General features: G+C 52.6%; 56 protein-coding genes and 1 CRISPR repeat array (1 of these 57 only partly in view). Of the genes, 43 read left to right on the top strand and 13 right to left on the bottom strand.

What is annotated here, in order from left to right; genetic code table 11:
• Positions 1–369: 369 nt before the first annotated feature.
• From HMPREF1141_RS07695 to HMPREF1141_RS17520, 3 genes are all read left to right on the top strand, one after another.
• The gene (locus HMPREF1141_RS07695) at positions 370–1,101 is read left to right on the top strand and encodes a sugar phosphate isomerase/epimerase (protein ID WP_009063140.1); all 732 of its coding nucleotides are present in this window, start codon (positions 370–372) and stop codon (positions 1,099–1,101) included.
• Positions 1,102–1,185: 84 nt separating this feature from the next.
• A complete protein-coding gene (nrdR, locus tag HMPREF1141_RS07700; RefSeq protein WP_009062936.1) occupies positions 1,186–1,644 on the top strand; it encodes a transcriptional regulator NrdR in 459 nt (152 codons plus the stop codon).
• A 151-nt stretch (positions 1,645–1,795) separates the two neighbouring features.
• Positions 1,796–1,957 carry a hypothetical protein gene (locus tag HMPREF1141_RS17520; protein WP_009062929.1) on the top strand — a complete coding sequence of 54 codons (162 nt, stop codon included), beginning with the start codon at positions 1,796–1,798 and terminating at the stop codon, positions 1,955–1,957.
• A 169-nt stretch (positions 1,958–2,126) separates the two neighbouring features.
• Here HMPREF1141_RS17520 and HMPREF1141_RS07705 read toward each other — a convergent pair whose 3' ends face one another.
• Positions 2,127–2,792, bottom strand: coding sequence for a hypothetical protein (locus HMPREF1141_RS07705; protein ID WP_009063056.1), 666 nt, complete (start codon positions 2,790–2,792; stop codon positions 2,127–2,129).
• A 69-nt stretch (positions 2,793–2,861) separates the two neighbouring features.
• A complete protein-coding gene (locus HMPREF1141_RS07710; protein ID WP_347475790.1) occupies positions 2,862–4,352 on the bottom strand; it encodes a recombinase family protein in 1,491 nt (496 codons plus the stop codon).
• Between the two features lie 151 nt (positions 4,353–4,503).
• Between HMPREF1141_RS07710 and HMPREF1141_RS07715 the strand changes: the two genes are divergently transcribed.
• Together HMPREF1141_RS07715 and HMPREF1141_RS07725 are read left to right on the top strand one after the other, a co-directional pair.
• A complete protein-coding gene (locus HMPREF1141_RS07715) occupies positions 4,504–4,740 on the top strand; it encodes a hypothetical protein (protein WP_242824570.1) in 237 nt (78 codons plus the stop codon).
• A 370-nt stretch (positions 4,741–5,110) separates the two neighbouring features.
• Positions 5,111–5,428: an AbrB/MazE/SpoVT family DNA-binding domain-containing protein gene (locus HMPREF1141_RS07725; protein WP_009062914.1), complete on the top strand. Its 318-nt coding sequence runs from the start codon at positions 5,111–5,113 to the stop codon at positions 5,426–5,428.
• 58 nt (positions 5,429–5,486) lie between these two features.
• Here the strand turns inward: HMPREF1141_RS07725 and HMPREF1141_RS07730 are convergent, their stop codons facing one another.
• Positions 5,487–5,681, bottom strand: coding sequence for a hypothetical protein (locus HMPREF1141_RS07730; protein WP_009062939.1), 195 nt, complete (start codon positions 5,679–5,681; stop codon positions 5,487–5,489).
• A 263-nt stretch (positions 5,682–5,944) separates the two neighbouring features.
• Positions 5,945–6,160, bottom strand: a complete 216-nt coding sequence (locus tag HMPREF1141_RS07735; RefSeq protein ID WP_009063172.1) for a hypothetical protein — start codon at positions 6,158–6,160, stop codon at positions 5,945–5,947.
• A 342-nt stretch (positions 6,161–6,502) separates the two neighbouring features.
• On the opposite strand from HMPREF1141_RS07735, the gene HMPREF1141_RS07740 reads away from it, so the two are divergent.
• Positions 6,503–6,934, top strand: a complete 432-nt coding sequence (locus tag HMPREF1141_RS07740) for a cupin domain-containing protein (protein WP_242824571.1) — start codon at positions 6,503–6,505, stop codon at positions 6,932–6,934.
• 236 nt (positions 6,935–7,170) lie between these two features.
• Positions 7,171–7,827: an undecaprenyl diphosphate synthase family protein gene (locus HMPREF1141_RS07745; RefSeq protein ID WP_035316764.1), complete on the top strand. Its 657-nt coding sequence runs from the start codon at positions 7,171–7,173 to the stop codon at positions 7,825–7,827.
• 511 nt (positions 7,828–8,338) lie between these two features.
• On the opposite strand, the gene HMPREF1141_RS07750 is transcribed toward HMPREF1141_RS07745, so the two are convergent.
• Together HMPREF1141_RS07750 and HMPREF1141_RS07755 are read right to left on the bottom strand one after the other, a co-directional pair.
• Positions 8,339–10,573, bottom strand: a complete 2,235-nt coding sequence (locus tag HMPREF1141_RS07750) for a UvrD-helicase domain-containing protein (protein WP_242824572.1) — start codon at positions 10,571–10,573, stop codon at positions 8,339–8,341.
• A 698-nt stretch (positions 10,574–11,271) separates the two neighbouring features.
• Positions 11,272–11,718, bottom strand: coding sequence for a hypothetical protein (locus HMPREF1141_RS07755; protein WP_242824573.1), 447 nt, complete (start codon positions 11,716–11,718; stop codon positions 11,272–11,274).
• Positions 11,719–11,991: 273 nt separating this feature from the next.
• Between HMPREF1141_RS07755 and HMPREF1141_RS07760 the strand changes: the two genes are divergently transcribed.
• From HMPREF1141_RS07760 to HMPREF1141_RS07785, 6 genes are all read left to right on the top strand, one after another.
• On the top strand, positions 11,992–12,840 hold the full coding sequence (locus HMPREF1141_RS07760) for an AraC family ligand binding domain-containing protein (protein WP_009062943.1): 849 nt from the start codon (positions 11,992–11,994) through the stop codon (positions 12,838–12,840).
• Between the two features lie 4 nt (positions 12,841–12,844).
• Entirely contained in the window at positions 12,845–13,399 is a 555-nt protein-coding gene (locus HMPREF1141_RS07765; RefSeq protein ID WP_009062879.1) for a DUF1836 domain-containing protein, read from the top strand.
• The gene (locus HMPREF1141_RS07770) at positions 13,396–13,695 is read left to right on the top strand and encodes a hypothetical protein (RefSeq protein ID WP_009063080.1); all 300 of its coding nucleotides are present in this window, start codon (positions 13,396–13,398) and stop codon (positions 13,693–13,695) included. The genes HMPREF1141_RS07765 and HMPREF1141_RS07770 overlap by 4 nt, the downstream gene beginning before the upstream one ends.
• A 138-nt stretch (positions 13,696–13,833) precedes the next feature.
• Positions 13,834–15,075 carry an MFS transporter gene (locus tag HMPREF1141_RS07775; protein WP_009062890.1) on the top strand — a complete coding sequence of 414 codons (1,242 nt, stop codon included), beginning with the start codon at positions 13,834–13,836 and terminating at the stop codon, positions 15,073–15,075.
• Between the two features lie 158 nt (positions 15,076–15,233).
• Positions 15,234–15,560 carry a hypothetical protein gene (locus HMPREF1141_RS07780; RefSeq protein ID WP_009063165.1) on the top strand — a complete coding sequence of 109 codons (327 nt, stop codon included), beginning with the start codon at positions 15,234–15,236 and terminating at the stop codon, positions 15,558–15,560.
• Between the two features lie 129 nt (positions 15,561–15,689).
• The gene (locus HMPREF1141_RS07785) at positions 15,690–16,502 is read left to right on the top strand and encodes an MBL fold metallo-hydrolase (protein WP_009062954.1); all 813 of its coding nucleotides are present in this window, start codon (positions 15,690–15,692) and stop codon (positions 16,500–16,502) included.
• A 402-nt stretch (positions 16,503–16,904) separates the two neighbouring features.
• On the opposite strand, the gene HMPREF1141_RS07790 is transcribed toward HMPREF1141_RS07785, so the two are convergent.
• Entirely contained in the window at positions 16,905–17,081 is a 177-nt protein-coding gene (locus HMPREF1141_RS07790; protein ID WP_009062944.1) for a hypothetical protein, read from the bottom strand.
• A 124-nt stretch (positions 17,082–17,205) separates the two neighbouring features.
• Between HMPREF1141_RS07790 and HMPREF1141_RS17525 the strand changes: the two genes are divergently transcribed.
• Both HMPREF1141_RS17525 and asnB read left to right on the top strand, forming a co-directional pair.
• Entirely contained in the window at positions 17,206–17,379 is a 174-nt protein-coding gene (locus HMPREF1141_RS17525) for a hypothetical protein (protein ID WP_009063145.1), read from the top strand.
• A 227-nt stretch (positions 17,380–17,606) separates the two neighbouring features.
• Positions 17,607–19,460: an asparagine synthase (glutamine-hydrolyzing) gene (gene asnB, locus HMPREF1141_RS07795; protein WP_009063073.1), complete on the top strand. Its 1,854-nt coding sequence runs from the start codon at positions 17,607–17,609 to the stop codon at positions 19,458–19,460.
• A gap of 102 nt (positions 19,461–19,562) precedes the next feature.
• Here asnB and HMPREF1141_RS07800 read toward each other — a convergent pair whose 3' ends face one another.
• Positions 19,563–20,009, bottom strand: coding sequence for a hypothetical protein (locus HMPREF1141_RS07800; protein ID WP_009063002.1), 447 nt, complete (start codon positions 20,007–20,009; stop codon positions 19,563–19,565).
• A 292-nt stretch (positions 20,010–20,301) separates the two neighbouring features.
• On the opposite strand from HMPREF1141_RS07800, the gene HMPREF1141_RS07805 reads away from it, so the two are divergent.
• The 3 genes from HMPREF1141_RS07805 (at position 20,302) to HMPREF1141_RS07815 (ending at position 22,580) form a co-directional block, all read left to right on the top strand.
• Entirely contained in the window at positions 20,302–20,919 is a 618-nt protein-coding gene (locus HMPREF1141_RS07805) for a DUF421 domain-containing protein (RefSeq protein ID WP_242824574.1), read from the top strand.
• A complete protein-coding gene (locus tag HMPREF1141_RS07810) occupies positions 20,916–21,296 on the top strand; it encodes a DUF4363 family protein (RefSeq protein ID WP_009062995.1) in 381 nt (126 codons plus the stop codon). Before HMPREF1141_RS07805 ends, HMPREF1141_RS07810 begins: the two co-directional genes overlap by 4 nt.
• 492 nt (positions 21,297–21,788) lie before the next feature.
• Entirely contained in the window at positions 21,789–22,580 is a 792-nt protein-coding gene (locus tag HMPREF1141_RS07815) for an SDR family oxidoreductase (RefSeq protein WP_009063143.1), read from the top strand.
• Here the strand turns inward: HMPREF1141_RS07815 and HMPREF1141_RS07820 are convergent.
• Positions 22,577–23,575, bottom strand: a complete 999-nt coding sequence (locus tag HMPREF1141_RS07820; protein ID WP_009063111.1) for a LysR family transcriptional regulator — start codon at positions 23,573–23,575, stop codon at positions 22,577–22,579. The genes HMPREF1141_RS07815 and HMPREF1141_RS07820 overlap by 4 nt on opposite strands.
• A gap of 235 nt (positions 23,576–23,810) precedes the next feature.
• Here HMPREF1141_RS07820 and HMPREF1141_RS07825 point away from each other — a divergent pair, with 235 nt between their 5' ends.
• The 4 genes from HMPREF1141_RS07825 (at position 23,811) to cysK (ending at position 29,683) form a co-directional block, all read left to right on the top strand.
• On the top strand, positions 23,811–24,989 hold the full coding sequence (locus HMPREF1141_RS07825; RefSeq protein WP_009062862.1) for a pyridoxal phosphate-dependent aminotransferase: 1,179 nt from the start codon (positions 23,811–23,813) through the stop codon (positions 24,987–24,989).
• Between the two features lie 158 nt (positions 24,990–25,147).
• Positions 25,148–26,053, top strand: coding sequence for a fumarylacetoacetate hydrolase family protein (locus HMPREF1141_RS07830; RefSeq protein WP_009062912.1), 906 nt, complete (start codon positions 25,148–25,150; stop codon positions 26,051–26,053).
• A gap of 524 nt (positions 26,054–26,577) precedes the next feature.
• Positions 26,578–28,001: direct repeats of the CRISPR family, unit length 32 nt; unit sequence GTCGCTCCCCATGTGGGGGCGTGGATTGAAAT.
• Between the two features lie 330 nt (positions 28,002–28,331).
• Positions 28,332–28,496: a hypothetical protein gene (locus HMPREF1141_RS17530; protein ID WP_009063017.1), complete on the top strand. Its 165-nt coding sequence runs from the start codon at positions 28,332–28,334 to the stop codon at positions 28,494–28,496.
• A 254-nt stretch (positions 28,497–28,750) separates the two neighbouring features.
• Positions 28,751–29,683: a cysteine synthase A gene (gene cysK, locus HMPREF1141_RS07835; RefSeq protein WP_009063035.1), complete on the top strand. Its 933-nt coding sequence runs from the start codon at positions 28,751–28,753 to the stop codon at positions 29,681–29,683.
• Between the two features lie 398 nt (positions 29,684–30,081).
• Here cysK and HMPREF1141_RS07840 read toward each other — a convergent pair whose 3' ends face one another.
• Complete coding sequence (locus HMPREF1141_RS07840) at positions 30,082–30,348, bottom strand: hypothetical protein (RefSeq protein ID WP_009062905.1); 267 nt, start codon at positions 30,346–30,348, stop codon at positions 30,082–30,084.
• On the opposite strand from HMPREF1141_RS07840, the gene HMPREF1141_RS07845 reads away from it, so the two are divergent.
• Positions 30,329–31,024 carry a polysaccharide deacetylase family protein gene (locus HMPREF1141_RS07845; RefSeq protein ID WP_242824575.1) on the top strand — a complete coding sequence of 232 codons (696 nt, stop codon included), beginning with the start codon at positions 30,329–30,331 and terminating at the stop codon, positions 31,022–31,024. The genes HMPREF1141_RS07840 and HMPREF1141_RS07845 overlap by 20 nt on opposite strands.
• A gap of 227 nt (positions 31,025–31,251) precedes the next feature.
• On the opposite strand, the gene HMPREF1141_RS07850 is transcribed toward HMPREF1141_RS07845, so the two are convergent.
• A complete protein-coding gene (locus HMPREF1141_RS07850; RefSeq protein ID WP_009062882.1) occupies positions 31,252–32,352 on the bottom strand; it encodes a DUF3810 domain-containing protein in 1,101 nt (366 codons plus the stop codon).
• Positions 32,353–32,373: 21 nt separating this feature from the next.
• A complete protein-coding gene (locus HMPREF1141_RS07855; protein WP_009063030.1) occupies positions 32,374–32,799 on the bottom strand; it encodes an HTH domain-containing protein in 426 nt (141 codons plus the stop codon).
• Between the two features lie 499 nt (positions 32,800–33,298).
• On the opposite strand from HMPREF1141_RS07855, the gene HMPREF1141_RS07860 reads away from it, so the two are divergent.
• The 20 genes from HMPREF1141_RS07860 (at position 33,299) to HMPREF1141_RS07960 (ending at position 56,044) form a co-directional block, all read left to right on the top strand.
• On the top strand, positions 33,299–35,083 hold the full coding sequence (locus HMPREF1141_RS07860; RefSeq protein WP_155863557.1) for a hypothetical protein: 1,785 nt from the start codon (positions 33,299–33,301) through the stop codon (positions 35,081–35,083).
• Between the two features lie 39 nt (positions 35,084–35,122).
• Positions 35,123–35,617 (top strand): tubby C 2, encoded by a 495-nt coding sequence (locus HMPREF1141_RS17535; RefSeq protein ID WP_009063058.1) that lies wholly within the window; start codon positions 35,123–35,125, stop codon positions 35,615–35,617.
• A 231-nt stretch (positions 35,618–35,848) separates the two neighbouring features.
• On the top strand, positions 35,849–38,482 hold the full coding sequence (locus tag HMPREF1141_RS07870) for a valine--tRNA ligase (RefSeq protein ID WP_009063180.1): 2,634 nt from the start codon (positions 35,849–35,851) through the stop codon (positions 38,480–38,482).
• A gap of 251 nt (positions 38,483–38,733) precedes the next feature.
• Positions 38,734–40,035 (top strand): folylpolyglutamate synthase/dihydrofolate synthase family protein, encoded by a 1,302-nt coding sequence (locus HMPREF1141_RS07875; RefSeq protein ID WP_035316766.1) that lies wholly within the window; start codon positions 38,734–38,736, stop codon positions 40,033–40,035.
• A 218-nt stretch (positions 40,036–40,253) separates the two neighbouring features.
• Positions 40,254–40,592, top strand: coding sequence for an anti-sigma factor antagonist (locus HMPREF1141_RS07880; RefSeq protein ID WP_009063040.1), 339 nt, complete (start codon positions 40,254–40,256; stop codon positions 40,590–40,592).
• A complete protein-coding gene (gene spoIIAB / locus HMPREF1141_RS07885) occupies positions 40,576–41,019 on the top strand; it encodes an anti-sigma F factor (protein WP_009062902.1) in 444 nt (147 codons plus the stop codon). The genes HMPREF1141_RS07880 and spoIIAB overlap by 17 nt, the downstream gene beginning before the upstream one ends.
• Positions 41,012–41,668 (top strand): sigma-70 family RNA polymerase sigma factor, encoded by a 657-nt coding sequence (locus HMPREF1141_RS07890; RefSeq protein ID WP_009063119.1) that lies wholly within the window; start codon positions 41,012–41,014, stop codon positions 41,666–41,668. The genes spoIIAB and HMPREF1141_RS07890 overlap by 8 nt, the downstream gene beginning before the upstream one ends.
• 287 nt (positions 41,669–41,955) lie before the next feature.
• Complete coding sequence (gene mraZ, locus HMPREF1141_RS07895; RefSeq protein ID WP_035316795.1) at positions 41,956–42,375, top strand: division/cell wall cluster transcriptional repressor MraZ; 420 nt, start codon at positions 41,956–41,958, stop codon at positions 42,373–42,375.
• Positions 42,376–42,452: 77 nt separating this feature from the next.
• A complete protein-coding gene (gene rsmH / locus HMPREF1141_RS07900) occupies positions 42,453–43,385 on the top strand; it encodes a 16S rRNA (cytosine(1402)-N(4))-methyltransferase RsmH (protein WP_009063151.1) in 933 nt (310 codons plus the stop codon).
• Between the two features lie 49 nt (positions 43,386–43,434).
• On the top strand, positions 43,435–43,923 hold the full coding sequence (locus tag HMPREF1141_RS07905; protein ID WP_035316767.1) for a hypothetical protein: 489 nt from the start codon (positions 43,435–43,437) through the stop codon (positions 43,921–43,923).
• 146 nt (positions 43,924–44,069) lie between these two features.
• On the top strand, positions 44,070–46,328 hold the full coding sequence (locus HMPREF1141_RS07910; RefSeq protein ID WP_009063124.1) for a penicillin-binding transpeptidase domain-containing protein: 2,259 nt from the start codon (positions 44,070–44,072) through the stop codon (positions 46,326–46,328).
• Between the two features lie 124 nt (positions 46,329–46,452).
• Positions 46,453–47,004, top strand: coding sequence for a hypothetical protein (locus HMPREF1141_RS07915; RefSeq protein ID WP_009062941.1), 552 nt, complete (start codon positions 46,453–46,455; stop codon positions 47,002–47,004).
• A 44-nt stretch (positions 47,005–47,048) separates the two neighbouring features.
• A complete protein-coding gene (gene mraY / locus HMPREF1141_RS07920) occupies positions 47,049–48,065 on the top strand; it encodes a phospho-N-acetylmuramoyl-pentapeptide-transferase (RefSeq protein WP_035316768.1) in 1,017 nt (338 codons plus the stop codon).
• Positions 48,066–48,168: 103 nt separating this feature from the next.
• Positions 48,169–49,431, top strand: coding sequence for a putative lipid II flippase FtsW (ftsW, locus tag HMPREF1141_RS07925; protein ID WP_009062921.1), 1,263 nt, complete (start codon positions 48,169–48,171; stop codon positions 49,429–49,431).
• Positions 49,432–49,445: 14 nt separating this feature from the next.
• Positions 49,446–50,567 carry an undecaprenyldiphospho-muramoylpentapeptide beta-N-acetylglucosaminyltransferase gene (murG, locus tag HMPREF1141_RS07930; protein ID WP_009063054.1) on the top strand — a complete coding sequence of 374 codons (1,122 nt, stop codon included), beginning with the start codon at positions 49,446–49,448 and terminating at the stop codon, positions 50,565–50,567.
• A 74-nt stretch (positions 50,568–50,641) separates the two neighbouring features.
• Positions 50,642–51,898 carry a UDP-N-acetylglucosamine 1-carboxyvinyltransferase gene (gene murA, locus HMPREF1141_RS07935; RefSeq protein WP_035316797.1) on the top strand — a complete coding sequence of 419 codons (1,257 nt, stop codon included), beginning with the start codon at positions 50,642–50,644 and terminating at the stop codon, positions 51,896–51,898.
• 42 nt (positions 51,899–51,940) lie between these two features.
• Positions 51,941–52,861 (top strand): FtsQ-type POTRA domain-containing protein, encoded by a 921-nt coding sequence (locus tag HMPREF1141_RS07940; RefSeq protein ID WP_009062998.1) that lies wholly within the window; start codon positions 51,941–51,943, stop codon positions 52,859–52,861.
• Positions 52,862–53,082: 221 nt separating this feature from the next.
• The gene (gene ftsZ, locus HMPREF1141_RS07945; protein ID WP_009062996.1) at positions 53,083–54,195 is read left to right on the top strand and encodes a cell division protein FtsZ; all 1,113 of its coding nucleotides are present in this window, start codon (positions 53,083–53,085) and stop codon (positions 54,193–54,195) included.
• A gap of 194 nt (positions 54,196–54,389) precedes the next feature.
• Positions 54,390–54,830 (top strand): GNAT family N-acetyltransferase, encoded by a 441-nt coding sequence (locus HMPREF1141_RS07955; RefSeq protein WP_009063078.1) that lies wholly within the window; start codon positions 54,390–54,392, stop codon positions 54,828–54,830.
• 290 nt (positions 54,831–55,120) lie between these two features.
• Entirely contained in the window at positions 55,121–56,044 is a 924-nt protein-coding gene (locus tag HMPREF1141_RS07960; RefSeq protein ID WP_009063105.1) for a magnesium transporter CorA family protein, read from the top strand.
• 105 nt (positions 56,045–56,149) lie between these two features.
• On the opposite strand, the gene HMPREF1141_RS07965 is transcribed toward HMPREF1141_RS07960, so the two are convergent.
• Positions 56,150–56,748, bottom strand: the 3' portion of a protein-coding gene (locus HMPREF1141_RS07965) for an HAD family hydrolase (protein WP_009063000.1). Its footprint extends 46 nt past the window's final position; 599 of the gene's 645 nt are visible here — the last part of the coding sequence; its start codon lies off the right edge, out of view; the stop codon is at positions 56,150–56,152.

Here is a 56,748-nt window from a genome sequence, read left to right on the forward strand (position 1 = left end):
GGATTCCAAAGGTGTCCTTTGGAAGGCCTTTGCTTACTTTCGTCCTTTCACGAAAGTAAGTGCCCGCCCCGGCATGAGGGGCAAGCTGAAGAAAAAAGAAATTTTCCCTGCGGCGAAGCCGCACGAAAGAATCTCTAAATAAGCAAAGGAAACAAATACTCCATTTTAGCTTGAACGGCATAAGAAAGCACGGAATCATCAGCCATTAGAAAAATAAGGGATTCTGCCTATTTGTTGCACCAAAGAGAGCAGCAGATGATATAATAAACTTATGTACCTGTGTACAAGTATCACCGTCAAAGGAGGGGACTGCTTATCCGATACGGTATTTCAACGGCGTGCCTGTATCCGCAGGAGACCGCCCAGTCCTTGGCCCGGCTGACCAATGTGGGGTTTCGGTTATTCGAAATCTTTTTTAATACGTATGGTGAGCTCAGGAAGGATTATCTGAACAATTTAAAATCAATCCTGGATTCTTCGGGATCAGCTGTCAAATCGATCCACCCTTTTACATCCGGCTTTGAAAGCATGATGTTCTTTTCGGATTACGACAGCCGCTTTACGGATTCTCTGGATTTTTACCGTAAATATTTTGAAGCCGCCGGCCGGCTTGGGGCCGAAATACTGGTGCTGCACGGCCAGCGCGATTACCTGTACAGCACGCTGAGCGAAGAAGAATACTTCGAGCGGTATGCGCTGCTCTTTGAGGCTGGCCGCCGATGCGGGATTCAGGTGGCTCAGGAGAACGTCAACCGCTTCCGCAGTGAAGACCCCGGCTTTATCCGCCGGATGCGGGAGTATCTGGGGGAAAGCTGCTGCTTTGTATTCGATATCAAGCAGGCTGTTCGCGCAGGCAAAGATCCCTTTGAGATGTGCAGTGCCATGGGGGACCGGCTGGTGCATATCCATCTGAATGACAACAACGGTAAATCCGACTGTCTTTTACCCGGTGACGGCACCATGGACTATGCGCGGCTGATGAAGCTGCTGGATGAATTCGGGTACAGCGGCGATTTTATCATCGAGGTTTACCGGAAAAGCTTCCCGAATCTGGACCATTTGCTCGACAGCAGGCATTTTGTAGAACAATTGGTGAAATAAATCGCCGAAAATATTGCAAATTACGCAAAGATAATGCTATAATTTTAAAAGTTGCTGTAAAAGAACAGAGGAGGGTCATGATCTGTGAAATGCCCGTATTGCGGTTTTGAGGAAAGCAAGGTAATCGATTCCCGCCCGACGGACGAGGGCGAGAGAATCCGGCGCCGCAGGGAATGCCTGAAATGCGCCAAACGCTTTACCACCTATGAGGTGATCGAAACGGTTCCCATTGTGGTGATCAAAAAGGATAAATCCCGTCAGACGTTTGACCGCAACAAGCTGCTCAACGGCCTTTTGCGTGCATGCGAGAAGCGCCCGGTCTCTATCGATACGCTTGAGCGCGTTGTGGACGAGATCGAAACGATGCTGCAGAATTCTCTGGATCGCGAGGTGCCCTCCAGTCTGATTGGAACGTACGCGATGGAAAAGCTTAAGAATATCGATGAGGTCGCGTATGTCCGTTTTGCGTCGGTATACCGGCAGTTTAAGGATCTCAATACCTTTATGGACGAACTGAACAAGCTGGTGAAGAACCGCAGCTAAATCTGCGAGATTGTTTTTCAAGGCCGGATGCTTTCTGCATCCGGCCCTTTTGGCGTTTGGCGGATAAGCTCGGTTTTTTTAGAATGAAAATAAAAGGATGGTGCCGCGCGGTGCGGGAATGCTAAGAAAAACAAACGAAAGGAGCAAGTCTATGGCAAAAGCAGGAATGCGCAGGCCCGACCCGAAAGAGCCGCACGGAACAGAGAGCAACCACAAAACGCATCTGCCCAAAAACGATGTTCCGCCTGTTCCGGAGCTGCAGGGGAAAGCGAAGCATACAAAAGAGAAGGCTCGTCCGATCATCGAGCCCTGATCTGACCCGAACGCAAATATGCCGCAGCGGCGGGCGCTCTTCCGGATAGGACCGGGAGAGCGCTTTTGTATGCAAAAAATTTCAGGGCGATCCCGCGTGAGAGGAATCCACCCTGAAATTCATAAAGTGCTTTTGACGATTTGGAGGGTGCATGGGTTGGTTTGGCCGTTTACCTTTGACGGCAGCCTCTGTCCTCACAGCCACAGTCCCCGGACTTAGGCGGGAAAAATTCGTCCGTGGGGAAATCGATCCGGCGGAACAGCTCGCACGGATCATCCGAGGTGGCCTCACACTCTTTTTCCGGAATACAGAAATCGTAAGCGGGGATCAGCATTTGCACATTACGCACGATCTGCACGATGGTGAAAATACCAATGGTGACATATACTGTGCGGCGAACAGGATCCATTACGAAATCACTGCCATATCTTCTGCAGATGCAGTCGGGAATGCGGCAGCAGATCTCACAGGGATTTGCGGGGCAGTCGCACACTCTGGCAGACAGGGCGACGGGTTCTGCCACCTGCACTGTTGCCTTGGGCAGTGCGCGGCAGGCCCAGGACTGAACTTCCAGATCATCCAGCCCGCAGTCGGAGCTGAACATCTTTACGTTGCCTTCGCTGCCGTACAGAATCACCTTTTTGTTGAATACGGCGATGCCGTTCACCTGAACGGAACCAGAGGTAGGCGAGCAGTAAACATCCAATGCAACGTCAAAGAAGAAAGTCATGTCTACGGAATAGAAGCCCTTGTTGAAAGGCACGGATTCCAGATCCAGATAAACTGTGATGACCTCGACATTTCTAATCTTGACAGTTGCCGCTTCGTTGATCAACTGCTGTCTATCCGGCGTAAAGTATACACGCAAATCTTCTAAGCAGTCTTTGTCGCAGGAGTGTGCGGCTTAGAGGTAAAGAGGCTTGAAAAAGAGCTCGAGCTGAAACTGTGCGGGCTTCCAGTCTTTTTCTTTGTAATAGGTGGCACGCTCGAGAATGGATTTCAAAAGCCGGTTCCTGCTCTGTGCGTCCAGGGAGGGGTAGAGCCGCAGCGCCTCCTCGATTCTCTCGCTCATCGCAGCGGCGGGCTTTACCGAGAGCTTTGCGGCGAATTCCCTGCGGGAGCTGTCGAGCTGCGCCAGCCGCTCTTTGATGGAGGCTTCGCGGCGCAGGAACAGTTCGGGCGTATATGTGCCGCGCTCCAGCAGCTCGCAGATGGCATCCAGCTGCTTTTTTGCGGCCCTGATCTCACTGTCGATTGAATCGAGCGTTTGGGCATAGGGATGATCGGTTTGTTGCTCCGGCCGCTGCTTTGCCTGCAGTTCCCGAAGCTGCCGCGCCAGCTCGCGTAGGATCGCCTGCTCTACCATCGGCAGCTGGCTTGAGACGACGCAGCCTTTCTTCTGGCACAGCAGGTACGGTTCCGGGCTTCGGTTCATGACCTGCCGCTGCATCAGGCCGCCGCAGTTTTTGCAGTAGATCAGCCCGGCCAGCGGGTTTTCCACCCGGCCGGTGTAAGACGGGGGATGGTGCCTCCTTTCAAAGATCTCCTGTGCTTTCTCAAAAAGTTCCTCGTCGACGATCGACGGATGAATGCCGTCCGTGATGATCCATTTTTCTTTCGGGTTGGAAACGGCGATGCTTTTTCCGCTGCCCTTGCGCAGATGTGTTTTCTGGTTCCAGACAATTTTCCCGATATACACATTGTTTTTGAGAATCTTCATCACGCTGGAACGGCCGAAACGGTCGGACCGGCGCGGCCGGGCGCCCATGGCATTGACCGTTTCGGCGATCATCTGACAGCCGGCGCCTTCCTCAACGTACATCCGGAACATCAGGCGAACAATTTTCGCTTCGTCCTCCTTGATTTTCAGGGTGGGCTTTTTGTTTCTGTAGGTCTTTTCATATCCATACGGGGCGTTGGCAATATAACCGCCGTCCTTGATGGTCCGCTGGGTACCGGCTTTCAGGCGGCGCTTGATCATCTTCAGCTCCTGCCGGGAGAGAAAGGTCTTGAACTCGGTGTAATCCTCGTCGGCGTCGTTATCCAGATCGACCGTTTTTACCGGCGTCATGATCTTGGTGCCGCTGGTTTTGAACGTTTCCAGAATGATGCCCTGCTCCGCCATGGAGCCGCGGCCCAGGCGGTCGATATCCATGCACAATACGGCGTTGAACTTTTCCGCCTCCACGTCCTTCAGCAGCCGGAGCATTTCCGGCCTGGCGTACAGCGCATCGCCGGAAACGACCTCCTTGTAGATGTTTTGCTCCGAGATCGCCAGTGCGTTCTTTTCCGCAAATTCTTGGAGGGTTTTCCGGTGGCGTTCCAATGTTTCCTCCACCGGCTCGTCGGCGTCGTCCGCGCGCGATTTGCGCAGATAGATGGCTATGTTTGCGATGCGGCTCCCTCCTTTCTGATTCTTGCCGAAACTCCCTGCACGGCCCGGTAGTTATGTATGAGGGATTGTTCCTCTTTATTCCTCCTGCCTTGCCGGAGCAGCGGTTCAGTCATAGGACAATCGCGGAAGATCATATTTTGAGGAACGGGAGGTGAGCCGCTTGAAAAAGAAAGAGGTGGGGGCCCCCACAGTGATCGTGCGTTTTTTGCCCGGTACGGCCGAGGACGTCGCAAAGAACCGGGCCGCGTTTCAGGCGGCGCTTGAAATGGGGTTGTCCCGTCTGAACGGCTGCAAAACCGCAGTCGAACCGGACTGGGAAGGCAACAAAGAGAATTACTGCAGCTACCGCGAAAGAAAGCTTAAAGAGCAGGAGCAATCAGGTGAGTGATGGGGAAATGTGCCCGATGCGGCCGCATTGGGCTGCCGAAAACCGGACAAGCCTGCCCGTGCCTGACCGGCGGGCCTGCACGGCGCCCATGCAAATCCAACAGAAAATCCGGGAAATCATTCGTGTGCGTTTCAGCCATAAAAAGAAACAATCGGTGCACCTACAGGAGGCGAACTTATGGTAAAATGGACTGGTTCAGTCGGCCGTCGAGTTTCCAGCTTCCCGGCGGCATCCGATATCGTTCGTAATGATCCTTTGAACGGAAGGAATCATAAAGGATAGAAACCTGGAATTCGGGCTGAAACAGGAGGCTTGGGAGGATTCGCATTCCGGCCTGCCGCTAAAATTTGTGAAATGAGGGATTTGGAGTATGAAAGAGTTTACAGGCGTCGTTAGAAACATTGATTTAGCAGGCCGCATTGTCATCCCAAAGGAACTGCGCCGTACACTGGGATGGGAAGTTGGGGATCCTCTCGAAATAATCGGTCAGGACAATGGCCTTGTAATCAAAGCATATAAGCCGGATCCCCTTGCTGTAACCAATGAGGAGCTGCGCCGGCGTTTAAAAGAGATCAATCAATTAACCCTTTCTTATGAGGCGAGACAGCTGTTTAATGTTCACGAGGCCTTTTCTCGGATACGGCAGATCACCAACCTCAGTGATCTGAAAGACAACTGTGGCCCGTGATGCTTTTTGGGATCGTTGCCCGCAAGAAATCAAAGCGGGCGCCAGCATGCGGTGTTCGTCATTCGTCAAAGCGCCTGTGTCGATGATGATCGATCAGAGCTTGCTGATTAATGATCACATTCAAGGTGGCAATGACATTTGTAAAAAAGCTGCACAATACCCTTAAAGAATGAATATCCTGTCCTTTTGCAATTGCTACCGCAAAGCTTGTGGATAAATAGGATAACTCTTCCGGGCTACAATCTTTCAGCATGTCATTCACCTCACTCCATATTATTCTGCGATCGCTATTTTGAATACCAGTCGGCGATTTCCAGCGCAAAGGTCTGTTGGCGGCGGCCATGCGGACAATCTGTGGAGCAAAGGCAAGAGAGCGAAGAGGATTCCAAACAGCCTTTCCGGCGAATGGGCAGACGGTCTGGGAAGATTGGCAGTCAAAAGAAAAAATCAGTACCCATCCTGTCGGATCAGTACTGATTTTTCTACGAACAATGAGGTTAGTTTGCTATATTGCTTTTAGCACCTGCGTTCGCACAATAATCTTTCGATGATATCGTCGAGCAGACGTAAATCGGAATTGTTCAGATCATCCAGCTGGGACAGAATGTTCCTTAACGCCTTTGAACTTTCACGGTCACAGCTTGACCCATTATTGCTGCTGCGGCTGAGACTCTCACTATCGTTGTTTCCGGAAACTCTTTCATTCCAAAAATCGGCAGATGTTCTTGCCATGTCCTTGCCTCCTTTTTTAAGATTGTAGTACATAATATGCGGGTGTTCTTAACTCGTCCATGCATTTCTCATGAAAGATATTTTGTTGACGGTCAAGTCCTTTCGATACTTATTTTCAGGAAACAAACCAGGGGCAATTTAGCGCACAGTTCCCCTGTAGGGAAGCTGCGCAGCGATGATACAGGCCAAAGAAACAGAAAACCCCCATGGGTACTGGGCGTTTTTTCAGCCCAGATAAACATTTTCCTTTTTTCTCATATTATGTGAAAGAGAGGGGGAAGCGGTATTATGAATAACAGGTCTTCCAATTCCTATTGTCATTCTGATTGTAAAATAACAGATATGGGTCCGCAGCCGTTCGTAGTTGATATCGAAGCGGCCACCAAACAAAATAACAACTATCGTACCGCATTGTGGACAGGGAAATACCTGCAGGCAACGCTGATGAGCATTCCGGTCGGCGCAGATATCGGGCTGGAGATTCACCCTGACACCGATCAGTTTTTACGGATTGAGCAGGGAAATGGCGTCGTCAAAATGGGAACCGGTAAAGAGAATCTGAGTTTACAGAAGTGTGTTTCTTGCGGCTGCGCCATCTTTGTACCGGCGGGTACATGGCATAACCTGGTCAATACAGGAAATGTTCCTTTAAAGCTGTATACGATTTATGCGCCGCCCCATCATCCGCACGGTACGGTTCACAAGACAAAGGCCGACGCATTGGCTGCCGAACACCAAGAGGAGAAAATAAAATCAAATCCATCTATGAAATGAAGAGCCGAGCCGTATGATCATTCCCATTGTGTGTGAAGGGCTGGCTTTTTGAACGCAAAGGGACAGGATCGGGGAAGTATCCTGCCCCGATTTTTTATATCCTTTCTAAGGAATGATTTTTCCGCAGACGGGGATGGAATCCCGGCTGCGGAATTTTTTACCTTTCGCGGAGAATAGTTTGCTTTTATTTGTTCAATTATAATGCTATATTTTAGTAGGGGAAAGGGATTTGCAGTATGCGGACGTTTCAAAGATTACCTCAACATATCGGCATTATTCCGGACGGAAACAGGCGATGGGCGCAAAGCAACGGATTGCAGAAGCAGGACGGGTATTCCCACGGAATCAAACCGGGCTTCGAGCTTTACCGGCAATGTGTCGACTTAGGGATCAAAGAAATCACCTTTTACGGATTTACACAGGATAACACGAAGCGCCCCTCGGTGCAGACACAGGCTTTTCAGAAGGCCTGTGTTGACGCGGTTTTAGAGCTTTCTCAGTGCGATGCAAACTTGCTGGTGATCGGGAATACCGACTCCCCGTTGTTCCCGAGTGAGTTGATTCCTTATACCAAGCGCGTCACTTTGGGGCAGGGACTGATCAATGTCAATTTTCTGGTCAATTACGGATGGGAATGGGATTTGAATCATTCTTTGGAGGACCGCTCTTTGGGGAACAAGAAGCTGAGCCAAAGAATCGCCTCTTCCGATATTTCAAGAATTGACCTGATCATCCGCTGGGGAGATCGAAGGCGATTGAGCGGTTTTCTGCCGGTGCAGTCCATTTACGCCGACTTTTATGTCCTGGATAAAATGTGGCCGGATTTTAGTCCGGATGATTTATACCAGGCGCTGGACTGGTACCAGAATCAGGATGTGACATTGGGAGGATAAACTCTGTCCTTTGGTAAGTGTACAAAATGGTTTGAATAGAGGGTTCTCAAGCGATCTGCCAAAATCCGAATACACTCCGAAGAACCGGCCTCTCATAGATCAAGGGTCGGGGAGGGCGGAAGGAACACCGTTCAAACCCAAAATAAAAATCAAACAGGCCCACCCTCGCCGGTTATCCCGGCAGGGGTGGGCCGTTCTATACGATGCACACTCTTATTCGCTGCACGAATCATAGATACGCATGGCGTCAATGCAAACAGCTTCTTTAAAGCATCCTGTTCCGCGCTCTTCGGACGCAATATTAAAATCTTGAGCCATAAAATGTTCCTCCTAACAGGTTAATTTCCCATGTTCTCTATAACATTTTATGGCTCAGATTCAATTTTGTTACAGGGTAATTATCACAAAGAACAGCGGCATGGACAATATTGCTCCAGCGGCATTTTCCCGTTGTCCCGCCACGGGCTTTTCCACCCGCTCGGGAAGATCGGTTCCGTCTTTTGCGCGGCGCTTACAGCTTTGTCAGGCGGGCAAAATTAGACATCAGCTTTTTGGTGCCGACCTGCTGAAACTCAATCTCCAGCAGATTATCGTTGCCCATGGGCGTGACGGAGAGAATCTGTCCGACGCCAAAGGTCTTGTGTTCCACGCGGTCGCCCGTCTGGTAGCACTGGGTGGATTTCTGCGTGGGGATATCCACGGGGCCGAACTGGCGCGCGGCGTGAATGGAGATCGTACGGGCTTCATAAGCCGAGGTCGGCAGATCCGTGCCGGGCTCCGGCTTTTTCCACGATCTGGAACGGGTGCGTTCCACAAGCTCCTCCGGAATCTCATTCAAAAAGCGCGACGGCTTGTTGCGCGAGGTGGAGCCGAAGATCATGCGGCTTTCCGCGTTCGTCAGGTGCAGCTCCTCGCGGGCACGGGTGATGGCCACATAGGCCAGCCGGCGTTCCTCCTCAATTTCGGAGGGATTGTAGATCGCCTGCATCCCGGGGAAGAGGCCGTCCTCCAGACCGGGCAGGAATACCACGGGGAATTCCAGACCTTTTGCGGAGTGCATCGTCATCAGCACCACCTGGTCGGTGTTCGAATCAAGCTGATCGATGTCGGTAAACAGCGAAACTTCCTCCAAAAATCCGGAGAGAGAAGCATCGGGATTCTCTTCCTGATATTTGATCAGGCTGGAAGAAAGCTCGTTGATATTGTCCACGCGGTCCTGCGCGTCATCTTCTTCCGCGCGCAGGGAAGCAATGTAATCGGTCTTTTCCAGAATCAGCTGGTACAGATCATTTAAAGAAACCTCGGAATGGTTCGATGCTTCGATCAGCTCCTGAATCAGGTGAGCGAAGGTCTGCAGCTTTGCCGCGGAACGGCGCAGCGGCTCAAAATCCTCGGCGCTGTTGATCACGTCGAAGAGAAGCATGCCGGTTTCACGCGCAATTTCCACCGCCTGCGCGATCGTCTTTTCACCGATGGAGCGCTTTGGCTGGTTGATGATGCGGCGCAGACGAACCTCATCCGAGGGGTTGTTGATCACGCTCAGGTATGCCAGCATGTCGCGGATTTCCTTGCGGTCGTAAAAGCGCACGCCGCCGACGATCCGGTAGGGAATACCCGATTTCACCATCATTTTTTCCAGGGAGTTCGACTGTGAGTTCATCCGGTACAAAACGGCAAAGTCAGAGTATTTGCGTCCCTTTGCCACTCCCTCCAGAATATGCGTCGCGACATAATCCGCTTCATCCTGTTCGCTGAACGAGGTGTGCAGGTACAGCGGGCAGCCCTGTGCGTTTTCCGTCCACAGCGATTTTCCCTTGCGCTGGGTATTGTTTTCAATCACAGCGTTGGCCGCGTCCAGAATGTTTTTGGTCGAGCGGTAGTTCTGCTCCAGCCGGATCACCTTCGTGCCCGGGAACGTTTTTTCAAAGCTGAGAATGTTTTCAATGGTTGCGCCGCGGAATTTATAAATGCTCTGGTCGTCATCGCCGACAACGCACAGATTCTTATTTTTCTGCGCCAGCAGCGACACAAACAGATATTGGGCATGGTTGGTGTCCTGGTACTCGTCCACCATGTAGTAGTGGAAGCGGTTCTGGTAGTATTCCAGCACGTCCGGGCAGGCGCGGAACAGCTCGACCGTGTTGAAGATCAGGTCGTCAAAGTCCATCGCGTCAGAGGTTTTCAGGCGGTTCTGGTACATCCGGTATGCTTCCGCGATCCGCTTGAGACGGAAATCGTCCCCGGCCCGGCCCGCGAATTCCTCCGCGTCTACCAGAGAATCCTTTGCGCGCCCGATTTCACCCAGAACAGATTTGACCGGCAGTTCCTTTTCGTCGATCTGCAGAGCCTTCAGGCAGTCCTTCATCACCCTGCGGGAATCGTCGGTATCGTAAATGGTGAAGTGAGGAGTATATCCCAGTCTGTCCGCATCGCGGCGCAGCATGCGCGCGCAGGTGGAATGGAACGTAGAGGCCCACACCTGACTGCCGTGTTCGCCGAGCATGGCAACCAGGCGGTCTTTCAGTTCGCCCGCCGCTTTGTTCGTGAAGGTGATGGTCATGATCCGGTAAGGGTCGCACCCTTCCTGAATCAGATACGCAACACGGTTGACCAGAACGGTCGTTTTTCCGCTGCCGGCTCCCGCCAAAATCAAAAGAGGTCCATCTTTGTGCCGGATGGCCTCCTGCTGTCTGGGATTCATCTTAGAAAAATTCTGCGCAAGCAGCGATTCATTCTGTATAGACATATTCAATACAATCCTCCTATTTCGTTCCTGTACCGGCGGGAAATCCCGCGCCTTAGCATTCCTTTGGCAATCCCCAAATCGCCGTGGCTGTGCATACTCCTGAAACGGAAGGCACAGAAAAAGGGAGCCTGCCCTTTCATCGGGCCGGTTCCGCCATGGTTTTCGGCAGCCTGCAGGGCGGGAGCTCCGTTTTGCATGCCGGCTGTTTTGGCGCTCTGGCCGATTTCAAAAATTATTATATCATAAAACATCAAGCAAGCTGACAAACATGCAAACCGCAGACGCTGAAATCAGCAAGCTGATGATTCAATGTTCTCTCAGGCATCGAAAGCTTTGCTTTCGCTCATGCCATGAGATTATTATATCATAGATCATCAAAAAACTTCCGAAAATTTTATCTAAATTCTCAGAATCACTCAACTGATGATTCAATGCGCTCTTAGCCGCCAGAGGCATTACTTTTGTTTGCGGCATAAATTTATTATATCATAAAATTTGAAAGAATGCCCACAAAAAAAGCTGCTCAAGCGGCCGGAACCACAAGGCAGATGATTCAATGCTTTCTCGGGTGTTGAAAGCGCTGCGTTCGTTTACGCTATAACATTCAGTATACTCTATTTTGCAGTGAATAGCAAATCACCGATTCCAAAAAAGCACCCGAGCCTTTCGGCCCGGGTGCCTCCGAAACAGGACCCAAATCAGAATGGGCGGGTGTTCTCCAGCAAACCGGCAGTAGCCCATGTGGAACGGGTACGGGGAGCCGGAGCAGGGGCAGCGGCAACTGCAAGCGGAGCAGGCTCTGCCAGAGTAACCGACTGAATTGCGGAGACCGGTACATCGTACAGCGTGTAAGCCGCCGCTGCGATGACAGCCAGAATTTCACCGGTAATTCCCTGCGCAGCCGCAGCTGCCGGAACCGGAGCAGCCATCGGCGCGGGTGCCGGAACGGCAGTCTGCTGGCTCAAAACGGGAGCGGCTGCGGGCGCCGTGGGCGCGGCCTGTGCCTGACGCAATGCCATTTCGCGTTTTTCATTCAATTCGTTCAGCTTTTGCAGGGTACCGCGCAAAACGATCAGCACGGCCAGTGCCGCAATTGCTGCGACTGCCGATATTACGGTGAAAATCTGAAGCTGTGTAGCCTCCATCAAAAACATCCCCATTTCTTAATAAGTATTCTGTTCGGGAGGGTGCCGTCATTCGGGCGCATGGCCCGGTTTCAGGCCGATGTCAGGAGGTTGTCCTGTGTCCTGACGTAGAATAAAATCCCAATTAAAGTTATTATACCCGATCTTCTGCGTGATTTCAATTCTTTTTCACAGAAAGCAATCACAGCTTTTCGCAAAGTTTATCGTTGCATCCTTAGGTGGCAGGCTTTATAATAAATGTGAAAATCATTCTGGCAGAGGAGGGGCCGTACGGTGGAAAACGAAAAGTTCAAGCGTTCTTTCCGCACTCCTTTTCAGAACAGTCTGGGTCTGGCCGTATACCGCTCCGGACTGCAGCGCTGTGCGCCCGATCATTCCTGGGGGCCGGGAGTCCGCGATCATTATCTGATCCATTACATTCTTTCTGGAAAAGGAACGTTTGACAGCGGAAAACGAAAATACACGCTTTCCGCCGGGGACGGCTTTCTTGTGGTTCCCGGGGTGATCTCTTCGTACCAGGCCGATCACAATGAGCCGTGGGAATACTGCTGGGTGGGCTTCAACGGCGCGGATGCCAGCCGCCTTGTCAAAGAGACCGGGCTTTCGGAGGAATCGCCGCTGTTCCATTACGATCAAGACAGCGCCATGGAGAATATGCTCAACGACATTTACACCGCAACGGGGCCGAATCCCAGCAACGAGGCCCAGATGACGGCGGCGCTGCTTCGCTTTCTCGCAGCGCTGATGGTGCTGCACGGCGACCACAACTGCCGCAAGGATACCGGCTATGCCTACGTGCAGCGCTCGATCCAGTTTATTGATTTCAACTATTCGCGCGAGGATCTGGATATTACACAGATCGCGGCCAACGCGGGAATCAGCCGCAGCCACCTGTACCGGCTGTTTTTGCAGCATACGGATATGACCCCGAACGAGTACCTGACCAAATACCGCATCAATAAGGCGGCCGATCTGCTGAAAAACGAGAATCTTTCGGTGGGGGAGGCAGCGTATTCCTCCGGTTTTTCCGATCAGCTGTATTTTTCGCGGGTGTTCCGGAAGCTCAAAGGAGTTCCTCCCAGCAAATTTGCCGAGTCCGCACGAAAGGCGGAGAAGGAGTAATCATATGAACAATGCTTGTGATAAAATACAGGACTGGGTGCAGCAGGTGCAGGAGCACCGCACCGCCGGCTGGGATTCCCTGCCGGAGATTTATCTTTATATGGATCAGGTCATCAATTATATGGAACGCCAGCTGCACCTGTTCGGGCGGGACGACGAAAGCGTGCTGCTGACACCCAGCATGATCAACAACTATGTGAAAGATCGGGTCTTGCCCCGCCCCGATAAGAAAAAGTACAGCCGCGAGCATCTGGCCATGCTGACGGTGGTCTGCCTGTTAAAGCAGGTGCTGTCGATTCAGGATATTTCTTCCGTGCTGAATTACGATTCCGGGGAGGACTACCAGAAAGAGATTTACGAGAGCTTCCGGATCGCGCAGGAGCGGGAACTGGCCGGAGTCTGCGAACGGGTAGGGCAGGCGGCCGGGCAGGGGGAAGAGGAGCTGCGCACCCTGGCCTGCGCTTTGGCCGTTGAGGCTTCTGCCCGGCGAATCGCCGCGGAACGGATTTTAAGTGAGCTTTCCCGCTCAAAAGAGGAAACGGAGGAGAAACCGTCTTGAAACAGCTAAGTCTTTTAAACCGTATTTCTACAGTGCTGAATTTTATTGTCATTGCCCTTGCCATTTTTTCGTGGCTGGCCAGCGGCTGGAACAATCCGACCGTCATGGCTACTTCTTTTGTCCTGATGTGCGTCTGCTTCTGGGCGTCCACGGTCGTGCTCATCACAGACAGTGTTCGAAGCGGCAGCTACCGGAACAAACATGCGCGGGCTTCCTTTATCGTGCGCGATCTGTTCGCTCTGGTGGCTGCATTTTTGCTGACGGTATATACCGTTGTCACCTATTTTGTCGCGTGACAGCCGGATGGTACGGCGGTGTGATTTCACTTGTGAGATTTTCCTGTGTAACCACCAAAAAGCAAGCTGAATGAGCATCCTTTGCTGTTTTGATTATTGATGTTGAAAGAATGATTTAATTGATAATTTGGGGTATCTATGGAGAAAAATCAACAGAATCAATGGAAGCGGGATTTCTTTACCATAGCCGGCGGGCAGACAGTGTCTCTGATAGGCAGCGCTGCGGTACAGTTTTCCCTGATCTGGTGGCTGGCAAGTGAAACGGCATCGCCGATCATGATGTCGATCGCGGGTGTTTTTGCTTTTCTGCCGCAGCTGCTTTTGGGCCCTTTTGCAGGCGTATGGGTCGACCGTCTCAATCGAAAAATCGTTATTATAGCGGCGGATCTTTTCATTGGACTGGTGGCCCTTATTTTTGCTTTCTTCTTTCTGTTTGGCAATCCGCCTTACTGGTCGGTTTGCCTGGTTCTCGGCATCAGGGCGGTGGGGAATGTGTTTCACAGTCCGGCAATTCAGGCCGCGGTACCCATGCTGGTGCCGCAGCAGGAGCTGGTACGTGCCAACGGCTGGAGTCAGTTCATGCAGTCGGGTGCTTTTCTGCTGGGGCCTGTATTGGGTGCAGCCATGTATGCCTCCCTGCCGCTTTGGATCATATTGCTGTCCGATCTGGCGGGCGCGCTCGTCGCCAGCACGACCGTGGCGCTCGTTAAAATACCCGATCCGAAGCGGCAGATCACACAAAGACCGCATTTTTTCCATGAAATGAAGGAAGGCGCTGCGGCGATCTGTCAGGACAGAAAGCTGCTTATCGTGACGGCGGCTACGCTGCTCGGCATGGTGTTTTACGCGCCTTTGTCCACGTATTATCCGCTCATGACCAGTGATTATTTTCGGGCGGACGCCTGGCACGCCAGTATGGTCAACCTTGGTTATGCATCGGGAATGATGCTCTGTGCCATCCTTCTGGGAAAGTTCGGCACCATCAAAAATAAGTTTCCGGTTATCCATCTGGGACTTTTCGGGATGGGAATATCCTCATTGCTGTGCGGCTTGCTGCCTGTGGGGATGTTCTGGTTCTGGGTGTTCACAGCGTTGTGTGCACTGCTCGGGGCTAGCAGCAACCTGTACAATATCCCTTATATCTCCTATATGCAGGAAACCATCGCACCGGAGCGGATGGGGCGCACTTTTTCCCTGATCGGCAGCCTCACATCGGCGACGATGCCTTTGGGGCTGCTCATAGCGGGGCCAATTGCCGAGAGCCGGGGAGTTCCGTTGTGGTTTTTTGTTTCGGGGATTGTGCTTTTGCTGCTTACACTGGTCAGCGCCTGGCTTGTGCTTGTGCAAAGAGTGGATCAGGCAGAAGAGGGTGCAGGTTAAAACCAAAACAGTCAGCAAACGGTTCATTGAAATGCACGAAAGGAATACAACGAAATGATGTCAAATTCCAGTTGATGATGAGTGTATGAGTATCATTGGCTGTTCCAGTTATGGATATTATCTGTCAGAGAGACAAATAGGTTTTGTGGAGGTTTCAAATGATCATTGATAATAACCCGAAAGAATTAGAAGCAATGGAAGCATTTCACCGCGGGGACAGACAAGAGGGCTTACGGTTACAGGAAGAGTTTGCTTCGGAGTTTCGGGAAGAGTATAAAAACAAAGATCACTGTCCATGCAAAAAAGCGTGCCGTTATCATGGGAACTGCAAAGAGTGCGTTGCCATTCACAGGGCGCACCAGGAGCATGTTCCCAATTGCATGAGGCCGATGATCAATCAAAAAATCAAGCTGCTGTCAGAACTGACCGAACATACCATTTCCTATGAAATTGAGCCGCCGAAAGAAATATTGAGAAAAGAATAAATTTCTGTTCATCGGAGATTACGGGCAGAATACATAGAAAGAGTAACGAGGAAGTGATGATATGCCTCCCAAGAACCGTTTTTCCTCTGTGCAAAGATAAGATAAATTGTACAGAGGAGTGTAAAATAAATGAATCGATTAGATATGCCGGACATTACGAGTGATACTATCACGGCGATGGAGGATATGTCGTTTTTTACCCATTCTCTCATTTTTGATGACCTGCTGATTGTGGCGCAAAAAGAAACGAACTGCTTTGTGTTGAAGACGGAGGATGGGCTGATTGTTATGGATGCCATTTGGCCGGACCAAAGGGCTTTTGACGCCATCGTGAATGCAGTAAAAGAGGTAAAATGGGATCCGGATACCATTCAAAAGCTGGTTTTAACGCATGGCCATGTCGACCATACGGGATGCGGTAGGTGGCTTGTTGAACAGTATCATGTTGACACATACCTTTCAAAAGAAGATGAGATTTTCTGGAAGGAACATCCGGCAAAGCCGGACAGGCCCGAAACGTGGAAGGACTATGAGATTGACCATTTTCTCAAGGATGGAGATACGATAACATTGGGGGAAAAGACGATCTATGTCTACAGTACACCCGGTCATACGCCCGGATGCCTTAGTTATATATTTCCTGTAGAAGAAGACGGGGATATCCACATGGCAGCCTTATGGGGTGGCACAACACCTCCATGGGAAAAGGATGGGGTGAATCAATACTTAAAATCATTGGATTATTTCGTTGACGCGGCAATGCGCAAAAATGTGGATGTGGTTTTAAGCAATCACACGGCGATCGACAATGGTTTGGAACGTATCGCATACTCCAGAAAAAGATTATCCTATATGCCTAACATCTATATCATTGGGTCGAACGGAATCCAAAAGTATTTTCAGGTTTTTCGGACAATGAGTGATGAGATTCTCAAAAATTAGGAAGATAATACGAACAAAGAGTAACAGGGAATTTTCATTTCCTGTTACTCTTTTTATAGTGGGAAAACTCCCGGCTATGCCGGGAGTTCAAAAAAGCTTTAGCGATGAGCAAAAATGTAAGCTAAACCTGATACACAATCCTGTTGACTGCGTTTTCAAAGCAACATAGGGGGCTTCCATGAAACGTGAAGGATTTGGTAGGGAAGGGGCGCAGCCCCCTCCCGTATTGATTCTCTTCTGCACAAAGATTGCTTTCGATTTTCAGTTTGCTTACTGTGCGGGAGGGGGCAGGGGTGAGAAGTACCGTTGCAAGTGTAAGAAACCCCCGAGCGCCTTGAGGCGTAGCCAGTAAAACAGGGCTTTGCCCGCATAGGAAGAATCCTCGGCTGTGCCGGGGGGTTACTATTCGCCGCTTGTTTCAATTTTACCGTAAACGGTTTCAAATTCGGAAACACGTTTTTTAATGTATTGTTCAATCTCTTTGTTGGCGGAACGGCCTTCCGATTCTGCAATATAGCGAAACTTTTGAAACAGTATACGATCTACCCGCAGGGTGTATCTCAATACTTTATCTTCCATAGTTCCTCCTGCACTTCACCAATTTGATGTTATTTTGATTTAATTATAGTGAAAATATTGCGTCATGGCGAAAATGGTGGTAAAATGGTGAAAATATGACGAATAAAAGATGGAGGAGAAAGGAATGCCGGATGATAAAACAATGTACTTTAAGATGTTTCACGCTTCAGAGAAAGCTCTTGCTTTGATCCTGACTGTACAGCAGGAATGCGAAGAGCTTTTTATCGCGGATTTCTCGCCCGAACTCAAGGTGATTTCATTTTCACCAAAAGAAGGTGAGACCACAGATGAAGAATGAACGATAACGTTCTGCAAGACTCTGGGGCCGACGAAGAACAGCATCCGGTTCACGATGTCCGGAACATGTCTGGATCTACCGGGGAAGCTTTTCCGTGCATGGTGTTTTTGATGCCGGGAGGATTCTTTTGATAAATCAAACCCCTCAATTTGGTTAACCAGAATAATGTTTCCTCATATTATAGCAAAAGACGAAAAACGATGCTGTTACAGAAATGAGGGAATACTATGTGTGGAATTGCGGGATTTTGCGATTATCACGACACACTAATGGAAGAAGCCCCGCTATGGGGCGCGCTGGCCAAACGGATGGGCAACCGGCTCAGACACCGGGGCCCGGATGACGCCGGAGTACATGTTTCGAGCCATGCGGCCTTTGCCCATGCGCGGCTTGCGGTAGTCGACATTGAGGGCGGAAAACAACCCATGACCCGTGTGCAGGATGGATATCGCTATACGATCACCTACAACGGTGAGCTGTACAATACGGAAGAGCTGCGGCAGGAGCTGCGCCTTTTGGGCTGCCAGTTCCAGTCGCACAGCGATACCGAGGTGCTTCTTTACTGCTATATTCACTTCGGGCCGTTCTGCGCGGAAAAGCTCAACGGAATCTATGCGTTTGCAATCGACGACGAGCGGCGGAACTGCACCTTTTTGTGCCGCGACCGTTTTGGCGTAAAGCCGTTGTTTTATACCACAGTGAACGACCGTCTGGTATTCGGCTCCGAAATAAAGACTTTGTTCGAGTATCCGGGAATCAATCCCATACTGGACAAAACAAGCCTGTGCGAGCTGTTTGGCCTTGGGCCTGCCAGAACGGCGGGGTGCGGTGTGTTTCAGGGAATCCGGGAGTTAAAGCCCGGCTATTCCGCCGTATTCAACCGTGAAGGGCTGCGGGCGTACCCGTACTTTGAGCTGGAAAGCTACGAACACCCCGACAGCTACGAAGACACCGTGGTGCGTGTGCGCGAGCTGCTGTCAGATACCGTGAGCCGCCAGCTGGTTTCGGATGTGCCCCTGTGCACCTTCCTTTCCGGCGGGCTGGATTCGAGCATCATCACGGCGCTGGCCGCCGTTCAGTACAAAAAGGAGGGCCGGCTTCTCGACACCTATTCCTTTGACTATAAAAATAACGAAAAGTATTTCAAACCGTCGGCATTCCAGCCGGATGAGGACCGCCCCTGGGTAGACCGTATGGTTGAGGAGTTCGGAACGCAGCACCATTTTTTGGTGTGCGATACCGAAACACTGGCAGATCGCCTGTACGACGCGGTGATCGCGAAGGATCTGCCCGGCATGGCCGATGTGGATTCCTCTCTGCTGCACTTCTGCTCGCAGGTAAAGACAGGCCACGTGGTCGCTTTATCGGGCGAATGCTCCGATGAAATTTTTGGCGGATATCCCTGGTTCCATAAAAAAGAAGCCTTTGAGGGCAAAACCTTCCCATGGTCTCCCAATCTGAGTATCCGCAAGGCGCTGATCAAACCCGAAATTCTCAATGAGCTGGGCCTTGATGAATATGTGGATCGCCGCTATATCGAATCCGTCGAGGCCACGCCGTGCCTTGCAGGCGAAAGTGCCGAGGAGCGCCGCCGCAGAGAGATTAGCTATCTGAACATCCACTGGTTCATGTCTACGCTGCTCGACCGCAAGGATCGCTGCAGCATGGCCAGCGGGCTGGAGGTTCGCGTGCCCTACGCCGATCACCGGCTGGTGCAGTATGTGTTCAATACTCCCTGGGAATACAAAACCCACGGCGGCGTATCAAAGGGGCTGCTGCGCGACGCGGCCAAAGACTGGCTGCCCGAAGATATTCTGATGCGCAGGAAAAGCCCTTATCCCAAAACGCATAACCCGTCTTATGAAGCGCTGGTGCGCCACCGCCTGACCAGGATTATTGAGGACCCGGTCGAACCGATCCACCAGCTGATCAACGAAAGCGCCGCAAGGGAGCTGCTGGCCGAAAAATCCGACTACGGCAAGCCGTGGTTCGGGCAGCTGATGGCCGGCCCGCAGCTGATGGCCTATCTGCTTCAGATCAATTTCTGGCTCAAGCGCTACGATATCAGCATTCAGCTCTGACGCAGCCGGCAAAAGCCTCTATGAAGCGATACGCTTCATAAGGAATAACAGCGGGGTCTGTGGAATCAAGTGATTCCGCAGACCCCGCTCATTGTTGCGGTGTTACAAAGCGCAAATTTCATCTCTGTGCTCAAGCAAAAATTCTCTTTGCCACTCGTACAGCTTCTGCTCGTTTTTCATAATCCATTCGTCAATGGAAGACGATTCATCGATCCATTCATGGGGATAGTTAAAATTCCCAATGAATTGGGGAGACTGATATGCATGGATACCCAGGCAAAACATACGGTATAGCTCTTTCCACGAATCGCTGGATAAATATTGTGCTGTTAATTGTAATTCCCGCATGTCTTCAATTTCATAATAAGTCCATACCCCGCTTCGCAGGGAGGTTCCGAACCATTGAGAGATTGTACTGTATATTCGAAGACAATCGGGAAGATCGTCCTTTCCCATTTGAAGGGTCTCCAGCAGGAAATCAGCATCCACTTTGTAGAAAGCACATATATCTGTTGTTTCAAGTTTTTGATATAATTTTGCAAACTCCATATCGTTCTCCATTGCCGACATAAATAGATATAATCACAGTGTAGCATCCGGCCGGATACAGTGTCAAGCGTTTGCTGTATTCATACCGGCAATCCGGCAGACAAACAGATTTTAGGATTGTGCGTGTATATTCAGATGTTTGAAAGCGAGGCTTTTCCGTCTTTTGGACAAGCCGCGCCGCTGTATAAAACAGGTCTGGAAGGCCAAAATAGATGCCAGGTGATAAAAAATGATCATTTCTTTGATTCGAACTTTTTTGTTGTATCTAGTCATCATATTTGCCGTCAGATTGATGGGAAAGCGTCAAATCAGCGAGCTGCAAACGTCAGAGCTGGTGGTGACGCTTCTCATTTCAGACATTGCATCCATCCCGATGCAGAACACAGGCCAGCCCCTAGTCAGCGGGCTGGTGCCTATTTTTACGCTGGTTGCGATTGAAATCATTCTGTCTGTCATGATGCTGAAAAGCGGCCGTTTCCGCAAGGTGATCTGCGGGCGGCCGATCGTTGTGATCAATGACGGAAAAATTCAGCAGAGTGAGCTGCGCCGCCTGCGCATGACGACCGAGGATCTGTTTGAAGACCTGCGTCAGAATAGTATTGTTTCCATTTCGGATGTCGCCTATGCCATTGTAGAAACGAACGGCAAGCTGAGCGTGGTCAAAAAGCCCGGTAAGGATTCCGTCACGCCGGATATGCTCCAGCTGGTGGTTCCCGATACCGGAATCGAAACTGTTGTGATCAGCGACGGTGTGATCTCCGAGACCTCCGCCAAGCTGTGCAAAAAATCTGTCGCGTGGGTAGAAGGCGTGTTAAAAGGCAAAAATCTGACCGCCGATCAGGTGTTTTTGATGACCGCAAACACGGCGGGGGATTTTCAAATCATTAAAAAGGAAGGGAAAACACAATGAATCGTATCTGGGCAGCGCTGGCGATTCTGGTGATCCTTTTCGGAGGCAGTATCTGGGGAATGAGAGAGGTGGAGCGCATGACCACCGAGGTTTCCGAAATACTGGTACAGGTTCAGGACACCATGGATGGTGGGGATACCGAGCAATCCAGGGCTCTGATTAAAGATGCGGTCGATACCTGGCACGGTTATCATCATTTGATGTCTTATTTTATTCCTCATGAACGTCTTGAATCAGTCAGCCAGACGCTTTCCACCACACAGTCTTTTTTAAAAAGCGGAACCGAGGATGAAGCGCGGGCAGAGTGCAACCGTGCACTGAATCAGCTCCACACGTTGATGGATACCGAATTGCCAAATATGAACAATATATTATGACAAGAATTTAGATGTCTTCGTCTTGACAGGCGTCAGAAGCCAGATGCTTTATCTGTCTCAGGCTTCAAGGCTCTCCCGGTCGTCGGCTGTCTGCCGACGTTTATGGTGTGAGGTCTTTCGTATTGTCAGCCGCCATATGTCAGAATAGCCGGCCTTTCTTATCCTGAAAAAGAAAAGATCAAAATTGAATCGTGTATTTCTGGGAGTGCAGCTGCGTCGGCTGTACTCCCATTTGAAAAAACAGGCCCGCCAAATCATTGGCGGGCCTGTTTCTTTTGGCATTGTTTTTCTAAAAGCTTCATATTTCAAAGAGAATAGTTTTATACAGTGTTACGTATTTTACGGCGCATTTTATCCTTGGTATGATAAAGAAGGGAAAACGAATCGATCCGGGCAGCGTGAAACCGCCGAAGATTTCGGGGGCAGATCGGTGGTTTTTGCACGGAGATGTCCAAAGAAACCATGTGAAACCAATACAAAAAGGAGAGATGGATGATGGAACTCGGGCTCAAGGGAAAAGGAGCACTGGTCATGGCCTCCAGCAGCGGGCTGGGGAAAGCGATTGCGCTGGAGCTGTGCCGGGAGGGTGCAAAAGTAATGCTGTTCAGTCCGTTTGAAGAGCAGCTCAGGGAGGCGCAGGCCGAAATCGCGAAGGAAACCGGCAATCAGCCGGAATTCTTCACCGGCAGCATCACCAATGCGCAGGATATTGAAAATCTGGTTCAAACAACCGTAGAAAAATGCGGCCCGATCTTTGCTTTGGTCAACAATACGGGCGGCCCAAAGCCCGGCGTGTTCGATGTCTTTTCCGATCAGGACTGGCAGGACGCCTACGAGCTCTGCCTGCTGTCGTACATCCGCACCATCCGCGCGGTTCTGCCTTCCATGCGCCAGAACGGCGGCGGGCGCATTCTTTGCTCCACCTCTTCCTCAGTCAAGGCGGTGCTGGATAATCTGATCCTGTCTAACACCTTCCGCATGGGCGTCATGGGCCTTGCCAAAACGCTTTCGCAGGAGCTTGGCAAGGATCATATTCTCGTCAACGTGATCGGCCCCGGCCGCATCGGCACGGACAGAATCGATCAGCTCGATGCCATCCGCGCGCAGAAGCAGGGGATCACCGTAGAAGAAGTGCAGCAGCAGACCTATCAAACCATTCCGATGGGCCGCTACGGCAAGCCCGAGGAATACGGAAAGCTTGCGGCATTCCTTTGCTCTGAAGCCAATACCTTCATCACCGGGCAGACCGTTCTGGTAGACGGCGGCATGGTCAAGGCTTTTTAAAACTCATTCTGCGTCTCGCTGCTGAACAGCACGCCGGAGTCAGCCTTTTTTGGGGCCAGTGTCTGGTTCTTCATAAAGGCGATCAGCTTTTTCTGCACCTCGCTCGATTGTTTTTTCCGGTAAGAGAGAAAGATGTTCCGCGTGGCAAGCGGATCATCGAGCTGATAAAAAACCACCTTGTCCGTATGCGACACATATTCGGGAATGGTAGAACGCAGAAACGAAACGCCTCGTCCCTCACAAACCAGATAGTAGGTGGTCATCATCTGAGTCAGGTACAAAGAGGTTTTGGGAACGAAGTCAGCGTTTTTGCAAAGGGCGATGCTCCTCTTATAAATATCATTCCCCGGCGTCAGCATAATGAACTCTTCCTCAGAAAACACCGAGAGGGGAACAGGCGGCTTCTGGTGCCCTTCCTCGCGGCGCAGTAGAAATTCATCGAAGGTGTAGCCGAATTCTTTCAGCCGGTCGTTGATTTCGTACTCGGCCGGCACCGCCAGAATGATCTCTTCTGTTGCCCACGGTATCGAATTGAGCAGATTTTTATCGGGGCCTTCCGCTTCCAGAAGAAAATCCAGCTTGCCTTCCAGCAGGCGTTCGGTCAGCATGGGGCTGCTGCCCTCGGAAAAGGTGACGACGACATTGGGATACTTCTCGCGGAATTCCGCCAGCATGTTGGGCAGCACATAGGTGCAGAAAAACATGGAGCTGCCAATGCGCAGCTGGGTTTCGAGGGAATGAGCCATCGTTTCAAAATGCCGCTGCATTTCTTCTTCAATCGCCATGATTTTCTCTACCTGTTCAATATAGTACTGCCCGGCCTCCGTCAGGCTGATCGGATTGGTGCTGCGGTTAAACAAAGGGGTTTGCAGTTCCTGCTCCGCCTTTTTTACGGCAGAGCTCAGCCAGGGCTGAGAAACATACAGCTTGCGGGCTGCTTTGGAAAAGCTGCGTTCCTGATACACGGCATAAACATATTTCATGTAAGACATCATGGCGCTTCGCTCCTTTGAATCAATCCACAGTGTGGTGGCGGGCGGCAGTACGGCAGAAAGCCGACGGCTTTATTTGTTCCATTATAAAACAAAATACGACAAAGGTATAGTCAATTTACTATAAAATAGTCTGATGCAAGTACAGTGGATTTCTTCTCCGCCGCAGGCGGTGGAAAATCAATCACTTGTATCAAGCGGCGTTACTATAAAATCATTTATGAGAGGATGAATCGGGATGAACAAAAAAATTGCCGCCCGTATGGATATGCTGGCGCCCTCCGGAATTCGTAAAGTGAATGAAAAGGCGCTGGCCATGGAGCGGGCCGGAGAAAAAGTTCTCCATTTTGAAATTGGCCGCCCGGATTTCGATACGCCGGAGTACATCAAAAAAGCCTGTGAAAAGAGCCTGGAATCGGGGGATGTGTTCTATACCTCAAACTTCGGCTCCATGGAGCTTCGCACCGCGATTGCGGAAAAGCTCAGAAAGCAGAACCATATCGATTACAAACCCACAGAGATTCTTGTTACAGTCGGGCTTTCCGAAGCTGTATTCGACGTTCTCTGCTCCATTTTGGATGAGGGGGATGAAATTCTGGTGCCGGACCCGGTGTGGATCAACTACATGAATGTTCCCCGCCTGCTGGGCGCGGTACCGGTCACGTTTGGTCTTAACGAAGAGACCGGATTCCAGATTGATCTGGATGAGGTTCGTTCTAAAGTGACCGGCAAGACAAAGGCCCTTGTGCTGATTTCCCCGAACAATCCGACCGGCGGCGTTCTTTCGGAAGAAACCCTGCGTGGCCTTGCGGAAATCGCCATCGAAAACGACCTGATTGTCATTGCGGATGAAGTGTATGAGCGCCTGGTGTTTGACGGTGAGCGCCACATTTCCATCGCGTCGCTGCCGGGAATGAAAGAGCGTACCTTCACGATGAACGGCCTTTCCAAAGCGTATTCCATGACTGGCTGGCGCCTTGGCTACGTGGCGGCGCCTGAGGAATATATCGCCGTGCTGAATAAAATCCATCAGCACAACACAACCTGTGCGCCGTCCTTTGTACAGACAGCCTCGATCGTCGCACTGCGCGACGAAACCGACGAGGTGGAGAAGATGGTAGCGGAATACAGCCGCCGCCGGGACTACGCGGTGCGTGCGATCAACGAGATCCCTGGCCTGAGCTGCCAGACCCCAAAGGGCGCGTTCTATATCTTCATCAATGCAAAGGAGCTCGGCATGTCCTCCGCACAGCTCGCGGATTATCTGCTGGATCACGCGAAAATCGCCATGGTTCCCGGCGATGTGTTCGGCCCCGGCGGCGAGGGCTATCTGCGGATGTCCTTTGCGAACAGCTACGAAAATATTATCGAAGGCTGTGAACGTCTGCGCAAGGCGGTAGAAGAGCTGCGCGGATGAGAATGCCATCAAAAGCGCAGGAAAAACAGCTGTATCCTCTCTCATCAAAAGCGGGAGGGATACAAAAAATGAATCTAATCTAAGATGAGATAGATTTTATCTGAAAGAAGTATCGCAGTCATAAAACTGTAATTCAATATGGGAAAGGAAGACAAAACATGAGATTTGTAACCATTCGCCTGGAGGAACAGGAGGTCGCTGCCGTAGTAACCTCGAAAGGAGCCCTGCCGATTTCCTGCATCAATCAATGGAAGGGCACGGCGTGGAAAACCGAGCTGTATGATCTGATCTGCGCGGAGCAGATTCCCGGTCTCACTGCCTGGTACAATGCAGGCGGAAAAGAAGAGCTCGAAAGCATTCCGGGTCTTGTCCCCGCCGATCAGGTAGTATACGCCCCGCTGTACCGCAACCCGCCCCGCATTTTCGGAATCGGCCTGAACTATGTGGACCACGCGGGCGATCTGGGAGAAAACGCCCCGGTCGGCTTCCCGGGCAGCTTCTATAAGCCTGCTTCCTGCATTGTCGGCCCGGGGGACGACGTGTGCATCCCTGCCCTGCCCGAAGCGCAGAAAACCACCGGCGAGGCCGAGCTCGGCATCATCCTCGGCAAAAAGTGCAAGTTCATCGATGAAGAGCACTGGATGGATTACATCGTCGGCTACACCACGATTCTCGATATGACCGAGGAATCCATTCTGCGCCAGAACCCGCGTTTCCTCACGCTCGTCAAGGGCTTTGATACCTTCTTCAGCTTCGGCCCGCAGCTCGTTACCCCCGATGAGGTGGACGATGTTCTGCAGCTCGAGGTTCAGACCGTCCATAACGGCGAGGTTCACGCGAAAAATATCGTCAACAACATGACCCATAAGCCGGCGCGTCTGGTTTCGCTGGTATCGCACCTGCAGGGCTGGCTGCCGGGCGACATCCTCTCCACCGGAACGCCGCGGGCCGTGCATATTGAAGACGGCGATACCATCGAGTGCCGCATCTATGGCCCGAACGGATTCTCCATGGAGCCGCTGATCAACCCGGTGGTGGATTTAAAGCTGCATCAGCCGGAGTAAGCTGGTGCTCCGTTTTCGGAATCCACCGCTTTTAATGATACTTATCCCTTTTTCCTTTCATTTTATAAAAGCAGGGTACCGTTATGCGATACCCTGCTTTGCTTTGTGAAAGGTGATTGGAACATGTGGAGCAAATTTCTCCGGATCTCATAACAAAAAAATTTATATTCTGATTGAAAAGAATACAATACCTGTTGAGCTTTGTTGGTTTGCGGAGTAAAATAAAAATAATTAAAAATTCTGGAATCTGGTGGGGCAGTGGGCTTCGGATTCAATTTTGAAAAAGTTATCGGTCTAAAGTAGAACACATAGGTGCAAAACCCAGCTGTTCTGTGGAACGGTTTTGATTATGCAGTGCGAACCATCAGCGAACAGAAAATAGCAGGAGTATTCGCGCTGATTTTTGGTGATTTAATTATTTTTTAGAATAATCATTGCATGATTAGCAGATACGAAATTGATGTCTGAATAAAAGTTTGTGTAAAGACTCTTATTCTATCTGTTCGGCTTTGTCTATTTTTGCGGTCGCTCCCCATGTGGGGGCGTGGATTGAAATTGTGCTTTTTTTCGGACAGTAATAACGGACCTGCCGTCGCTCCCCATGTGGGGGCGTGGATTGAAATTGCAATGCTTAAACGTGCATACGGAGGCGGGTACGGTCGCTCCCCATGTGGGGGCGTGGATTGAAATTCGCGGCATTTATGGCCGATTATGGTATTGATCTGTCGCTCCCCATGTGGGGGCGTGGATTGAAATTTGTTGGTACTAAAGTGATTATTTTTGGGGGCAGGTCGCTCCCCATGTGGGGGCGTGGATTGAAATGTCGGGTACATGACCTGACCATATGGATATATCGTCGCTCCCCATGTGGGGGCGTGGATTGAAATTGAATCTGTGGGTGCTCCGTGGTTACGTTACTGCGGTCGCTCCCCATGTGGGGGCGTGGATTGAAATTCCCCAATGGTTTACTATCGCAACATTCTTGAGCCGGTCGCTCCCCATGTGGGGGCGTGGATTGAAATAGAAGAAACAAATTTTTCAGAGCCTGAATTGAAAGGTCGCTCCCCATGTGGGGGCGTGGATTGAAATTTTCAGCGTAGCCAGAAAGGCTGATTTCGCGGCCGTCGCTCCCCATGTGGGGGCGTGGATTGAAATTGTTTGCCAATCTGTGTTAGACGGAGCCGCTAAAGGTCGCTCCCCATGTGGGGGCGTGGATTGAAATTGCCGGATTTATCCGGCAGAAGGGGCCATTTAACGTCGCTCCCCATGTGGGGGCGTGGATTGAAATAAAAGCCGAACGGTATACGCCGGATCAGGTCGGAGGTCGCTCCCCATGTGGGGGCGTGGATTGAAATTGCCCTGCCATCATCAGACCGAGGGGGGCTGTTCGTCGCTCCCCATGCGGGGGCGTGGATTGAAATCTCCTCAGCCCGGTGCTCTTCCGGATCCAGAGCATGTCGCTCCCCATGCGGGGGCGTGGATTGAAATAAGCGATATTGCTGTCACCAGCTTTACCATTGCTGTCGCTCCCCATGCGGGGGCGTGGATTGAAATGCCAAGAGATTAGCGCGGATTGTGCAGAACGCGTATGTCGCTCCCCGTGTGGGGCGTGGATTGAAATGATCCGAAAAAGGATCACACCATTCACCCGGTTGGCGTCGCTCCCCATGTGGGGGCGTGGATTGAAATGACCCGAAGCGCGACCACACGATACACCCGGTCGTCGCTCCCCATGCGGGGGCGTGGATTGAAATTGGTTTGAGCGCTCTAAGGCTGATCATAAAGAGTCGCTCCCCATGCGGGGGCGTGGATTGAAATAGCAATCAAGAGCTTTTCCAAAGGGGCGGTTATTGTCGCTCCCCATGCGGGGAGCGTGGATTGAAATAATGATGCGATCCCGGAGGAACACAAAAGCGGGTCGCTTCCCGTACGGGAAGCGTGGATTGAAATTACATGCAGTCTTGGTTCGTGTAGTAGCAGAATTGCACCCTTCCATAAAATTTTTGGGCAATCGGCTGCGAAAATCCGGTATGGGATTCTCTGGCGGCTGATTGTCCCACCTTGTCCTTTCTACATATAATGAAGCACCTATCAAAAAGGAGGGTTTGATATGTGGGCTTGGTATCATTGTCATTGGTGGTTCTGCTATAACGGCCACTGTATCCCGTGGTATGATTAAGAAACGAGTGCAGCAATCGAGTCTGATTTAAAGATCGATTGTGTGCAGGACTGTATGAACACATGGATTTTCCATACACTATCCCCGAGGTGATTTTGTATGGATTATTCCGACTTTTCTTTTCCTCAGGCTTTGTCTGAAGATCGCAAGCTGAAAGAGTTTTTTGATTCTCTTCCGGAGCAGGATCAGCTGCGGCTGATGCAGGGCTGTAGCTCCTACGGCGAATTTTACGACAGGGTCGTACAGGCAATCCCAAAATGCTGAAAAAGGGGTCCGTCTTGTTGGCGGATCCCTTTTGCATGAAAATAGCCGGTTACATACGAGGGTGCACCTTGTAAGGTGGGGCCCCTTTCTATTGACAAGGAAGAATGGCGTGATATAATAAAACCATACAAAATAGATATGAATTATTAGAGCGTGCGGCTTCGGGAGATCGGTATTCTCATCTTCCGGGAATCGGTGCGTTCTAATAATGATTGTTCATTCAGATTGATTATTTGGAGAAGGAGATTGCGGTTATGGCGAAAATTGCAAAAAATATTACGGAACTGATAGGAAAAACTCCTTTGCTGGAACTGACAAACTTTGAGAAAAAATATGATTTAAAGGCAACGATCCTCGCAAAATTGGAATATTTCAATCCCGCGGGCAGTGTAAAGGATCGCATCGCAAAGGCCATGGTGGATGACGCCGAGCAAAAGGGTCTGCTCAAAGCGGGCTCTGTGATTATCGAGCCGACCAGCGGCAATACCGGTATCGGCCTTGCATCGGTCGCAGCGGCCAGGGGCTACCGGATTATCCTCACCATGCCGGAAACCATGAGCATTGAAAGAAGAAATCTGCTCAAGGCCTATGGTGCGGAGGTCGTTTTGACCGATGGTTCCAAGGGCATGAGGGGCGCAATTGCCAAAGCGACTGAGCTTGCAAAAGAAATCCCGAATGCGTATATTCCGGGGCAGTTTGAAAATCCTGCAAATCCGGCGGCACATCAGGCGACCACTGGCCCCGAAATCTGGCAGGATACGGACGGAAAGGTTGACTTCTTTGTGGCGGGTATCGGAACCGGCGGCACCATCACGGGTGTTGGTGAATATCTGAGAAGCCAGAACCCCGATGTGAAGATTATTGCGGTGGAACCCGCGAGTTCTCCCGTTTTGTCGAAGGGAACCCCCGGCCCGCACCAGATTCAGGGAATCGGTGCCGGATTTGTTCCGGATGTTCTGGACATCAAGATTTACGACGAGATCATTCCGGTAGAGAACGAAAACGCGTTTGCAAAAAGCAAAGAGGTCGCCAAAACAGAAGGGCTGCTGGTGGGTATCTCCGCGGGTGCGGCGCTTTGGGCGGCGGAACAGCTGGCAAAACGCCCCGAAAACGCAGGGAAAACGATCGTAGCGCTCCTTCCGGATACCGGCGAGCGTTATCTTTCCACTCCTTTATTCTCTGATTAATTTTCAAAAATTTTTGAAACAGGCTGCGTGCTAAAAACACGCCGCCTGCTTTTTTTGTGAGGAACAGGAATTCATACAAAATTGCTTTTTTAAGTATGTAATAGGAACCTATAAATAGCGGTTTATAGCAGTATAAAACAGTTGTTGGTTAAGATGATGGGTTTTTCTCGTTCTGATCCAAAAATCCCGGATATTGTGGCGTTGGGGTAATTTGGAAACAAAATAAAGGTTACAATCCTGTTAAACAGCATCCTTTTTAAAAGCGCTTGTGCTATAATGAGAAAAGTTAAAAAAAGGGAAGTGCTGATCGTGTCTGTCGGGAAAAAACGTGTTATTATTGCTGCCTCAATGCTTGCTGTTGCGATTTGTATTGGGGTGATTATAGGGTCTGTCGCCGGTTATGTTACGAAGTCTGCTTTTGTGAATACTCCTTCCTCCGGGGCGTCGATTGGCGAAGATCTCTCGCAATTGGTCACGTCACAGCCTGCCTCAGAGCAACCGGTTTCGTCTGCTGCAGAAATTTCAGAAATTCCGTCCTCAAAACCTGTTTCTTCGGCGGTTTCGCGCCCCACTTCTGTTCCTTCGTCGTCTTCGTCTTCCTCCAAAGCGTCTTCTTCGCCGAATTCGGCGGCAATCGCAAAAGAGATGGAAGCAATCCAGGCCATGTTCCCGAACTTTTATGTGGATCCAACGGAGAAAATCGCACATAAGGCCGGGGATAAAGTGGCTTACCTCACCTTTGACGACGGACCGTCTGCGCTGACTCCGCAGGTGTTGAAAATACTGGCGGACAACGATGTGAAAGCGACCTTCTTTGTGATAGGGCGCAGTGATGAGCAATCCAAAAAATGGATGAAAGAGATCGTCGATCAGGGCCATACCATCGGGATGCACACATACACTCACAATTACAAGCAGATTTATGCGTCGCCCACCGCGTTTTTCACCGATTTATCGAAGTTGAATGATCTGATCACCGAGGCCACCGGAGTAAAGCCGCAGATCGTGCGGTTTGCCGGCGGCAGCGTGAACAGCTACAATAAAGCCATTGCACGCCCGGTTGCAGATGAGCTGACGCGCAGGGGATACACGTATTTTGACTGGAACGTCAGCGCGGGCGATGCGGAGAAGGGCGCAACAGCGCAGTCGATTTACCAGAACACCGTCAATGAAACCCTTCAGTTTGAAAAGGCGGTCATTCTGTTTCACGACGCTTCCACCAAACACGATACGGTCAAGGAACTCCCCAAGATCATCGAGACGCTGAAAAAGAACGGCTATCGCTTTGATAAGCTGGATCCCTCCGTCAAACCGATTATCTTTAAGCTTCCGGCCCATTGATGCCGGCGGGCAGCAGCCTTGCTCGTTTGCCTGCGAACCAATGAAAAAAGATTCGGACATCTCTTCTGCGATAAGCAGAGATGATGTTCGAATCTTTTTTCATTGGAAGAGGCCATATTGTTTCGTCCCAAAGGCATTTTACCCTTGCCGAGCAAATTCAGACAGTAAAAGCAGACAGATGGAGGGCCGGCTTTTATTCACAACAGCGGAAGCGTGGTCGATGAGGGCTATTTCAGGCCGTGGCGCTGCCGGTAATCCGCCAGCAGAAGATCGACCATTCGGCCATAGCTTTTCACGCCGTCCTCCTGACGGTTTGATTTCAGGTAGCTGTCGTTGACCTTTGCCGCCACCTTTGCCGCCGGGCCTTCAAACTGCTTCCAGTAAGCGCTGGCCGCGGCAAGGTCTTTTTGCGCGCCTGCATCCAGAAGACCATAGGTTTCCTGTCCGGCTTTCTGGTCGGCGGAATACAGGGCGTTGTTTGCATAAATAAAAGCAAGCATGGTGCCGGAATAGGAAAATGCGGGATTTGTACTGTTCCGGCTGGCCAAATACGCGATGAAATTGGCTTCGTCTTCGCGCATGTAGCCCCGCACATGACTCAGCTCGTGCAGCATGGTGGCGGGGATGCCGTAAGCCGGGGCGTCCACGTTGACATTTGCCTCCATGGTAAAAGGAAAATAGATTCCGGTAATGTCCAGGTATGACATCAGCCGCGAAGCCATCACGGCTTTTGGCGCTCCGTAGCCGCTTTTTAAGGTGGGGTATCGTGCTTCCATAGAGTCCATCACGTTGCGTGCTGTTTCGGCAGCCTCTTTCCGGTCGGGGAGAACGGCGACTCCCTGGCTGTCCGTTTCAATTCCCGTCCGGTCGCGGTTGGCGTCTTGGGCCAGCTCTGTGCAGAGCGCTTTCAGTTCTTCAGCAGAGGAGGGGCGCACTGTCAGCCCCGAAACCTGCGCGAACGGGTAACGGGAGTAGTTGATTCCGCAGTTGATCGTGAACCAAAAGGTGATTACGCCCGCCGCGCAGAGCAGAGAAGCCAGCGCGCGCAGCAAAAGTGTTTTTCGCTCCTGCCTGCGGCGGATCAGCCGGACAATCAGGCGGATGAGCAGAGCGGGGAGAAGCACGATCAAAGTCGCCAGCAGCAGTTCCATGATGGAAAAGGGAACCAGAGAGGTGATGCGGTTTTCCCCTAAAGAAAATACAGGGTAAAGCGTTACGGCGTACCACTCCGCCCACTCCGGCCTCATAGAAGCAGCATACGAAATGGCCAGTGAAAGCGGCAGCAGCAGAAAAAGCCAGATTCGTTTGAACGAAAGCAGGGATTTCATAAGTATTCCTCATATCTTAGATTATTGTTCAGGCTCATTGTCCCTTAAGAAAAACCGGAGCACCATTGTGACAGCCGCTATTTTATACTTGATTTCGGCATTGGTTTTTTCACATTGGTCACTTAGAAACAAGTCTACATCAGCGATTTCAATTCCTGCCATTTTTGCAATGGTTTCTTTTGAAAGCTGATGATAAGACAATACTATTTCCAAAAAGGCTTTTACCTTCAGGTCAGGCAGTCCTTCCGGTATCATGGCTAAAAACATCATTTTATCTAAAGTTTTTGTTCTTTCCATGAAACCATCAGGAAGAACTTGCATGTTCCCTTGGGCAATCTGATACACACTTTCAACGCTGAGGGAAAGATATTTCGCCAAAGTTTCCACATTAAAATGATACTCTTCCAATAGCTTTTTTAGGCAAAGTGAGACATCGGCAACACTCATAACGATCAACCTCCCGATACTAACGTTCCTGAATTTATCTTTCCATTTAAATATACCACAGGCGCAATACATGTTGCAGCATATCTTACAGCAGAATCGAAAGCAAGGCCTTCCATTTCAGGGAAAACATTGAATCATCAGCCTGATGATCCATCATAGCCACAGAACGGCTATGATGCCGCCCATATGAGGTTATTATATAACATGAAATATTACAAGTAAAAGAAAATTGTCTTTTTTTCGTCCACAATGGTCAATCGGGTATAAAAACGGCGTTTCTTTTCTCTGCAAACCGCTTTCTGTGCTTGGCAAATGCTGGTCGATTGTGATACAATAAACCCAATAACGATCTGATTTGCGTTCTGCTAAAATCTGCAAATGAAAAATGGAAGCCATGGTATTTCTGCTCGCTTTCGGCGGGGAAAAATACCGGTCGCGATTCTATATTTATCGTAGATTTGAATCGGCGCTGTTCAGACATCATTTACGGGAGTCGGCCATGCTGAAATCTCTTTTGCAATCTCGTTCGAAGCTGCTTCACATATTGCCCTATGTTGTCATCGCAGGGATGACGGTTTTGTTTCTGGTCCGTTCCGTTTTTGGATTCGATTGGTCCGACGAAACGTATTATCTGGCCCTGCCCTACCGGTTTTCGTTGGGCGATCGCCCATTTCTGGATTCCTGGGATATTCATCAGACCGGGGCCCTGCTGATTGCACCGATTTTATGGCTGTACCGGCTGGCCGTGGGGGATATGACGGGAATCCTCCTGTTCATGCGCATTCTGTATATCTGCGTGGATGCCGTTGTGGCTCTTCTGGTATACCGGGCGGTGTTCCGTCTGTTCCGGCGCAGGCTTCCGGCGTTGATCTGCGCGGGCCTGTTTTTTTCGTTTACCCCGTTCGGGATCAATAATTTTTCCTATAATAGTATGGGGTATCTGTTTACAACGTCAGCCGCCATGCTTCTGTTTTTTCTTTATGGGGATTCCTTTTCGGTGCCGGTGGCCTTTGGCATCGGGGCGCTTTCGGGAGCCCTTTTGGCGTTTGCGTGTATTTCCTACCCGTTTTTCATTGTGATGGTGCCGATTTTTCTGCTGGCACTGTTCCGGATTCACCCGCGTGTGCGGAAAAACGGCCTCGAGCCCGAATCGCGCGCGCCGCTGTTCGGGATGCTCTGCGGCGGGGCGGTCACTCTGCTTCTGGCAGCAGGGTATCTGCTGGCGGTAAGCGGGATTTGGGGAATCGTCAATAATGTGAGGTATCTGTTTCAGGACCCGGAGCATCCGTACCAGAACCTGCTCGTCAAAACCTCGCTATTTTTGCAGGATTACCAGCTGCTCACGATTCTTTCTCTGCTCGAAATCACGCTGTTGGTACTCATCGTTTTGTCGCGTCAGATGAAAACAGACCTCGACCTTTCACCGGTGCTGGAAGTGATGATCTGGATCTGCATGCCGCTGAGCCTGATTATTAATGTGGGTATGGTGCTGATCCAGTCGGAATCCGATCTGACCTTTACCTCTAAGGTCAATTATATTCAGGCCTGCGCAGGGCTCTGGCCGCTGGTTCTCACGGCGTACCGGCCGCAGCGCCGCAGCCGGATTGTGATCTGGGTTTTGTACGTACCGTCGCTGGTGCTCAGCTGGGCGGTGTATGCGGCCAGCAATAACGGGATGACGGGCGCGTCGTACATCCTGAATCTTTCCTCGCTGGCGCTGGTTTTAACGGCATATGATTTTTACACGGCGGAGCGCGAGGCGCCCGCGGCGCGCCGCAGGATGCTGAAAACTCTTTGGGCGGCGTTTGCCAGCTCTCTGGTGCTTTTGGTGCTGTGCAACACGGTCATGCGCGCTCAGGCCGTTTACCGCGATGAACCGATCGTGTACCTGCGCACGCAGCTGACGACCGGCCCGGCCAAGGGCCTTTACACCACACCGGCTGCGGCGGCCCGCTATACCGGCCTGGTGGAGGATATTCAAAATGCCATGCCCTCGGATGACGGAAAAGTGATGTTTAACGAGCTGCTGCCGTTCGGCTATCTGTGCGGCCAGCAGAGGCCCGCGCCGCCGTCACTCTGGCGCTCAGAGCTGCCGTCGAAACGGATTGACGCGTTCTTTACCCAAAATCCGCAGAACAGGCCGGCCCTTTTATATGTGGTCAAAGCGCCCTACGGCGTAAACAACGGTACAGAGCCGGTCACGCAGCGCACGGCGGAGCGTATTCTGGGCGGACCGGTCGTTATGAAGGAAACGGAATATTCTTACCAATTTACCAGAAAATAAGGGTAAGAGAATCGATGGAATATCGAAGGGGACATCCGGATGGACTATTATCTGAACAGACATACCGAGGCGGGTTCGACTCTGTTTGATGTATTCGACACAGCCGGTACCTGTCTTTATACCGTAGAAGGCGAGTGGGGCTCGTTCGGGGGCAAACTGTACCTGCGCGATGCCGCCGGAGCCGAGGCAGCGAAAATCAGCTGCGTGGGAATCCACGGTCTGTGCAAGTACAGCGTGCAGATCGGGGAGAAAGAACGCATGCGCGTGACGTATAACCTTGCGTCATCGGGCGGCAGCCTGCGTCTGAGCAAGACCGACTGGAGCCTTCGCGGCGATCTTCTCACCCGCAGTTTCGACGCGGTGGACGGCCGGGGCAACGTGCGCATGACTCACGCGCCCTGCTGGACGGCCCACGGCGACGGCTACGGAATTCACGTGGAGCGGCAGCAGGATGTGCCGCTTTCCCTGTGCCTTGCCGTGATTGTGGACAATGCCGCGCTGTGCGGCCCGGGGTGCGCGGTTCCGGCCAATTAATCATTGACAAAGCCCCGGTACGATGGGATAATATGAGGCAGATGCGAACAGCCGCGAATCGCCGTGCTTTGTGCGGAAAATTGCGGAAAACAGGGCGTGGGAATCCCCGCGCTTTGTGCTTTTCGGGCGGTAAACGCAGCGTGATTTGTACCCAATAAGGCCGGGCTTTGTGCCCGGCTGGCGCTCCCCGCAGCGCCGCTTGATTTGGATAGATTTTTAGGAGGAAACAGAATGAGCAAGGAGCTTGCGAAGACGTATGAGCCGCAGGAGGTAGAGGACAGAATTTATCAGTTCTGGCTTTCCGGCGGCTATTTTCACGCGGAGGCGGACCCGCAGAAGGACCCGTATACCATTGTCATTCCGCCGCCGAATATTACCGGCCAGCTTCACATGGGGCATGCGCTGGACGAAACCTTACAGGATATTCTGATCCGCTGGCGCAGAATGCAGGGCTATTCGGCTCTGTGGCTGCCGGGTACCGACCACGCCTCCATCGCGACGGAGGCAAAAATCGTGGAGGCCATGCGCAAAGAGGGCATCACTAAGGAAGAAATCGGCCGCGAGGGCTTTTTGAGCCGCGCGTGGGACTGGAAAGAAAAATACGGCGGAACCATCATCGGCCAGCTCAAAAAGCTCGGCTGTTCCTGCGACTGGGAGCGTGAGCGTTTCACACTCGACGAGGGCTGCTCCGAAGCGGTGCGCGAGGTGTTTGTGCGCCTGTATGAAAAGGGCCTGATCTACCGCGGCGAGCGCATCATCAACTGGTGCCCGCACTGCCGCACCTCTATTTCCGACGCGGAGGTGGAATTCAGCGAGCACGAGGGCAGCTTCTGGCACCTGCGCTACCCGCTCGGCGACGGCTCCGGCGACATCCGCCTTGCGACTACCCGGCCTGAAACCATGCTGGGCGATACCGCCGTGGCGGTGTACCCGGACGACGAGCGCTACCGGCACCTGGTCGGCAAAACCGTGATCCTGCCGCTGGTAGGCAAAGAGATCCCGATCATTGCGGATTCATATGTGGAGCCGGAATTCGGAACCGGCGTGGTGAAGATCACCCCGGCGCACGACCCGAACGACTTCGAGGTCGGCCTGCGCCACAATCTGCCCGTCATCAATGTGATGGACGAGGCCGGCGTCATCAATGAAAATGGCGGCAAGTACCGGGGGATGGACCGCCTGGAAGCGAGAAAGCAGATCGTCAAAGACCTGGACGAGCAGGGCTACCTCATCAAGGTGGAGCCGATCAAGCACAATGTCGGCTCTTGCTACCGCTGCTCCACCATCGTTGAGCCGCGCGTTTCCAAGCAGTGGTTCGTCCAAATGCAGCCGCTGGCCAAGCCCGCGATCGGCCGCGTGAAGGACGGCGAAGTGAAATTCGTCCCCGAGCGCTTTGAAAAAATTTATTATCATTGGATGGAAAATATCCGCGACTGGTGTATTTCGCGTCAGCTGTGGTGGGGCCACCGCATTCCCGCGTGGTACTGCGCGGACTGCGGCGAAATGACCGTCGCCAGGGAAGCGCCGGAAAAATGCCCGAAGTGCGGCAGCCGTCACCTGCATCAGGATTCCGACACGCTCGACACCTGGTTCTCTTCCGCGCTGTGGCCGTTCTCCACACTCGGCTGGCCGAAGAATACCGAGGACTTGAAATACTTCTACCCGACCAACACGCTGGTAACGGGCTATGATATCATCTTCTTCTGGGTGGCGCGCATGATCTTCTCTGCCATCGAGCAGACCGGTCAGGTGCCGTTCGACACCGTGCTGATCCACGGCCTGGTGCGTGACGCGCAGGGACGCAAAATGTCCAAGTCGCTCGGCAACGGCATCGACCCGCTGGAGGTCATCGCGGACTTCGGTGCGGACGCGCTGCGCTTTACGCTCGCGACCGGCAACAGCCCGGGCAACGATCTGCGCTTTTCAGACGACAAAGTCAGCGCCAGCCGTAACTTTGCAAATAAAATCTGGAATGCGGCCCGCTTTATCCGCATGAATATTGAAGGCCATGAGGTGGAAAACCGCCTGCCGGAGCACCTGACGCAGGCCGACCGCTGGATCATCGGCACCTTCCACGAGGTGGTAAAGGAAATCACCGAGAATCTTGAGAAATTCGAGCTCGGCATCGCCGTGCAGAAGCTCTATGACTTTTTGTGGGATGATTTCTGCGACTGGTATATCGAGATCGCCAAAATCCGCATGCAGGGCGAGGACGAGCAGACTGCGCAGAGCGCCCGGCAGGTGCTGGTGTGGGTCATGTCCAATACGCTGAAGCTCCTGCATCCGTTCATGCCGTTTATTACGGAAGAAATCTGGCAGTCGCTGCCGCATGAGGGCGATTCCATCATGGTCTCCAAATGGCCCGAATACGACGCGGCGCTCAGCTTTGAGCAGGACCGCGTTGAAATGCGTCGCGTGATGGATGCCATCCGTGCCGTGCGCAACCGCCGTGCCGAAATGAACGTGCCGCCGTCACGCAAGGCGCATCTTTCTGTCGCCGTAACAGGCACGGCCGCAGATACGTTCCGCGCGAATGTCGACGTGATCTCCCGCCTTGCATACGCAAGTCAGGTAGAGATCGCGGATTCCTGGAACCTGCCGGACGCCGTGACGATCGTTGCCGATGCCGCGACGCTGTATATCCCCACCGACGAGCTGGTGGATAAGAAGGCCGAGCTGGCCCGGCTTGAAAAAGAGCTGGAGTCCATCCAAAAGCAGTTGGATTCCGCCGAGGCGAAGCTCAAAAACGAAACCTTCCTCTCTAAAGCGCCCGACAATGTGGTGGACGGTGTGCGTAAAAACGCAGAGAAGTTGGCGGAAAAAGCCGCCGGTATCCGTTTGGCGATTCAAAATCTCAGCAAATAATAAGTAATTCGGTTCATCCGAGCGTCGCCGCCATTTTTGGCGGCAGACGATTTTTATTCAGGCCTCGTTTGAAAAATGAAGAGACTTCTCTGTTTCGGCTGAAATTGCACTGCCCGGCATCAAAATGCTCGGAATGCGGAATGTATTCCTGCGCGGCTTCCTTGTTCGGCACAGTTTTATCTCGAAAACCCGTTGTTCTTTATTGATCTGGCAAGGCCCCAAAACGGATGGCCGGAAAAGGGGATGCGATCATGACATATCAAGAAGCGCTGGAACAAATCTCTTCTCAGGCAAAGTTTGGCATTAAGCCGGGTCTCGAACGCATTATAAAGCTGCTCGACAAAATGGGCAATCCGCAGGACCGGCTGAAGTTTGTGCATGTGGCCGGCACCAACGGCAAGGGCTCCACCTGCGCGCTGCTCTCTTCCGTGCTGACTGCGGCGGGCTACAAAACGGGCCTGTATATTTCCCCCTATATTCTGGAGTTCCGCGAGCGCATGCAGATCTGCGGGCAGATGATCCCGAAAGAGGAGCTGGCCGCGCTGACTGAGGAACTGCTGCCGCTCATTCAGGAGATGGAGCAGGACGGCGACGCCCTCACGGAATTTGAATTCATCACCGCTCTGGCGATGGAGTGGTTCGCTCGCAGCAAATGCGATGTGGTGGTGCTGGAGGTCGGTCTCGGCGGCCGCTTCGACGCGACCAATATCATCAAAACCCCGCTTGTATCGGTCATCATGTCCATCTCGCTCGATCACACCGGAATCCTCGGTGATACGGTGGAGAAAATCGCGTTTGAAAAGGCCGGCATCATCAAAGAGGGCGGCGATACCGTTGTGTTCTCGCGGCAGGACTACGGCGCCATGCAGGTGATGCGCGAGGCGGCGCAGCAGCGGAACAACAGCTTCTGCGTTGCGGAGCCGGAAGAGATGGAGCAGGTGGAAAGCGATCTGCTCGGCACCCGCTTTGTCTATCGCGGCGCCCCGATGCACATGCCGCTGATCGGCGAGCATCAGGTGCTCAATGCCGCCACCGTTCTGGCGGCGCTGGACGTTCTGCGCAGAAAGGGCTTCAAGCTTCCTTTGCAGGCGGTAGCCGAGGGCTTTGCGCAGGTATCCTTCCCGGCGCGTCTGGAGCTGCTCTCCAAACATCCGATCTTCCTGCTGGATGGCGCGCATAACCCGAACGGGGTACAGGCGCTGGCGGCGGCGCTGCGTCAGTATCTTTCCGGCAAAAGGATCACGGCCATTATGGGCATGCTCGCCGATAAGGACAGTCATGCCTCGATCGGCTATCTGAACGGCCTGCTCGATCAGGTTTACACCCTCACTCCCGATAATCCCCGCGCCATGCAGGCAGAGGATTTTGCCGCTCTCTGGCGGGAAATGGGAGTTTCGGCCAAGGCGGCGCAGTCGCCCCGGCAGGCGGTGGAGCTGGCCCTTGCCCACGCGGGGGGCGACGGCGCGATCATCGTGTGCGGCTCATTGTACCTTGCGGCCGAAATTCGCCCGATTGCCATCGAAATTTTAAAAGGAATGGCTCCATCCGCATAATTCGAGTAAAATTTTACCAGAAAACCTCTATCCTAATGGGTAGAGGTTTTTTTATTTCCCGCAGCGTTTTTCCGGGAATGGGACAGGCTGTTTCCCGATGGATTTTTCAGAATTTGCTCCGATTTTGTCGAATTTTTTGCAAAGGTATGTATAATCGGAAATTTCTGGAAAAAATAAAGGAAGAAAACAGATGCGGGTAAAATCCGGGAGGAAGAACAATGAATGATGTCAGGCTGATTTTAAAGGAAGGCACGCTGACAGCTCTGCTCAGCGGCGAAATCGACCATCATAACGCCCGGGGGATTCGTGAGGCCATTGACGAAACGGCCGGGAAAACGAAGCCCAAAGAGTTGATTCTGGATTTTTCCAGGGTGCAGTTTATGGACAGCTCGGGCGTGGGGCTGATCATGGGCCGTTATCGGCTGATGCAGGTGCTGGGGGGTTCCGTCACCATTGCGAATCTGCCGCCGAAGGTGGAAAAAGTGGTTTCCATGGCAGGGCTGGACAAGCTGGTGAAATTTGAAAAAGGAGTGGTATACCGTGAAACCGATGAATGAAATGAACGTGTCTTTTCTCAGCTGTTCCGCAAACGAGAGCTTTGCGCGGGCGGTCGTGTCGGCGTTTGTAGCGCAGATGGACCCGACCATCGACGAGATTTCCGATATTAAAACAGCCGTGTCGGAGGCGGTGACAAACTGCATTGTCCATGCGTACCGCGACACGCTGGGCATGATTTACATAACCGCCAGGCTGTATGAGGACGGCGGGGTGCAAATCCGCATTCGCGACAAAGGCTGCGGCATCGAGGATGTGCAGAAGGCCAGAGAGCCGCTGTTTACCACCGGCGGGGAAGAGCGTGCCGGACTGGGCTTTGCGGTGATGGAAAGCTTTATGGATGACGTCCTTGTGACGTCCCGCGTGCAGAAGGGCACCACCGTCACGCTCAAGAAGAAGCTGGCCCGCAGGCGGGCTTCCAATGATTGACCGGGACCGCATGATCAGTGAGAACATCGGTCTGGTGCACGCGTGTGCCAAACGCTTTAAGGCGCGCGGCGTGGAGTATGAAGATCTGTTCCAGGCGGGATGTATGGGGCTGGTCAAGGCGGTCGATCATTTTGAGGAGGAGCGCGGGCTGCGTTTTTCCACCTACGCGGTGCCGGTCATCCTCGGTGAAATGCGCCGTCTGTTCCGGGACGGCGGCAGCATCAAGGTGGGGCGCTCGCTCAAGGAGCTTTCGCTGAAAGCGACGAGGGCCACGGCAGAGTTTAACAGGATACACGGCAGAACCCCCACCATCGGGGAGCTTGCGGCAGAGCTCGGGGTCGAAATCACCGAAGCGGCGCAGGCGGTAAATGCCGGTCAGCAGCCTCTTTCGCTCACCGCGGCGGAGGATGAGGGCGGCGGGCAGATCGATGTGCCGGTGGAGGCGCCCGATGAGCGGATTTCGGAGCTGCTGTCTTTGCAGCAGGTGGTCGGTGAGCTGGAGCCGAGAGACCGCAGTATTATTGTATACCGGTACTTTAAAAGTCAGACGCAGGCGCAAACAGCACAGGCCCTGGGGATGACACAGGTGCAGGTTTCCCGCAGAGAAAAAGTGATTCTGCGGGGCCTGCGGGAGAAGCTTTTAGAATAATCAAAGTGAAAAAACACACAGAAGCCAACGATCAGGCTTCTGTGTGTTTTTTTAGTAATAATTCATAATTTTATTATTGGTAAATTATTGAAATAATAAAAGGAATTTTTTGCCATTTAACTGAGGAATTACTGGATTTTGCCCGAAATTGCTTGATTTCTTTTGTCAAGAGGCCGAAAAAAAAGATTGCTTTTTCCGCTTCGATCCAGTATAATTTAAACAAAAGTGGTGAAAGGTGGAGGGAAGTAGAGCAAAGTGGTTTGCCGCTGCTCCCCGGACAGGCTGTTATGTTGATTGGAGAATACCAACATAATATCGATCCGAAGGGCCGAGTGATCGTTCCCGCCAAATTCCGTGAGGATTTGGGAGAACGGTTTTATATCACCAAGGGCCTGGATGGATGCCTTTTTGTGCTTTCGGGCGTGGAATGGGAACGTCTGCAGGAGAAAATCCGGCAGATGCCGATTTCCAAAGCCAGAGGGCTTCAGCGCTTTTTCTTTTCCGGCGCGGCTGAGGTTGAGCCGGACAAGCAGGGTCGAGTGCTGATTCCGCAGCAGCTGCGGGATTACGCTCAGATTCAGAAGGATGTAGCAGTGATCGGCGCTTCAAGCCGTGCGGAAATTTGGGACGCGGCCCGCTGGGCAGAATTCAATTCCGGCCTGACGGAGGAGAGCATTGCGGAAGCGATGGATATCCTGGAATTATAAGAACCTCAAAGCGGGAGATATCTGCCGCTCTAAGAGGAGAACGTTCCGATTTTCGTGATAAAGGTGGGTGACGGTCTGTGAGCTTTGAACACATCCCGGTGCTGTTTCAGGAGACGATCGATTCCCTGAACATCAAGCCGGATGGAATCTATATCGACGGCACCGCGGGCGGCGGCGGTCATTCCGAAGCAATCGCAAAGCGTCTTGGCGCTGCGGGAACGCTTTTGGCAATTGATCAGGACCCGGACGCGATCGAGGCTGTAAAAAAACGTCTGAAGGATTACCCCAATGTGCTGGTGCGGCGGGGCAACTTTTCTCAGATGGATTTTCTGGCCGAAGAGTGCGGGATTACCGGGGTCGACGGGGTGCTGATGGACATCGGCGTATCCTCCCATCAGCTCGATACGGCGGAGCGCGGCTTTTCCTATCATCAGGACGCGCCGCTCGATATGCGCATGAGCCAGCAGGGGACAAGCGCAGCCGATCTGGTGAACACGCTGACATGGCAGGAGCTGGCCAGAATCCTGAGCCAGTACGGCGAAGAAAAAAGCGCGGTCCGTATTGCCAAGGGCATTGTAGCCGCCAGAGAAGAAAAAACAATTACCACGACGCTGCAGCTTGCAGAGGTTGTCCGGCAGTCGGTTCCGGCCGCTGTCCGCAGGGAACCGGGGCACCCGGCCCGCAAAACCTTTCAGGCGCTGCGGATTCAGGTCAACGGCGAGCTTGACCGCCTTTCGGAGGGGCTCAATGCCGCGTTCTCGCTTTTAAAGCCCGGCGGCCGTCTTGCGGTGATCACCTTCCATTCGCTGGAAGACCGGATCGTGAAAAAAAGAATGGCCGAGTGGTGCCAGGGCTGCATCTGCCCGCCGGATTTTCCGGTATGTGTCTGCGGCCGAACGCCGAAGGCAGAGCTTCTCTATAAAAGAGGGCTTTCCCCGTCGGAGGAAGAACTGAAAGAAAATCCGCGCAGCCGCAGCTCCAGGCTGAGGGTGTGCACGAAATTAGATTAAATTATAATGAAAAAGAATCACGGCAATCAGGAAGGAGTGGCACAGGTCAATGAGCAAGCAGAACACGGCATACGATTTTTCTTTGTTTGAGCCGCAGCAGAAAGAGCTGCCCAGAAAGCCAAGCAATGTTATCGAGCTTCCTTCGCAGCAGCTCGAGGAAAATCGACGTCCGAAGCGAAAATCTTTAGGGCTGGTGGCTACCTTCTGTTTTATGGCTTTGATGGTTTCCATCCTGGGTACCCTGGTGTACGGCCAGGTTCAGCTGACAGAGCTGACGGAGCAGCTGAACTCCGCTACCAAGCAGATGGAAGAGCAGAAAAGCCTACATACGCAGCTGAAAGTGAAATCCGATTCCCGCATGACCCTGCAGGCGGCCGAGGTGTACGCCAAGGATCAGCTGGGAATGAGCAAGATTACATACGCTCAGGTAGAGTGCATCAAACTGTCGCCCGGCGACAAGGGTCAGGTTCTCGATCCAAACGCTGCGGGCAACTGGTGGACTTCCGCGTGGAATTCGCTTCAAAACCTGCTGTCATAATTATGGCGGCTCACAAATAAGTATGAATACCGGTACTGTATGGGCCGGGGACGGAAAGCCGAGAGTTGAGAGATAATCTTAACTCTCGTTTTTGTAAGAACCTTATCGAAGAAGCTGGCAAGCCGGAAAGTGCGGGGGAATGTGTTATGGCAAAAGGAACAACCATCCGGATGTGGCGCAGAACGCTGTTTCTGCTGGCCATATTTATGGTAGTGGGGTTCGGGGCAATTATATTCAGTTTGGTCAAGCTGCAGCTGGTGGAGGGCGAGAGCCTTCAGGAGCGCGCGGTGGAGCAGCAGATGAAGGATACGACTATTCCGGCTATGCGCGGGGCAATTTACGACCGCAACATGCGTCCGCTGGCACAGAGCGCAACGGTATGGACCGTTGTGCTGGAACCCGCTTATCTCACAACCGATGAGCAGCGGGAAACGATTGCCGAGGGCCTGTCCCAAATTCTCGGCATGGACAAAAACGAAATTCTGGAGCATACGAAGAAAAAAAGCTACTATGATGTCTTAAAGCGCAAAGTGGAAACCGAAGTAAAGGATGAAATCCTGAAATTTAAAGAAGAGAAAAAAATCGGCAACGGCATCCGGCTGATCGAGGATTATAAACGATATTATCCGTTCGGCAGTTTTGCGGCGACCCTGCTGGGCTTTACCGGCACTGACAACCAGGGCCTTTCCGGCCTGGAGGCGTACTATGACAAGCAGCTCACCGGCACCGCCGGGCGGCTGGTTACCGCGAAGAACGCCATCGGCACCGACATGCCCTTCCAATATGAACAGAAGGTAGAGGCGCAGGACGGTTACAGTCTGGTGCTCACCATCGATGAAATCGTACAGCATTTTCTCGAAAAATATCTGGAAGAAGGCGTCGTGAATAACAAGGTAAAGAACCGCGCGACGGCCATCGCAATGGACGTGAAAACCGGCGCAATTCTCGGCCTTGCGGTCAAGGGGGATTTTGACCCCAACTTCCCGCTGATTATTTCAGATCCCACCGAGGCGGCGCGTGTGGCCAATATGCCGGACGGCGACGACACCACCGAAGAGGGTAAAAAAATTAAAAAGGCCAAATCCGACGCAAAAGTAGTCGCCCAGCAGGCCCAGTGGAGAAACAAAGCGGTCAGTGATACCTACTACCCCGGCTCCGTTTTTAAAATGGTAGTCGGTTCCGCGGGCATGGAAGAGGGCGTCGTCAACGAAAACACGCAGTTCTTCTGCAACGGCGCGGCGGTTGTTTCCGGCACCACCATCCATTGCTGGAAGTCCGGCGGGCACGGCAGCGAGACCTTTGTACAGGGCCTGATGAACTCCTGCAACCCGGTATTTATCAAAGTGGGTGAAATGCTGGGCGCAGAGCGCTTCTTTAAATACTTCGCGGCGTTTGGCCTGACCGAAAAAACAGGGATCGATCTGCCCGGCGAGGCAGGGAGCCTTTATTATACCGCCAGCCAGCTGAACCCCGTTGAGCTTGCGACGGAATCGTTCGGCCAGAACTTCAGTATCACCCCGATTCAGATGGTCACCGCGGCGGCCGCGGTCGCAAACGGCGGTTATCTGGTGCAACCCCATCTGGTCAGCCAGGTGCTCGACAGCGACGGCAACATCGTCCAGTCCGTGGATACCAAGGTCAAGCGTCAGGTCATTTCAGAAGATGTGTCCCGCCGCATGAGCAAGATTCTGCAGATGAACGCCACCACAGGTACCGCGAAAAACGGTTACCTGCCCGGCTATCGTGTAGCCGGTAAGACCGGTACGTCTGAAAAGGTGGCGGAGTACATCGCGGGCGGCAAGAAAAAGATGGAATACATCGCTTCTTACTGCGGCTTCGCTCCGGCGGACGACCCGCAGATCGCACTGCTGGTGTTCTTCGATGAGCCGGCTGGAGACAGCTACTACGGCGGCGCGGTAGCCGGCCCCGTATTCGGTAAAATGATGGAAGAAATTCTGCCCTATCTGGGTGTTGAGAGAAAATATACCGACGCGGAAATGGAAAAACTCGATGTAGCCACACCGGATGTGACCGGCAAGAAGCTCGACGTGGCCAAAGCGGCGCTGCAGAAGCTGAGCCTGAAGCAGAAGGTGTACGGCAGCGGCGATACCGTACTCAAGCAGATACCCGAATCCGGGAAGAGTATTCCGCAGAACGGTACGGTGGTGCTGATGACGGATGCTGAGAGCGAGAGCCGTCAGGTGACGGTGCCGAACCTGATGGGCATGACGCTGACGCAGGCCAACAGCGCCGCAGCCGAAGCGGGAATCAATATCACGGTTTCCGGTGCGGCGCTGACAGGCGGGAAAGCGCAGTCGCATTCCCAGAGCATCGCCGCGGGAACAAAAGTATCTCCCGGCACGGTGGTCAACGTCGGGTTCGTCGAATTTGACCAGGTGCAGTAATCCCAATCTTGCCTGAACACTTTCAAACAACTGTGTCTTTCCCCGTGTAAAGCGGGGAAAGACACAAAATGAGCTTTTGGAAAGGCGGCGTTTTTTTACAAACGGCGCTTTGCGGAGGAAGCATATGAAACAGTGGCAGTCTGAGCAAAAGAGATATCCGGTCCGGCTGTTGGCGATTGAAAACCCGAAAGCGGCGAGACTCCTGCAATATCTGCTGGAAAGCTGCGGCTACCGGGTGGCATGTGATCCGGCGGAGCTGCCGGAGGCGGACTTCCTTCTGGTACAGCCCGGCTGCATGCCGAATCGAACCGAGGGCCTGGAATACATGCTTCTGGAAAATTCGGGAAGAATGACGGAAAGTATCTCTTGCCCTTTCCGCTATCACGCGGTAGAATATGAAACGGCGCTCCCGGTGCTGCCGGGAGCACAGCGGGTCAGCTATTCCGTACACAGCCCCGAAGCGGACGTTTTCGCCCGGAATATCCGTCAAAACGGATATGGGATCGTGTTTGAGCTGGAGAGCGGCGGAATCGTGGGGCGTGTTGCGCTCGACGAAGAGCAGGGAATCCGCCCGGCCCTTGTGGCGGCGCTTGCAGCGATCCGCTGCGGGATTCCGTTTGCGCGGGTAACGGATGCACTCAATGAAATTCCGCAGCTAAGCCGGAATTTAGGCTGACGAACGGGAGAAAATAAGAGAACATACAAAAGGTGGAACAGCAGATGGCAGGGTTTGAAATAGGAGCAGCGGCAGGTACGGCATTTCTCATTACCGGAATATCGGGCAAATGGTTGATCCCATTTTTGCGCCGGGTTCATTTCGGGCAGACAATCCTGGAGGATGGCCCGAAGTGGCATAAAAAAAAGCAGGGCACTCCCACAATGGGCGGTATCATGTTTATTCTGGGAATCACGGCGGCGATCGCGATTTTTATCCCCGTCTATTACTTCAATGGAAACGCGGACAAATCGCTTTTGGAGCCGCTGAATATGAGAACGCGCGTTTACGGCGGGCTTGGGATGGCCCTGGCGTTCGGCGCGATCGGCTTCTTTGACGACTATATCAAGGTGGTAAAGAAGCGCAATCTCGGCCTTACCGCGCGGCAGAAGCTCGTGCTGCAGTTTCTGGCGGCCGGCGCATACCTTGCGGCGCTGTATCTTTCCGGCGCCGGTTCCTCCACGCTGATCCCCTTTGTCGGCAGCATCAATCTCGGCATGCTGTACTGGGTGCTTGCGCTGCTGGTGATCGTCGGCGTTGTCAACGCGGTCAATTTTACGGACGGAATCGACGGACTGAACGCTTCGGTCACCTTTTTCGCCGCTCTGTCCTTTCTGGTGATTTCCGGTGTACTGGCCCTGAACGGCCTTGGTATTGTCGCGGGTGCGCTCGCGGGCGGCTGCCTCGGCTTTTTGCTCTGGAACTTTAACCCGGCGAAGGTTTTTATGGGCGATACCGGCTCCCTGTTTTTGGGCGGGATGATCTGTGTGCTCGGCTTTGGCCTGAACCTGCCGATCCTGCTTGTCCCGATCGGGATCGTTTATCTTTGCGAGATTCTTTCCGTGGTGCTGCAGGTCAGCTATTTTAAGGCGACGCATGGCAAGCGCCTGTTTAAAATGAGTCCGATCCATCATCATTTTGAAATGTGCGGGTGGAGCGAAATCAAAATCTGCCTGGTGTTCTCTCTGGTAACGCTCGCCGGCGGGGCTCTGGCCCTGTACAGCGTGCTCAAGGGACTGTGAGCGCCAACGTCAGGATGGATGGCGTTCAGTTCGTCGGCACGCTTTGACAGATTGCGGCGTGCAGATGTGCTAAGATGTATTTCGTGAAAAAGGAGGGGTGTCGATGTCCGGAGAAAGCAGAAGAAATCCGGTACCGCAGCCGCGTCAGCCGAGAAAACCGTACGCGGGAAGAAATGTGCCGGAACAGAAGCAGCCGGCGGCCGCAAAAATGACGCCCTTAACCAAACGGGTCAGAAAAAAATTCCGGGTGTTTTCTGTACGCTCCGGTCTGGATATGCCGTTTTTATTCCTGGTGCTGGTGCTGGTCGTGATCGGCCTTGTGATGCTGTTTTCCGCCAGTTACGCCTACGCCTATTATAATTATGGAAACAGCTACTACTTCATTATCCGCCAGGTGGCGTTTGCCATACTGGGCGTGATTCTGATGCTGCTGATCTCGTACTTTGACTATCATCATTTGCACCGGTTTGCGATTCCACTGCTGCTGGTGAGCTATGCGTTTCTGGTGATCGTGCTGTTTCTGCCCGCCGTCAAGGGGGTGCACCGCTGGATCAACCTGGGACTGTTCGGCTTTCAGCCGTCTGAAATCGCCAAGTTCGCCATGACGCTGTGCTTTGCACATCTGATTTCGATCAACTTCAAGCGCATGGATACGGCCCGCTACGGCGTGCTTCCGTATGTGCTTCTGCTGGCCGTTACGGTGCTGCTGCTCATTCGTGAGCCGCACGTGTCCGCCGCGGTCATCATCATCGCTCTGGCGGGAATGATGCTGTTTATCGGCGGTGTGCCGCTGCGCTGGTTCGGCGCGGCCTTCGGCGTCGCTCTGGCCGGAATCGCTTACCTCGTCTTGTTTACGTCGGAATTCAGCTACGCCAACGACCGCGTTGTCGCGTGGCTGGATCCGTTTACCACAGAAAAAAATCTGCTGGCAGACACCTGGCAGACGCGCCAGTCGCTGTACGCCATCGGCTCCGGGGGCCTTTTGGGTCTCGGGCTTGGGCAGTCGCGCCAGAAATACCTGTATTTGCCCGAGCCGCAGAACGATTTTATCTTTGCCATCGTCTGCGAGGAGCTGGGGTTTATTGGCGCGCTCATTATTGTGATCCTGTTTGCGCTGCTGGTTTGGCGCGGGGTGACGATCTCGCTCAAGGCGAAGGATAAGTTCGGCATGCTGCTCGGCATCGGCCTTACGCTGCAGGTTGGCCTGCAGGTGGTTCTGAATATCGCGGTTATCACCAATACGATCCCCAACACCGGCATCAGCCTGCCGTTTTTCAGCTATGGGGGTACGTCGCTGGTGCTGCTTTTGGCGCAGATGGGCGTGGTGCTGTCTATTTCACGAACGTCGGCGATCGAGAAAACTTAGGGGGCTTTTCCACAATGAAGGTTTTATTTGCCGGCGGCGGAACCGCCGGACATATCAATCCCGCTCTTGCCATTGCCGGCTATCTGCGTGAGCAGCAGCCGGATGCCCAGATTTTATATGTGGGCGCCAAAGGCGGGATGGAGGAACGTCTGGTGCCGGAAGCGGGCTTTCCGTTCCAGAGCATTACCATCTCCGGCTTTCAGCGCAAGCTGACGGTGAAGGCGATGGCCCGCAACGTGAAAACGCTGGTGCGCATCGTGACCTCCACCGCGGAATCCAAGCGGATTCTGCGCGAATTCGAGCCCGACCTGTGCATCGGCACGGGCGGTTATGTCAGCGGCCCGGTCATCCGCGAGGCTGTAAAATTGGGGATTCCGGCCCTGATCCATGAGCAGAACGCATACCCGGGCGTGACGAACAAGGTTCTTTCCGGCAAGGTGGACCGCGTGATGCTGGCGGTGGAGGACGCGCAGCAGTACATGGCCTCCGGCGCTCAGTGTACGGTCACCGGCAACCCGGTGCGGCAGGAGATTCTGCGGGCAGACCGCGAACGCGCCCGCCGTGCGCTTGGATTGGACGAACGTCCCGTGATCCTGTCGTTTGGCGGCAGCCTTGGCGCAAGAAGCATCAATGAGGCGGTGGTGGAGCTTTTGCTCTCCAGCGCGAAAAATCAAAAATACCAGCACATTCACGGTTATGGGCAGCACGGCGGGTGGCTGCCGGAGCTTCTGCGAGAAAAAGGTCTGAATTCCAAGGCCGCGAAAAACATTCAGCTGAAGGAATACATACGCAATATGCCGGACTGCATGGCGGCGGCGGATCTTGTCATCTGCCGGGCCGGAGCCATTACGCTCAGCGAGCTGCAGGCGCAGGGCAAAGCGTCTATTCTGATTCCCTCGCCGAATGTGGCGGAAAATCATCAGTATCACAATGCCATGGCGCTGGTTCGCCGCAAGGCGGCGATGCTTTTAGAGGAAAAAGACCTATCTTCCGAAGCGCTTCTGCGCATGGTCGAACAGGCGTTTTCGTCTGCCGGCGGCGTACAGGAGCTGGGAAGAAACGCAAAAAAAATGGCAATTTTGGATGCCAACGAAAGAATTTATAAAATTATGCTCGAAACTGTGCAAACGACATGATTGTCCCCTGTCACACACCCGACTTGCTTTTGCATAATATAGCAAAGCACAATAGGCAAGAAAGGGTGTTTGATGTGGCAAAATTTTTGATAGAAGGACACAAGAGGTTACAGGGGGAGATTCTTGTCCATGGAGCAAAAAACAGCACTCTGCCCATTTTGGCGGCGTCCATGCTCTGTAACACAGAGACAGTGTTACATAACTGCCCTGTTTTGTCAGATGTGGAAACCTGTGCGAAGATACTCCGATATCTGGGGTGCCGGGTCATCCGCAGCGGCGGAGACGTGACGATTGATTCCTCAGGAATCAGCCACAGCGATATTCCGGATTATCTGATGAGAGAGATGCGGTCCTCCATAGTGTTTTTAGGGGCCATTGTAGCCCGAACCGGACGCGCCAAGCTTTCGTTCCCCGGCGGCTGTGAACTCGGGCCGCGCCCGATTGATCTGCATTTGGCGGCGCTCCGCCGAATGGGAGTGGAAATTGAGGAGGATCACGGGTGTCTGGACTGCAGCGCTCCCGACGGACTGAAAGGGGCGAAGATCGGATTTTCCTTCCCCAGTGTTGGCGCTACAGAGAACGTGATGATCGCCGCGGTATGCGCCAAGGGAACCACTGTTATTACCAACGCGGCGCGTGAGCCCGAGATTTGTGATCTGGCAAACTTCCTCAATGCGTGCGGCGCCAAAATCCGCGGCGCGGGGGAGAGCACGATCGTGATTGAAGGTGTGGCAAAGCTTTCCGGCTGCGAGCACAGCGTCATTCCAGACCGCATCGCAGCAGCGACCTATATGGCGGCGGCAGCCGTCACGGGCAGCACCCTCCTGATCAGCCGGATCGACCCCCGTCATCTGGAGCCGATGATCCCGGTCTTTGAGGAAAGCGGCTGCGGTCTGATGTTTTGTGAAGACGAACTCAAGATCACGGCGCCCCAGTGGCTTCAACCCGTCAAAAGCGTGCGCACCATGCCGTACCCGGGATTCCCCACCGACGCGCAGGCCCCCGTGATGGCGATGACCGCTTTGGCGAACGGAACAAGTGTATTTGTAGAAAATATTTTTGAGAGCCGGTATAAGCATGTCGGCGAACTTTTGCGTTTGGGCGCGAACATAAAGGTGGAAGGCCGCGTGGCCGTGGTGCAGGGAGTGCCGAGGCTTTCGGGCGCATCGGTCGAATCCCCCGATCTGCGGGGAGGGGCCGCCCTTGTGATCGCGGGTCTTGCGGCGGAGGGAATCACGCAGGTGGAAGGTCTGCGGCACATTGACAGGGGCTACGAGCAAATGGAGCTGAGCCTTGCCGCAGTGGGCGCCTCGATTCAAAGGATTGATTAAAGCGGGGTTATCAAAGCCCCCGGTTTCCGGAGGTTTCAAACAATGGATCAGAAAAGACGCAGAAAACCGGATACCCGGCCGGAGACGGAACGGGCGCGCCATGCCGAAAGCAGCGGCGCCCCGCGGGTACGGCACAAAAAACGAAAGAGAAGGCTTCGAATATTCTATGTTCTTTTGTTCCTGGTAGTGCTGGGGGCGGCCGTGACGCTTTCGCTGACCGTGCTGTTTCAGATCCATTCCATACAGGTAACGGGCACCTCCCGCTATTCCCAGGAGCAGATCATTTCCGCATGCGGCATTCAAAAGGGAGAGAATCTGTTTCTGGCAAAAACAAAGCAGGCGGAAACCTCCATTGGCCAGAAGCTTCCCTATATCGGGAGTGTGAAGGTGTCCCGCAGGCTCCCGGCCGAAATCTCGATTCAGGTGGAGGCCGCGCAGGTGGCCGGGGCAGTGGAAACGAACGGGAGCTATGTTCTTTTAAACGCTTCGGGCAAGGTGCTGGAGCAGACAAAGCAGCCCCCCGAGAATACAACCATGATTGTTGGACTGGCCCTGTCGTCTGCGGCGCCGGGCAAGCAGGCTGTTTACAAGGATGACTCTTCCAAGGCGCTGTATGAACAGCTTGCGTCACTCATCAAAACCCATTCGCTTGCTTCTATCACCAAAATCGACATCAGCGACCCTTACCGGATTCTGATGGTGTACGACGACAGGGTCACGATGAATTTGGGTTCCTCGGCCGATCTGGATTATAAAATACGGTTTGGGAAAGAAATATTGACTGGCAAAAACGACGAGGGAGAGGATAATATTGGTAAAGACGAAAAAGGCGTTCTGAACCTGAGCAGCGCAAAAGAAGATGATCGCGCTTACTTCGATCCCAACGGGGTGCTCTCCAGTGCGCCGGCCCAGGCGGCCTCGAACTCTCAGGCTTCATCGTCATCGGTTTCTTCCGGAGCCTGATTTTCTGACAGATCGTTCTGCTCCAAGGAAAAAACCCCTTAATTTTCTGTGAATACAGGGGACAAGTTATTGAAATTTTGCCGGAAAGGTGTTAAATTATATAAGATAGCAAATTGGAAGTGGAATAAAGATCGTATTTCTGCCTGAATAAATGGGCTGTTTTTGCTTTTCAATGTGATTATAATTCTTTTTTTATATAAAACGACAGGAGGATGCAGCAGATGCCTTTTGAAATCGATAATGAAGATAACATCGTGCAGATAAAAGTGATTGGTGTTGGCGGCGGCGGCGGCAACGCGGTTGATCGCATGGTGGTCTCGGGGGTACAGGGTGTTGAGTTTATCACGGTCAATACGGACAAGCAGGCCCTGTTCCGTTCCAAGGCAATGCAGAAGATCCAGATCGGCGATAAAATTACCCACGGAAAGGGCGCCGGTTCCAAGCCTGAAATCGGGCAGAAGTCCGGGGAAGAGAGCCGCGAGGCGATTGCGGCTGTTCTGCGCGGAAGCGACATGGTGTTTATCACTGCCGGTATGGGCGGCGGCACGGGTACAGGCGCAGCTCCGATTGTTGCGGAGATTGCGCGGGACATGGGCATCCTGACCATCGGCATTGTGACAAAGCCCTTCAGCTTTGAGGGAAAACGCCGCATGGAGCAGGCAGAAAACGGAATTTCCGCACTGCGCGAGCATGTTGATTCTCTTGTTGTGATTCCGAATGAGCGCCTCAAGCTGGTCAGCGAGCAGCGGATTACCCTGCTCAATGCGTTTACCATCGCGGACGACGTTCTGCGCCAGGGCGTACAGAGCATTTCGGACCTGATTAAGCTGCCCGGTCTTGTCAACCTGGATTTCGCGGATATCTGTGCTGTCATGAAGGACGCCGGCTACGCGCATATGGGTGTAGGACGTTCCTCCGGAAAAGAGAAGGCCCAGCTGGCTGCCAGCATGGCGATCTCCAGCCCGCTTCTCGAAACCTCCATCAGCGGCGCGAAGGGCGTTATCATCAACATTACATCTTCTCCCGATATCGGACTGGACGAAATTGAAACAGCGGCCAGCATGATTCAGGAGCAGGCCCACGAAGAGGCCAATATCATATGGGGTACCGCGTTCGATGAGTCCATGGAGGACGAAATGAGCGTAACGGTGATTGCTACCGGCTTTGCCACGCACGACGGCACACCCGCGCAGTCTGTCAGCCCCGCGGCAGCAAAAACCGGCGTTTCCGCTCCCGGCAGCTCGGCCCGTCCGCAGCAGGGGCGTGTAGAGAAGACGACCGGACTCGATGAGGACGACACCTTTACGGATATCATGTCTATCTTCAACCGGTAATCCGTTTCTCAAAACAATGATCTGACAGGACAGGGTGAACATCTCTGTCCTGTTTTTCGTGGGGTAAAACCACAAAAAGATTCATATAGATCATTGGAAAAGCGGGCTGTTTCTTTCCGGCTCCTTTGGCGGGAGAAAGGAAATAGAAACCCGGTACCGTAGAAAATATTGTGAGAAAACAGGAGGCGGAATCCATGAGAAAAGTAACAATCCGGCAGGTACAGCGTGATGATTTGCAGGCGATCCGGGAACTCTATTACCAGCCGGATTTCCATAACGAGGAGCCTATCCCGATGGAGCAGACGGAGCACATTCTGGAAGAAATCGAAAAATATCCATATTACAAGGTGTTTGTCGCGCTGGACGGCGATTGTGTTGTGGGCACCTTTTCTCTCGCCATCCTGCAGAGCCTGAGCGGCGATTTTGCCGGTGTGATCGAAGATGTGGTTGTGCGGGAGGACTGCCGCGGGCAGGGCATCGGGGAGCAGATGATCCGCTTTGCGCTCGAGTGCGGCAAAGAGGCCGGGTGTTATAAAGTAGCGCTTTCCAGTAATGTAAAACGCGGGCGGGCGCACCATTTTTATGAATCCCTGGGTTTTGAAAGGCACGGATACAGCTTTACCACAAATCTTTAATTCGTTATTTTTGCCCTAAATTTAATGAAATTCGGGCAAAAAAGCTCTAAAAAGGCCGAATTAACGGAATTGAGGGCAAGACTGTCCGAAAAGACCCGATTTCTCTTGCAATCTCGGTTTTTTGTGCTATAATTACTTTTGGGTCAAATAAAAAATTCCATTCACAAAGGAGGCGGCATCGTGAAAGCGGACCCTTTGGGCGATTATCCCATACGAAAAAGTAACGTGCGGTGCGGCCTTTGCTTATGGATGCAGGGGAGCATTTGCGCGCGGTAAGGAGTTGAGTGCCAATGCTGTCCTATTATAAAACCATTGACGGCAAGATTCAGCTGATTCCGGAATACGAGCCGGGCTGCTGGATTCATTGTATTGCACCGAAGGATGAAGAAATCAACGGTCTGATCCGTGATTTTTCCATCGAGCCGGATTTCTTCCGGGCTGCGACCGATGAAGAGGAATCCTCGCATATCGATTCGGAAGACGGCAATACCCTGATCATCATCGATATTCCCAGTGTGGAAAAAACCGAGGATGGGCTGGTGTACACCACCATGCCGCTCGGTATTATTATGACGGAGAAGAGCGTCATCACGGTGGTGACACGGGAAAACCCGCTTCTCAACGAGTTTACGGAGGGCGTTGTCAAGGGCGTCCAGACGAATCTGAAAACCCGTTTTATTTTGAATATCATGCTGCGGGTTGCCACCCGGTACTTGCAGTATTTGAAGCAGATCGATAAGATCAGCATGCAGGTGGAAGCGGAGCTTCGCAAATCGATGAAGAACTCGGAGCTGTTCCATTTGCTGAGCATCCAGAAATCGCTGGTTTACTTTTCTTCTTCGCTCAAAGCGAATGAGATCACGATCGAAAAGATCATGCGCGGCCGCGCCGTGCGCCTGTATGAAGAGGATCAGGACCTGCTCGAGGATGTGCTGATTGAGGTCAAGCAGGCCATTGAAATGTCGAACATCCACCTGAACATTCTGTCGGGTACCATGGATGCGTTTGCCTCGATCATTTCGAATAACCTGAACATCGTGATGAAGGTGCTGGCTTCCATCACACTGATTATTTCCATCCCGACCGTTATTTCGAGTATGTACGGCATGAACGTCGACGATCTGCCGATCCCGGAATTCTGGTTCCCGGTTGCGATGGCGATGGTCTGCATGGTGGTCGCTGCATATTTCCTGCGCAAAAAGAATATGCTTTAGTTGCCGCGCGGAGTGTTCCCGGCAGCACAAAAGAAGGGAGCCGATTTCGGCTCCCCTTTGTATAGTATCAGGTATTCAGATATCAGAACCGCGATGACCGGGGGCTCAGGAAAACAGCAGCTCCTGCGCTGCGGCCGGGATTTCGGACACAAGGGCTACCTTTCGGTCGGCCGCGGCCATTTCTGTGGGCCGGAAGCCATACAGGCAGCCGATGAACGGAAGGTCGTTTTTGCGGGCGGCGTCCAGATCAAAGATGGTGTCGCCTACCATCAGCGCCTTTTGGGGCTGCACACGTTCCAACAGACAGGCAAGGCTTTCGTCCTTTCCGCGCGAATTCGCTTCCAGCGGCTGAATTTCGTCAATCAGCTCATCCAGGTGAATGGCTTTCAGCACAGCGCTGATATACCGCACGGAAGAATTCGAGCATACCGCCGTCACCCATCCGTCCCCGCGGAGCTGCTCGAGCATCTCTGCACTTCCGTCGTAGGCTTCGGCCAGATGCAGATATTCATCTTCCAGCTCGACTACCCGCCTGCCATAGCGTTTTTGCGCCTCTTCGTCAGAGCCGGGCAGAAGGAGGGGCATATATTCCTTTGAGGGCATACCGAACGTGCTCCGAATTTCATCCGGTGTCTGCACAGGGTATTTCATTTCTCCCTGCACGATCTGGTGAATTTTCACGGCGAAAGCGTCGGTGCGGTGGA

The organism is Clostridium sp. MSTE9, from assembly GCF_000277625.1.
Taxonomy (GTDB): Bacteria; Bacillota; Clostridia; order Oscillospirales; family Acutalibacteraceae; genus Faecalispora; species Faecalispora jeddahensis.

Coding starts and splice junctions, on each gene's coding strand:
- HMPREF1141_RS07960 (WP_009063105.1), top strand. CDS start 55,121: ATGCTGTCCTATTATAAAACCATTGACGGCAAGATTCAGCTGATTCCG.
- HMPREF1141_RS07860 (WP_155863557.1), top strand. CDS start 33,299: ATGCTGAAATCTCTTTTGCAATCTCGTTCGAAGCTGCTTCACATATTG.
- HMPREF1141_RS07940 (WP_009062998.1), top strand. CDS start 51,941: ATGGATCAGAAAAGACGCAGAAAACCGGATACCCGGCCGGAGACGGAA.
- HMPREF1141_RS07830 (WP_009062912.1), top strand. CDS start 25,148: ATGAGATTTGTAACCATTCGCCTGGAGGAACAGGAGGTCGCTGCCGTA.
- asnB (WP_009063073.1), top strand. CDS start 17,607: ATGTGTGGAATTGCGGGATTTTGCGATTATCACGACACACTAATGGAA.
- HMPREF1141_RS07780 (WP_009063165.1), top strand. CDS start 15,234: ATGATCATTGATAATAACCCGAAAGAATTAGAAGCAATGGAAGCATTT.
- HMPREF1141_RS07790 (WP_009062944.1), bottom strand. CDS start 17,081: ATGGAAGATAAAGTATTGAGATACACCCTGCGGGTAGATCGTATACTG.
- HMPREF1141_RS07875 (WP_035316766.1), top strand. CDS start 38,734: ATGACATATCAAGAAGCGCTGGAACAAATCTCTTCTCAGGCAAAGTTT.
- HMPREF1141_RS07955 (WP_009063078.1), top strand. CDS start 54,390: ATGAGAAAAGTAACAATCCGGCAGGTACAGCGTGATGATTTGCAGGCG.
- HMPREF1141_RS17530 (WP_009063017.1), top strand. CDS start 28,332: ATGGATTATTCCGACTTTTCTTTTCCTCAGGCTTTGTCTGAAGATCGC.
- HMPREF1141_RS17535 (WP_009063058.1), top strand. CDS start 35,123: ATGGACTATTATCTGAACAGACATACCGAGGCGGGTTCGACTCTGTTT.
- HMPREF1141_RS07755 (WP_242824573.1), bottom strand. CDS start 11,718: ATGGAGGCTACACAGCTTCAGATTTTCACCGTAATATCGGCAGTCGCA.
- HMPREF1141_RS07750 (WP_242824572.1), bottom strand. CDS start 10,573: ATGTCTATACAGAATGAATCGCTGCTTGCGCAGAATTTTTCTAAGATG.
- HMPREF1141_RS17525 (WP_009063145.1), top strand. CDS start 17,206: ATGCCGGATGATAAAACAATGTACTTTAAGATGTTTCACGCTTCAGAG.
- HMPREF1141_RS07735 (WP_009063172.1), bottom strand. CDS start 6,160: ATGGCAAGAACATCTGCCGATTTTTGGAATGAAAGAGTTTCCGGAAAC.
- HMPREF1141_RS07890 (WP_009063119.1), top strand. CDS start 41,012: ATGATTGACCGGGACCGCATGATCAGTGAGAACATCGGTCTGGTGCAC.
- HMPREF1141_RS07730 (WP_009062939.1), bottom strand. CDS start 5,681: ATGCTGAAAGATTGTAGCCCGGAAGAGTTATCCTATTTATCCACAAGC.
- HMPREF1141_RS17520 (WP_009062929.1), top strand. CDS start 1,796: ATGGCAAAAGCAGGAATGCGCAGGCCCGACCCGAAAGAGCCGCACGGA.
- HMPREF1141_RS07840 (WP_009062905.1), bottom strand. CDS start 30,348: ATGGCCTGGATTGCTTCCATCTCTTTTGCGATTGCCGCCGAATTCGGC.
- HMPREF1141_RS07775 (WP_009062890.1), top strand. CDS start 13,834: ATGGAGAAAAATCAACAGAATCAATGGAAGCGGGATTTCTTTACCATA.
- HMPREF1141_RS07870 (WP_009063180.1), top strand. CDS start 35,849: ATGAGCAAGGAGCTTGCGAAGACGTATGAGCCGCAGGAGGTAGAGGAC.
- HMPREF1141_RS07815 (WP_009063143.1), top strand. CDS start 21,789: ATGATGGAACTCGGGCTCAAGGGAAAAGGAGCACTGGTCATGGCCTCC.
- HMPREF1141_RS07810 (WP_009062995.1), top strand. CDS start 20,916: ATGAATCGTATCTGGGCAGCGCTGGCGATTCTGGTGATCCTTTTCGGA.
- HMPREF1141_RS07725 (WP_009062914.1), top strand. CDS start 5,111: ATGAAAGAGTTTACAGGCGTCGTTAGAAACATTGATTTAGCAGGCCGC.
- HMPREF1141_RS07855 (WP_009063030.1), bottom strand. CDS start 32,799: ATGAGTGTTGCCGATGTCTCACTTTGCCTAAAAAAGCTATTGGAAGAG.
- HMPREF1141_RS07820 (WP_009063111.1), bottom strand. CDS start 23,575: ATGATGTCTTACATGAAATATGTTTATGCCGTGTATCAGGAACGCAGC.
- HMPREF1141_RS07765 (WP_009062879.1), top strand. CDS start 12,845: ATGAACAATGCTTGTGATAAAATACAGGACTGGGTGCAGCAGGTGCAG.
- HMPREF1141_RS07915 (WP_009062941.1), top strand. CDS start 46,453: ATGAAACAGTGGCAGTCTGAGCAAAAGAGATATCCGGTCCGGCTGTTG.
- ftsW (WP_009062921.1), top strand. CDS start 48,169: ATGTCCGGAGAAAGCAGAAGAAATCCGGTACCGCAGCCGCGTCAGCCG.
- HMPREF1141_RS07905 (WP_035316767.1), top strand. CDS start 43,435: ATGAGCAAGCAGAACACGGCATACGATTTTTCTTTGTTTGAGCCGCAG.
- HMPREF1141_RS07910 (WP_009063124.1), top strand. CDS start 44,070: ATGGCAAAAGGAACAACCATCCGGATGTGGCGCAGAACGCTGTTTCTG.
- HMPREF1141_RS07800 (WP_009063002.1), bottom strand. CDS start 20,009: ATGGAGTTTGCAAAATTATATCAAAAACTTGAAACAACAGATATATGT.
- HMPREF1141_RS07850 (WP_009062882.1), bottom strand. CDS start 32,352: ATGAAATCCCTGCTTTCGTTCAAACGAATCTGGCTTTTTCTGCTGCTG.
- cysK (WP_009063035.1), top strand. CDS start 28,751: ATGGCGAAAATTGCAAAAAATATTACGGAACTGATAGGAAAAACTCCT.
- mraZ (WP_035316795.1), top strand. CDS start 41,956: ATGTTGATTGGAGAATACCAACATAATATCGATCCGAAGGGCCGAGTG.
- mraY (WP_035316768.1), top strand. CDS start 47,049: ATGGCAGGGTTTGAAATAGGAGCAGCGGCAGGTACGGCATTTCTCATT.
- HMPREF1141_RS07740 (WP_242824571.1), top strand. CDS start 6,503: ATGGGTCCGCAGCCGTTCGTAGTTGATATCGAAGCGGCCACCAAACAA.
- murG (WP_009063054.1), top strand. CDS start 49,446: ATGAAGGTTTTATTTGCCGGCGGCGGAACCGCCGGACATATCAATCCC.
- HMPREF1141_RS07805 (WP_242824574.1), top strand. CDS start 20,302: ATGGGAAAGCGTCAAATCAGCGAGCTGCAAACGTCAGAGCTGGTGGTG.
- HMPREF1141_RS07785 (WP_009062954.1), top strand. CDS start 15,690: ATGAATCGATTAGATATGCCGGACATTACGAGTGATACTATCACGGCG.
- HMPREF1141_RS07825 (WP_009062862.1), top strand. CDS start 23,811: ATGAACAAAAAAATTGCCGCCCGTATGGATATGCTGGCGCCCTCCGGA.
- HMPREF1141_RS07845 (WP_242824575.1), top strand. CDS start 30,329: ATGGAAGCAATCCAGGCCATGTTCCCGAACTTTTATGTGGATCCAACG.
- ftsZ (WP_009062996.1), top strand. CDS start 53,083: ATGCCTTTTGAAATCGATAATGAAGATAACATCGTGCAGATAAAAGTG.
- HMPREF1141_RS07880 (WP_009063040.1), top strand. CDS start 40,254: ATGAATGATGTCAGGCTGATTTTAAAGGAAGGCACGCTGACAGCTCTG.
- HMPREF1141_RS07745 (WP_035316764.1), top strand. CDS start 7,171: ATGCGGACGTTTCAAAGATTACCTCAACATATCGGCATTATTCCGGAC.